Genomic DNA, 57,671 nt, shown 5'->3' on the forward strand with positions numbered 1-57,671 from the left:
TTGGAGTTGGCAAAATAGTGTAATTCGAGTCGGTGTATATTCGACCCGCTGCACCTGCAAATCAGGCAAGGCTAAAAGCTGTTGGTAGAAGTCGGTTTCCTGCATAGACCAAGTTAACCACAAGAATTGTCAGAGTACCAAAGAAATTGATTGGCAGGTAAGCCTATGTGCCAACGGTTATGTACCTGACGGCACATGAACCACCACCGAAATTCCCTACCGACGCTACGCTGTTTGGCCCCTACGGGGCCTGTAGTAACCCTAAATTCACGTTTTAGAACTCTCAAACTCTACCCCATGCACATTGAACACCTCGCCATCTGGGTTCGTGATCTGGAACGGACGCGACTCTTTTACGAAACGTATTTCGGTGCTGCGGCTAATGATAAATACGTCAACTCCCATAAAGGTTTTTCTTCCAATTTCCTGTCTTTCCCCGATGGTGGACCGCGCCTGGAACTGATGCAGATGACGGGGGTAGCGGATAGCCGGAGCAACGGGGTCGATCAATTCATCGGGCTAACCCATCTGGCCTTTTCAGTGGGTAGTGAAAGCGCAGTGGATTCCCTGACGGAACGATTTCGGGCAGATGGCTTCACAATCGTGGGCGAACCCCGCCGAACGGGTGATGGCTACTACGAAAGTGTCGTGCTGGACCCCGAAGGAAACCAACTGGAAGTAACGGCCTGAACACAGTTTTTTTACAGTTGAACCGGCTCTTCTGTTGATTTAACGGCCATCGTCTTCACTTTTGTTTCTTCCTTCTGCTCGCGCCGGTTGAGAATATCGAGGATGATCTGCGTCATGTATTCACGCTTATTAAACACGATATCGTGGCGGTTTTCGGGGAGTAAAAACTGCTTCACCTGAGCGTTGACCAGATGGTGCTCGGCAAATGACACGTTGGTGGGGTAAACCAGCTCATCGCGCTGGCCATGCAACATCGTGATATTTGCCCGAATTTTGGGCCAGTCGGGCAGTATAGCTTCCAGCGCTTTCCGGTGCGCCAGTTTCTCATCGTTTGCCAAACGGAGAAGCGGAGAAACGCACCAGTAAATCAACGGACTATCGGCCAGATAACTGATTGGATACGTCCGCTCCAGGCCCGGACCCAGCGCCGAGGAAACGAAAACAACGTGATCGACCAGGTCGGGGTTGTTCATGGCTAACCGGGCAGAGACAGATCCTCCGTACGAAGAGCCGACAATCATCAAAAAAGGAGCTTTCCGATACCGGTCAATGAGAGGTTGCAGGAACTTAGCCTGGTTAATGATAGAGGTTTCGACCCGGCCGAAATCGGAGTAACCATAACCCGGCCGGTCCACTGCCACCAACTGCGCCTTGTTCAGCAACAGCGTATCCTTAAAAAACTTATCGAAAAAGGACAGGGAACTGGGAGCACCGTGTACAAACAAAATAACGGGTTTCGCCGAATCGCCTTTCAGGGCAGGGGTTTCCAGAAACCGAATGGTACGTGGCTTTTCTCCCGGTTCACCAGCAACGTGGTAGTAGTGTACGGCTGGGCGAATGCGTTGATCCTTGAATTCTTCCGCTAACTCTCTGTCCGTTTCTCGGGAATCTACAAACCAGGCTGCTCCTACCACACAAATGATCAGACCAAATGCAATCAGTAAACTCCAGCAGACGATTCGGAAAAAGCGTTTCATACCAAACATTATCTATAAACTCCCTTAGGCAAATTGTCGTCAAAGATTCGTTTCCCGTTATCGTATAAATGGGGCAACTCTTTGATCACCAATTCGCTGCGCTACCTATGGCCTCTTAGTTGTATCGGGGGGCACAGGTGGAGCAAAGGGCAACGTCTCTATAAAAGTTGAGTCTATTGGATCTCCTTCGGAACTGGTAGAGTCAGACTCTTCAATAATTTCCTCGTCACCGGAAGGACCACAATTTAAATAATTTTTCGTGATACCATCGGGTTTAGGAAAAGGCCCCTGTAAACCCTTGAACTTCGGGTCTGCATACACTTTCTCCAAAAAACGCCCGACCAGTGGCATCGCGGTTTTAGCCCCCTCGCCCAAGTCGGTTGACCGGAAGTGAATACTCCGGTCATCGCCCCCTACCCAGGCTCCTACCACCAGTTTGTTGGAGACACCCACAAACCAGCCATCAGAGTTGTTGGACGTAGTACCGGTTTTGGCCCCCATCTCGTTATGATTCTTAAACAAATTATAAGACCATAAGTTTTGCGATGTTCCGCCGGATTCCTGCAAACCACCCTGTAGCATATAGCGCATCAGAAAGGCCGTTTCGGAACTGATAGCCCGTTTGTGTTGACTCGTAAACGTTTCAATAACGTTACCCTCCCGGTCTTCGATACGCTGCACGATGATAGGCTGGGTCGATTCACCATCGTTAACAAATGTGCAATAAGCACTTACCAGTTCATATAACGACACGTCAGACGAACCCAGCCCAATGGATGGAACGGGATCCAGGCGACTTTGAATACCCATCCGGTGCGCATATTCGGCCACTCGTTCGGGGCCAACGTCATCCGTCAGCCGCGCCGTTATGGAGTTGACCGAACGCGCCATAGCCCGGCGCAGGGTCATGTTCGAGTAGGTATAGTAACCGGTCGAGTTGCGGGGCTCCCAAATTTTATCTTCTCCATTCTCGCGGTATTCTTTGCGGAAGGGCCGGTCCTGAATGCGGTCGCAGGGGCTGAGGTTAATCAGGGTATCGTCGATGGCGGTGGTATACACAAACGGTTTGAAGGTTGACCCCGGCTGTCGTTTACCCTGCTTCACGTGGTCATATTTGAAATAGTCGTAGTCCAGTCCCCCTACCCACGCCCGAATGTAACCCGTGCGCGGGTCCATGGCGACCATTCCCGATTGCAGAAAATGTTTATAATAAGCGATTGAGTCGTAAGGGGTCATGGTGGTGGAGTCATAACCGCGCTTACTGTCCCAGCTAAACACCCGCATCTTATACTTCTTATTCTTCATATAGTACATGACAGAGTCCGGATAAAGCGGCAGAAAGCGTTTACTCAGCGTCTTATAGCGTTCGGTACGCCGGGCCACCGAGTCGATAAAACCGGGCAGTTCATTCCCTTTCTCATCCGTCCAGGGGTTACGACCTTCCCAGTGGTTATCGAACGTATGCTGCAACTGCTTCATCTTCTCCCTGGTTGCATCTTCCGCGTAGCGCTGCATCCGGGAATCTACCGTTGTAATAATACGCAGGCCGTCCCGGTACAGGTCATACCCGTTTTCTTCGCCCCACTTCTTTACGTAGTCCTGAACAGCATTTTTGAGGTAACTGGCCGGGCCTGAGTATGGGTTTTCGGGTGTATATTCAGTCTCAAGCGGCAAAGCACTGACAGAGTCGGCCTGTTTTTGGGTCAGAAAGTCGTATTTCGCCATTTGCCCCAGTACTACATCCCGGCGTCGGCGTGCATTTTTAGGATTTTTTAACGGATTGTAATACGTAGTTGCTTTTTGCAAACCGACCAGAACGGCCCCTTCCTGCACACTCAGGCTATCGGTATCCTTGTTAAAGAACGTCCGGGCGGCTGTTTTTAACCCAAACGCGTTGCTACCAAAATCAACCGTGTTGAAGTAATAGGTAATAATCTCATCCTTCGTGAAGTTACGCTCCAGCTTCAGGGCCATCAGCCACTCCTTGGATTTGTAAATAACCTTCCGAATGAGCGGAATTCGGGTCAGTATCCCGGTTTGTGATTTCCGACGCGTTTTAAAGAGATTCTTGGCTAGCTGCTGTGTAATCGTTGACCCTCCTCCGTCGCGTCCTAAACTGACAACTGCCCGGCCAATGGCCCGGGGATCAACGCCTATGTGGGAGTAAAAGCGGGCATCTTCCGTCGCAATCAGGGCATTGATAATTGACTTCGGGATGTTTTCAAATTTGATCGGGGTCCGGTTTTCTTCGTAGAACTTCCCGATCATTACCCCATCCTGCGAATAAATCTCGGAAGACTGGTTAAGTTTTGGATTCTTAAGTTCCTCAACACTAGGCATTTCCCCTGTCAGATACAGGAAATTATTGTTGAGAATAAAAACATAGATGCCTGTTAACAAAAACCCCCACAGGAACACTTTCGTCGCGTTTTTGAAGTAAGGATAATACCACGAATCAGGATCGATGTACTGAAAAATAAACGAGCGAAGACGGTCGCGGTACGCATGATACGTGCTAAGCCAGGCATTAACCCGTTCTTCACCAGCAACCCGTACGATTTGTCGGCTCACTCCGCGTCTAACATTGCCAAATTGTACACGGCGTTGTCGAATTCGTTGTCGGAATGTCCCAAAGGCGTGCCGAACAGCGCGGAATCGCTCCCTATGTTGACTCATGCGTTTTTTTCTAAAAGACTCTCATTTATTTCTTAATCGACTGCCGAAGGATGCGACACCACCCAGCGAAAGAAGGGTACTGTCATGCATTCAAAGCGGGGGCCAAAGATACTAATTTTCAGCCGATGTGATGTACAAAAGCCGGACTGCTACAGACGGTCCGGCTTCTATATAACGGTGTCAGTGCGGTTATATGTCTGTTTACTTCTTTTCAAATGTCATAGCCACACCATTCATACAGTACCGGAGTCCCGTAGGTTTGGGACCATCGTCAAAAACGTGACCCAGGTGACCGCTGCATACGCTGCACAGTATTTCGGTGCGAACCATCCCGTACGATTTGTCCTTCTTCTCGATCACTGAATTTTTAGCAATGGGAGCGTAAAAGCTTGGCCAGCCGGTTCCGGAATCGAATTTGGTATCGGACGAAAACAGGGGGTTATGGCAACCTGCACAGTAGAACGTACCATGTTGATGGATGTCATTCAGTGGGCTGGAGAAAGCCCGCTCGGTACCGTGCTCACGCAAAATAGCGTACTGGTCGGGGGTCAACAGCTTCTTCCATTCCGCATCAGTTTTAACAACTTTCCGGGGCTGGTCGTCGTCAGCTATACTTTTGGGCTTATCGGCATGCCGCACATACGTAAACGCAAGGCTGACAAGTAACAGAGCGGGCAGAGCAATAAAAAGAATGTATTTCATGCGTTTGTTATTGAAGGTTACTAATTATTCGTTGAGCTTTCGGTCTGAAACAGTTCATCCTTGACCGTACAAAAAAAATGTCAGCACAGGCCATTCATGGAGGCTGTGCTGACTAAATAACAAAAAAGAAGCATAGCTCGTTCAGGCCTTCACCGGCGATACAGCCAGCAGGGTAGACATAGTTGGCGCAGGGCTACCGCCCCGTTTCTCAACGGTTACCGCAAAAGCGTCAGCCCGTGCAATCGAGCGATTCAGGGACTGAGTTGCCGAACCATTCACATCAAATACGCCTGCATCAACTGGTTTACCATCAACCAGCGCCCAAAGCTGATACTGTTTGTCGGCAGGCAGGGCCGGCAATGACTTAACATTAACCGCAACCTGCTGCGTATCAGCACTCCAGAAAACAGACAGATTACCCTCAGGAGCCTGCTCATTGCCCTTCAATTCTATCCTTTTCAGTGCTGGTTGACTCAGGAGGGCGACAACCTGGTCTGACTGTGCCTGATCCGCTTTTAATTTACCGGCTACTGTTTTCAGGCTATCATTTCTAGTGCGAACGGAAGCCAGCGCATTCTGATTGGTACGCAGTTGCGAAAGCAGAAAGAACGAGAAAAGTAACATGGCAAGTCCCATACAGGCTGCTACAATCCACGTAGTCCGGTGGGAATTGGACGCAGACATATCTACCGGCATCGGCCGAACGATTGTATCACTCTCCTGTTCTTCGTCGGCTTCCTCATGACTGGTAAAGTCAAGTTGTTGAAGCAGTTTATCCTTGATGGAGGCCGGCGGCTCAACACTATGCAACATAGCATATTGTTCGATAGCCTCTGACAGTAGGTCAAGTTCACGCCCCACCTCTGGATAAATAGACGAAAGGCACTCGACCTCGCGCCGTTCCTGGTCGCTTACCGCACCCATGACGTAAGACTCCAGTATTCCCGACGCTATATATTCAGTAACGTTCATATTCAGATTGATCAAGTACAGTCGTTATCGAAACAACTGTTTCAGTTCCTGCAACGCGGCCCGTACCCGGGTCTTTACTGTTCCAAGTGGCAGGTTAAGTTTTTCAGCAGCCTCTTCGTGGGTATATCCCCCGAAGTAAACCAGGTCAATTAATTCTTTTCGTTCAGGCCTTAATTGGTTTACTACATCCTTAAGACCGATATGCTCGGGTTTGGGCTGCTCCGTGTTGTGTTCCTGATCAACAATATGTACGGTCTCGGCGTCAGTTCGGATTTCGGCGAAGGGTTGTGTTTTACGGGCTCGTAACGAATCGATAGCTGTATTGCGGGCAACATTCAGCATCCAGGTAAACAAACGGCCTTTAGTGGCATCGTATGCATCCAGGTTTTTCCATATTTTGATGAAGATATCCTGTAAGAGGTCAGCAGCCTGTTCGTCGTCACGTACGATGCGTAACACAACACCATACAGAGCTGGTGAGTATTGATCATAAAGCCACTGGAAAGCCTGCTGATCGCGCTGGATAAGCTTTTCGATCAGAACGCTTTCTGATACTAAAGAGGACTGGCGTTTCACGCAGAGAATGTTAAGGTGGTCAAATATAGAGAGAATTTTAAATACGAAGGAATTTATAGAAGCCAATAGGCCGTATAAATCAACATTATAATCGGCCTGTTAACGTAACCGGACTAACCACCAATGAGGTCAGTCCGGTTTATGTAAGGAAAAAGAGACTGATGAGTCGTTATTAACTAAATAACTCTCTGCCCTATACGACCGCACTGTACTTCCGGTTGCTTTACCTGAAGGCAGCCGCTCCTTCTTTCGTCAGCAGAACGGCATCGATTCCGTAAACAACCCCATTCTGCTGGCGGCTTCCTGTGTCTTCCACATGAGCTACACCGCCCTGTTCATCCGTTAACTGAATACGACCATTTGCCCCGAGTTGAGCAGTGAGGGTACTACCCAACAGCGTTTTAAGCTGCGCCTTGCCCCCACCTGCTTTTATTTTTTGAGATAAATCATCCGAATTCATGGAACCACTTACCACATGGCCGGATAGCAGCTGCTTCAGGGCATCCCGGTTGCTGCCATCCAGCAAACCACCCTGCACGGCTGTGGGTAATTTTTTGAAGGCGTCATTGGCAGGGGCGAAAATGGTGTAAGGGCCGGTACCTTTCAACACATCGAACAAATCTGACGACTGAAGGGCGTTCTGAAGCGTGATATAATTGGGCGATGAAGCCAAAAAGTCACCAATACTAGTGTTCCGTACGGTACTACCCGATTTTACGGCGGGCGTTCTGGTTGTTTTTGCTCCCTTGATGGCCTCAACTGCCCCCGCATCAGAATTAGCAGTACTCGTGCCTGTGCTTGTTTTTACACCGGTTGATTCCGTCTCTACTTGCAGCGCCTTATCCGTATTCGGATTACTACCCACGCCCGTTGGCGCGTTCATGACGTTATTACTATTGTAGTTCGTTACGTTACTGTTATTGACCGATGTGCCATCACTGGCCGAACTCTCCCGATAGCGGGCGTTCTGTACCGATGTATTGGTGGGTGTATCCTGGGCATTCGACCGCTGCGCCTTCCGGTTTCGCTTCATGGATCGTTTTTGCATACGTGCCGATTCCCTGGCAGCCATTGAATCGGGTGCCACAGCGCCCTGTGGTCTGGTAGAGGAAGAAACCGTTCCGGCAGGCGTTGTCTGTGCCTTCCCCGGCGTAGTGATCAGCGCAATTCCCAGCGCGAGCAGGCCATAAAGTGGGGTGATTTTCATAACGTTGTAGCTTGTTTTAACCTTATCTGAGTATACTTTTCTAACCGTTGTTAACCCAAAAAGTTTGTTGACAGATGCATATGTTTACGCAAAGGCCGGTAGATTTGCCGCTGTCTCAACAAACCAGAAACCACGTTTATGCAATCCATTCTGCCCTTACCTACGCAACCGCTCAAGCCTGGTACCAGCACCGGGCAACAATTCTGGCATACCGATGCAGCTAAAACCATCGACTCCTATTCACCCGCCGATGGCCAGTTGATTGCCCGCGTAACCGAAACGACCCGCGCTGATTACGACCGGGTTGTGGAAACGGCACAGGCTGCTTTTGCCGAATGGCGGCAGGTTCCGGCACCCCGCCGGGGCGAAATAGTGCGGCAGATGGGCGAACAGTTCCGGCATTACAAACGCGAACTGGGCACGCTGGTGAGCTACGAAATGGGTAAATCGTTGCAGGAGGGACTGGGCGAAGTGCAGGAAATCATCGACATCTGCGATTTTGCCGTGGGGCAGTCGCGTCAGCTTTATGGCCTGTCCATGCATTCCGAACGGCCCGCCCACCGGATGATGGAGCAATGGCATCCGCTGGGTGTAGTCGGCATTATTTCGGCGTTCAATTTTCCGGTAGCTGTCTGGTCCTGGAATGCCATGCTGGCCTGGGTTTGTGGCGATGTATGCATCTGGAAACCCTCCGAGAAAACACCCCTCACGGCGCTGGCCTGTCAGCAGATTATCGGCGACGTACTACGGAATAACAACGTACCGGAAGGCGTATCGTGCGTGATCACCGGCGGACGAACCACGGGCGAGTGGCTGGCCCGCGACCCGCGCATCGCGCTGGTGTCGGCTACCGGCAGCACGCGCATGGGGAAGGCGATAGCCGAATCCGTAGCCGGACGATTGGGCAAAAGCCTGCTCGAACTGGGTGGTAATAACGCCATTATCGTTTCGGAACACGCCGACCTCGATTTGGCTATTCCCGCCATTGTGTTCGGAGCGGTAGGCACGGCCGGACAGCGGTGTACCACTACCCGCCGGATTATTGTGCAGGAACGTATATATGGGGACGTAAAAGACCGGCTCAAACGTGCCTACGCCCAACTGCGCATCGGCAATCCCCTGGACGAATCGTTCCACGTAGGTCCCGTTATTGATCAGTCGGCGGTACACAGTTATCAGGTTGCTGTTCAGGAAATCGGCGAAGCGGGCGGTCAGTTTATAGTAGAGCCGGGTGTACTGGATGGACCGGGATTTGAATCTGGTTGCTACGTGAAACCCTGCATTGCCGAAGCGGAAAACAGTTGGCCGGTCGTGCAGCGCGAAACCTTTGCGCCTATTTTGTATCTGCTCAAATACACAACGCTGGACGATGCCATTGCCCAGCAAAATGCCGTTCCACAGGGTTTGTCTTCCGCTATTTTCACGCTCAACCTGCGCGAAGCCGAACGGTTCCTGTCCGTAGCCGGGTCAGACTGTGGCATTGCCAACATTAACATCGGCACATCGGGCGCCGAAATAGGCGGAGCGTTTGGGGGAGAGAAAGAAACGGGCGGTGGCCGTGAATCCGGCTCCGATGCCTGGAAAGCCTACATGCGCCGACAAACCAACACCATCAACTACGGCACCACCATGCCCCTGGCGCAGGGCATCACGTTTGAGTTGTAGGACCAACAAGAACAGGCTGTCTGGAACGATGTCCGTTCTTGTTCCAGATAGCCTGTTCGTATATGATTACCATTCACATCGACGAGAAAGACTCCAGCCTGCTGGCTGTATATTTCCCCACTGATACCCTGGGCAACGACCTGGTACGCAACGTACCGGGTCATCGTTTTAGCTACTGCAACGGCAGCCACGAAAGTATCCTTACCACCATGCGCTACACCCCCGTTACGGCCGACAAGATCAGCACCTTTAAAAGTCCGCTGGATGATCTGTAACGTCGTGCAGTCGGAGTAGTGGCCGTAGCTGGGAGAGACTGAAAAATTTGCTTTTCAGTGTATAGCGTTTCATACATCTGCGATTGCACCGAATCTCTCCCCGCGATGTAATCCGGTACAGTTCTTTGTCGTCGGCAAAGAAATAGGTTGGGTATCCCTCAATGTCCCAAACCCGTTTGGGAAAACGTAATTCATACCTTTTAATCACTTCGTTTGGAAGTATAAAACCTAGCGCATTTATTTGTTACAAACATACTGAATGTATATCGTCTTAAAGAAGCACGGAACTAAAAGTGGCTGATAATCAAGGAGAAGTAGTTCCGCGATGTTTCGCACATATACTTGTTGTGCGCATTGCTTCACGATGCTACGCGCTGCAATGCCTATGCCGTGCTGTTGTCAACAGGCTACCTGGTGAGTATGCCGCCTTGTTAGCTTTTCAGAACGCACCAGCGGGGCTACTACGCTCTATCAGGATTAGCGCGGGCGAGTGGAGGGGTGAGAGTGTGCGGGGTGAATCCGGCAGGGGAGTTGGTTCAGGGGTAAGGAGGGTGCTATATTTTAGTTGTATTATAATAATTGATATTAATTATGAAAATAAGAGATACTTTTGCCTGCATATTGAATGATAGCACAAAGCCGTTAATTTAGGTAAGACGGTAGATGATAGCTATACGGCTAATTTCTCTTTATTAAATCATGGAATATGAAATTCGGTTGTCTGGTGCAGAAGAAGATAATGGGGCTATTGAATTTAGCCGCCTGACAAGTCTTGCCAATGGGGTAAAGAATATTGCTAGGGGCGCACTTCAGATTAGGTTAAACGGATTTAGTAGATACAACAGGAAATCTGCATCTATAAAGATGCAGGATGCCCTTAAAATAAACCTGATTGGTCTCAAGGAGAATGATTCAACCGTTCTATTAGTTGAATGCAATCCATTTAGCGAGTCACTACAAGGCATTCAAGGGGAAGTTTTCAACCCGGCACTGTTAACAACTTTACCGGCATTGACACCGATGTCTCTATTTATGGAAGCATTCAGAGAAGCCCTATCCGCTAACAGTAGTGATGGGACATACGAATGGCTTGACCGACCGCTTTTGACTGACTTAAAGAACTTTAGAAAAATTTTCTTAAATAAAGAAGAAGTAATAGGCTTTTCAAATAGAGGCTCAGTACCTGAATTGAAATTACATCAGTCAGATTTTGAGAGAATAAATGTATTAGAAGAATTAACGCCCGAATCTAAAGAGATAATGATTGCTGGCCGATTAGACGAATTAAAGTTTATTGGATACAGGGTTCGACTTGAAACACCGAATGGACCCGTAAATGGTGTTGTAAAAGACAGCATGAAGCATGAAGAGGTTAGTTCGTTCTGGGGTAAACATGTTACAGTTATAGGCCGGGGGCATTACAAGCCCAATGGTAAACTTTCATTTATTGAAATTAGTCGGATAGCAGAATCATCATCACGGGATGCACTTGTATTCCGTACAATGAAAGCCCAATCTATCGAACAGCAGATTGAAAGCCAGCTAAAGGCAGGGCAAAACTACAATAGGTTAAATGAATTGGTAGGGCAATGGCCGGGTGACGAGCCGTTAGACAAACTTCTTTCTCAATTGTCAGAATAATGCGATTCTTGTTGGACACAAATATCCTCCTTCACTTGCTCCGAAAAAGTGACCTGTACAAAGAGACTGACCGAAGACTTGCGTTATCTAATCCGGAAAATATAATTATTATCTCAACTGTCTCTAAGGGTGAGTTAATGGCGCTTGGTAAAAGAAACAATTGGGGAGAAGCAAAGCTTGTTGGACTGAGCAGCCTAATGAATAGACTTATTATAGTTGACATTGTGGCAGAAAATGAAGTAATGTTTGAAGCATATTCTGCAATGGATTGCTACAGCCAAAATACTGTCACTGGTGACCCTTTACCGAAAGGTTATACTGCACGGAAAATGGGCAAAAATGACCTTTGGATAGCGGCAACGGCTTACTTGACAGATGCCACCTTGGTAACTACAGATGGAGATTTTGAAAATTTGGCAATCAAACACATAAGAGTAGAACACATACTTTCTTAGTATTGCTAACTTTTTCATGCCCACCCCAAATCTTCCACTTCATCCCAGAACTCCCTTATCTTATCCGAGTCCGGCAATCCTGCCATGAACCAGGTATAAAGCCCTGAGAAGCTACCGAACTGTTCACCCTGACAAAAGATATGCGACAGGGTAGATAGGCTCTCAGAATCCATCTGACAGGCTTCTAAATCAACAATAGGTACGTGTTGGTTAATCATAGCTTTATGTCCAGTTAGCGAGTTGAATCTAACGGGTACTTGGTAAGGGGCACCGTCCTGTATATGCGCATAGAGTCTGGCAGGGCACCGGGTAAGTGTGCAGGCTTTGCGCCCAACATGATGAGGGTGTAAAGGCTCCGGGCTAGCTTGATGCTGGTTTAGTGGGTTTTGCCCCGTCGCCTTTCAGCCCTTGTTGGCGTTGGGTGAACCGGCCAAAATGGGATTTCGGGGGGATGCCCGGTCGTCGGCTTTGCTACGTCGTAAAAACGGACAGATGTTGTTGGTAACAGCGGTCAACTCGCAGGGGCTGCGACTAAACGAGTGCCTATTACCGGACCACGCCAATTAACCAGAATATACATAGCTGATTGACAACCATTCCCGGGCCGGATTCAGGTAATACCTACGGTACATCCTTTCCTCACTGCCGGGCGCAAGAAACACTGTATGAAGCCAGGAGAACGGGAGGATTAGCGTCGGCTACGGACAGATTGCTTTCGGTGAAAACGGCTATTTATCCTAAGTTCTTGCGTGAATAAGCATAGGCCGCAGCCGTAAAAGTCAATTTCGTTACCCATCGTAATAAACGCTAAAAGGAAAAGTTAGCCTTAATTAGTGCTAAATTGTGCGCCATTGCATCACGCTAAACGTCCTGCATCTATTGTCCCTTTTTCTAAACGTCAATCGCTTTCCTGACTGACGGGGTCAGTTGGGTAAAGGGCGTTGCGACTTATGGCGTTTATATAACTTCCTCTTACAATCCATCAGCTATCAATGATTTTTTCACTTTGTTTGCGTAACCGATTGCCTTGATGGAAACTAAAAAGGAAGTTACCATATATGACATTGCCCAAAAACTGGCCCTTTCCTCCTCAACCGTTAGCCGTGGCTTACAGGGCAACCCAACAATAAATTTAAAAACCCGGGAGCGTATTCAGGAAGCCGCGCGTGAACTGGGCTACCGGCACAATACGTTTGCGAGCAGCCTGCGCAAACAAAAAACGAATACAATTGGGGTCATTATTCATGAACTAAGCAGTAGTTTTATAACGTCTGTACTGGCTGGTATTGAGAAAGTGACGTCCGAAACCGGCTACGATATTCTTATTGCGCACTCATCGGAAAGCTTCGAGAAAGAAGCGGCCAATGCGCTCAACCTTTTTCACAAACGGGTAGACGGTCTGATTGCGTCTTTATCCCTTCAGACGAAAGGGCTGGATCATTTTAAGCAATTCGAAGAAAAGGGTATTCCCGTTGTATACTTTGACCGGGTAGAAGAAAAATCAGACAGCGTGAAAGTAGTAATTGACAACTACCGGAGTGGCTACCAGGCGACCCAGCATCTGATTGATCAGGGGTGTGAACGAATCGTATTAGTGACAGCCAATTTACAGCGAAATGTGTATGACCAACGCCACAAAGGCTACAAAGATGCCCTTTTCGACAATGGAATACCTTTTAACAGTAAGTACGTACTGATCAAAGATTTGAGCGAACAATGCGGGATAGAAGCAGCCTTACAAATAATAAAGATGAGACCCATGCCCGACGGCGCCTTCTTCACCAATGACTTTTCGGCCGCCGTTTGCATGAAAACCCTGAAAGAACACGGTCTGCGTATTCCGGAGGATATTGCCATTGTGGGGTTTAATAACGACACTATCGGAAAAATTATTGAGCCTCAACTTACCACTATAAACTATCCTGGTAGCGAAATGGGCGAAGTGGCAGCGCGTCATTTAACCAATCACCTGCGGGGTCTTTCAACGCTTGATAACACAAGTACCATTGTTATCCAGTCCGATCTCATTATCCGGAAGTCATCGCTCAAAAAAGCGACCTGACCGGGCCATGAACAACGGGCATGAGAACCACTGGCCCGACAGGATGGCGATACGCTGTATACGCTGAGCGTAGCTAGTCCGCAATCAATTCTGACCACGCTCAGTCAGAGAAGCAAACAATCCCATATCAGCAAAAAATCTATTGATTCCCTTCGTGGGTAACCTCCGGAGTGATAATGACCAGCGAATGTTAGATCAATACACACAGCAACAACCTTACCTACTGGCCCTAGATTCTATCATATTCGGTTTCGATGGCGAGATGTTAAAAGTCCTGCTCGTTAAACGGGGGGTGGAAGAACGAACCTGGTCGCTGATGGGGGGATGGCTTCGGCCCGATGAAGGGCTGGAACAGGCGGCCGCCCGAATCCTGTTTGACCTGACGGGCCTGACCAATGTGTATCTGGAGCAGTTATACACGTTTGGCGACCCCTACCGCGACCCCATCATTCGAACCATATCGGTAGCCTATTTCTCCCTGGTCCGAATCGCCGATTACGAAACGAAAATTTCGGGCGAGTTTCAGGCCTGCTGGTTTTCAATCTACGATTTACCTACGCTGTTGTTCGATCACGGTGATATGGTCGAGCTGGCCATTAAACGGCTGCGCTATAAAGCCGCCCAGCATCCCATCGGGCTGGAACTGCTACCCGACAAATTTACCATTCCCCAGCTCAAGAAGCTGTACGACGCCGTTTACAATACCGAATTCGACAAGCGAAATTTTAGCCGCAAGATTCTTTCCACTAATCTGCTCATCAAACTGGATGAGAAGCAGAAAGGCTTTTCCCGGCGGGGCGCTTTTTTCTATCAGGTCGACCGAGTCAAATATCAGGCGATAACCAATTCCTTCCTGAACTTCATTCCCAATTCAGAACTTGGTCTTTAGTCGGGTAATCGACACTTCCCGTCCTGTATCGATCTAATCGATACAGGGAGATACTAAAAATTTCGACAAAAAGATAAGTGTCATATTGACATTAAGAAAAATAAGTACCACTTTTACATTAATTATTTAAGTGTCAATAATACACTATTAAATAAATTTAGTATTCGCCGATGCTTTCTGTGCTGTATTCTTCCATAGAAAACTCATCTGGTTATCTCAGAAACCGGTTTTACTGCGTCTGGATAGCACAGAAGGTGACCACCATTAACTAGTCAAAACCAGAGTGGCTACTTACTTACTAGGATACGATATTGGCAGTTCGTCTGTGAAAGCTGCCTTAGTTGATGCGCAGACGGGGCGGTTAGTGGCGTCAGCGTCAAGTCCGGACCAGGAAATGAAAATCCTGTCGTCGCAGCCTGATTGGGGTGAGCAAAACCCCGACGACTGGTGGCAGGAGTTAATCCAGGCAACCGGGCGATTAAAGAAGCTACATCCCTTTGAGGGAGCAGAAGTTCTTGCCATCGGAATTGCCTACCAGATGCACGGCCTGGTAGCCGTTGATAAGGAGTTTAACGTGCTTCGTCCCGCCATCATCTGGTGCGACAGCCGGGCAGTATCGATTGGCCAGCAGGCTCTTCGTGAGTTAGGGGAAACGTATTGCTTAGGTCATTTGCTCAATTCGCCGGGTAATTTCACGGCTTCCAAATTAAAATGGGTAAAGGAGCACGAACCCGCCGTGTACGAGAAGATTCATAAGATAATGCTCCCCGGCGACTACATTGCCCTGCGCCTGACGGGCGAAGCACAAACCACCGTTTCGGGGTTGTCGGAGGGAATACTATGGGATTTCAGGGAGAATAAAGTTGCGCAGGAACTGCTCGACTATTATGGTATTGATGCTTCCCTGCTTCCGACTATTGTGCCCACGTTCGGCTTTCAGGCGGGCGTGAGTGCCCAGGCAGCCGGGTTGCTGGGTCTTAAGCCGGGTACACCGGTTAGCTACCGGGCGGGGGATCAACCCAATAATGCGTTTTCGCTGAACGTGCTGCGGGCGGGCGAAGTAGCGGCAACCGCCGGGACGTCCGGCGTCATCTACGGAATCACCCAGGAAGCCTCGTCGGATCGGGAGGGGCGTATAAATACCTTCGTTCACGTAAACAGTCAGCCTCAAGATGTGCATCTGGGTGTTCTGGCCTGTGTGAACGGAACCGGCATTCTAAACAGCTGGCTGCGTCGTCTGGTTGGTAATCTCCCGTACGAGACACTAAACCAGTTGGCTTCCCAGGCGCCTATCGGTGCTGATAACCTGCTGTTCTATCCGTTTGGAAATGGGGCCGAACGGATTCTGGGGAACGCCAATCCCGGCGCCAATCTAAAAAATCTGAGCCTGACAACCCACAACATTGAGCACGTAATCCGGGCAGCACAGGAAGGGATCGTTTTCGCGCTGATGATGGGCTTGCAGATTATGCAATCAGTGGGCGTGTCGGCCCGGGTTGTCCGCGCGGGACAGGCCAATATGTTCCTGAGCCCCGTATTCCGGGAAGCGTTCGTAAACACCACCGGGGCTACCCTGGAACTGTACAATACCGACGGCGCACAGGGGGCAGCTCGTGGTGCGGGTATTGGCGCGGGGATTTATACTTCTTTTGATGAGGCCTTTACGTCGCTGGAGCGGGTTGGCCTGACCGAGCCGGAACCGGGTCTGCAAGCCGCTTATGCCGAAGCCTTCGACCGGTGGCAGTCACACATACAATTAACCGAATTAACCAACGCATAAAACAAGTCAGTTCATGTCAGCAATCACGTTAGGCGATCAGGAATACTTCAAAGGTATTGGCGCTATTGGGTACGAAGGTCCAAAATCTAAAAATCCATTAGCCTTCAAATGGTACAACCCCGATCTGGAAGTGGGCGGTAAAACCCTGCGGGAACAGCTCCGCTTTGCCATCAGCTACTGGCACACCTTCTGCGGAACAGGCGGTGACCCGTTCGGCCCCGGGACCCGCGTTTTTGCCTGGGACCAGGATAAGGACGCCAACGTTCGGGCCCGCATGAAGATGGATGCCGCCTTTGAATTTATCACCAAGATGGGCGCACCGTACTACTGTTTTCACGACATAGATCTAGTAGATGAAGGCCCGTCGGCTGGTGACTACGAAAAGCGGTTACAGACCATTGTCGAATACGGCCAGCAGAAGCAGAAAGAAAGCGGAGTAAAACTACTGTGGGGCACGGCCAACGTATTTTCGAACCCACGCTACATGAACGGAGCCTCGACCAATCCCGATTTCTCTGTGCTGGCCTACGCTGGTACACAAGTGAAAAACGCCATCGATGCCACCATTGCGCTGGGTGGTGAGAACTACGTTTTCTGGGGTGGTCGGGAAGGCTACATGTCGCTGCTCAATACCAGCATGCAGCGCGAAGTAGAGCACCTGGCCCGGTTTCTGACGATGGCCCGCGACTACGCCCGTAAGCAGGGATTCACCGGAACGTTCTTCATCGAACCAAAACCGATGGAGCCTACCAAACACCAGTACGATTACGACGCAGCAACGGTCATTGGCTTTCTGCGGCAATACGGGCTGGATAAGGATTTTCAACTAAACATTGAAGTCAATCACGCCACGCTGGCCGGGCATACCTTCGACCACGAACTACAGGTGGCGGCTGACGCTGGTATGCTGGGTAGCATTGATGCCAACCGGGGTGATAACCAGAACGGCTGGGATACGGACCAGTTCCCCATCAACCTGTACGAACTTATCGAAGCCGCCCTGGTCATTCATCAGGCCGGGGGTATTAAACCCGGCGGCATCAATTTCGATGCGAAAGTACGCCGGAACTCAACGGACCTGGAAGACCTGTTCGTGGCGCACATCAGCGGCATGGACGCCTTTGCCCGCTCGTTCATAGTGGCCGATACGATCCTGAAGGAATCTGATTACCTCAAGTTCCGCGCTGAGCGGTACGCATCCTTTGATAGTGGCCAGGGAAAAGCGTTTGAGGCCGGTAAACTGTCGCTGGAAGACCTGCGTGCCTATACCTTCCAAAATGGTGAACCGCAACTGCGCAGTGGTAAACAGGAGTGGCTCGAAAGTATCATCAATCAGTACATCTAACCTTTTTTGCCAGACCCGTAGTGGTCTGGCAAAATTCTTACGTCACTACAAAAAGTTAAACGCATGAAAACGGACGAGTTAAAAAAAGTAGCGTCTCAGGTACGCCGGGACATTGTCCGGATGGTACATGGTGTGGCATCCGGGCATCCGGGTGGCTCACTGGGCTGTACGGATTTGTTGGTGAGTCTTTATTTTCAGACGATGAACCTGAAAACCGACGACTCTGATTCGGTGGTGTTTGATATGAGTGGCACTGGAGAAGATATGTTCTTCCTGTCTAACGGCCATATCTCGCCGGTACTGTATTCCGTGCTGGCCCGCCGGGGCTATTTCCCCGTGAGCGAACTGGCAACCTTCCGCAAACTGGATTCCCGCCTGCAGGGACACCCGGCTACGGCCGAACATTTACCCGGTATCCGAATTGCCTCCGGGTCGCTGGGACAAGGACTTTCGGCTGCGGCCGGGGCTGCCTACGGTAAAAAAATCCGGAAAGACAATCACCGGGTGTATTGCCTGATGGGCGATGGTGAACAGCAGGAGGGTCAGATATGGGAAGCTGCGGCCTTTATTCCCCACCGGAAACTGGATAATCTGATTGCCATCATCGACTTCAACGGTCAGCAGATCGATGGCCCGACGGATGTGGTTCTGAATAACCGCGACCTGGGGGCTAAATACGAAGCCTTTGGCTGGAAGGTATTGCACATGGACGGCAACGACATGGACGACGTAGTAACCACACTGGCCAAGGCCCACGCAGCCGGTGGCAAGGGCGTTCCCGTTTGCATTATCATGAAAACGGAGATGGGGCAGGGCGTTGACTTTATGATGCACACCCACAAATGGCACGGCACGGCTCCCAACAACGAGCAGCTAACCGCTGCGTTGGCTCAACTGGACGAAACCCTCGGCGATTATTAAGGCTCCCCATGAAAACATACACGTTTACCGAAAAGAAAGACACCCGCTCCGGCTTTGGCGCGGGCATGGCCGAACTCGGCAGAACCAATCCAGACGTGGTAGCGCTGTGCGCCGACCTGGTCGCTTCGCTCAAGCTGGATGCATTTATTAAGGAAAACCCCGAGCGGTTCATCCAGTGCGGTATTGCCGAAGCCAACATGATTGGCGTAGCGGCTGGCCTTACCCTGAGCGGTCTGATTCCCTTTGCCACCACATTTGCCAACTTCGGGTCGAGCCGGGTATATGACCAGATTCGGCAGGCAGTGGCCTACTCCGGCAAGAATGTTAAAATCTGCGTATCGCACGCGGGTCTGACGCTGGGCGAAGATGGGGCTACCCACCAGATACTGGAAGATATAGGCATGATGAAGTCCCTGCCGGGAATGACCGTCATCAACCCCTGCGACTTTAACCAGACGAAGGCCGCTACCATCGCCATTGCCGATTATGAAGGTCCGGTTTATCTGCGGTTCGGTCGCCCGGTAGTGCCCAACTTCACCCCTGCAGACCAAGTCTTCGAGATTGGTAAAGCGGTTGTGCTGAACGAAGGGCCGGACGTTTCTATATTTGCTACGGGCCACCTGGTTTGGCAGGCACTGGAAGCGGGTAAACTATTGGCCGAGCAGGGTATCGAAGCCGAAATTATCAACATCCACACCATTAAGCCGCTGGATAAGGAAGCGATTCTGCAATCCGTTCGCAAGACGGGCTGTGCCGTAACCGCCGAAGAGCATCAGATGAATGGTGGCCTGGGCGACAGTGTGGCGCAGGTATTATCCTTGAATTACCCGGCCCCACTGGACATGGTAGCCGTCAACGATTCGTTTGGTGAAAGTGGTACGCCCGAACAACTCATGGAAAAATACGGCCTGACAGCGGCTTCAATTGTAGCCAAGGTGTTGTCCGTCATTCAGCGAAAAAATAAGTAGTACACCCATACAGTCAACGCTTCGGTGCTGGTTAATCAACGCCGGAGCGTTGACGAAAACCCTAAACAGGATGAACAGAAAATTGCGAATGGGCATGATTGGCGGGGGGAAAGATGCGTTCATTGGCGCCATCCACCGCCATGCCGCTAACCTGGACAGTACCATCGAACTGGTGTGCGGTGCCCTCAGCATCAACCCGGACGTTGCGCTGGCCAGTGCCCAGTCTTTGTTTTTACCCGCCGAGCGGAGCTACCTGACCTATCAGGACATGCTGGAGAAAGAGAGTCAATTGCCCGCTGAGCAGCGAATGGACTTCGTAACCATCGTTACGCCGAACTTCGCTCACTTCGCCCCGGCCATGCTCGCGCTGGAAAAAGGCTTTCACGTAGTGATTGAAAAACCAATCACCTTCACCATCGACGAAGCCAGACAACTGAAACAGAAGGTGGAAGAAACCGGACTGCTGTTACTACTCACGCATACCTACTCGGGTTACCCAATGGTTAAGCAGGCGCGTCAGATGATTCAGGCCGGTGAACTGGGCAAGATTCGGAAGGTATGGGTCGAATACCCGCAGGGATGGCTCAGCCAACTCTCCGAACGGGAAGGCAACGCACAGGCCGCCTGGCGTACCGACCCGACGAAATCCGGCAAAAGCGGCTGCATGGGCGATATTGGCACCCACGCGGCTCACCTGGCAGAGTACGTTTCCGGTCTAAAAATTACGGACCTGTGCGCGCACCTGTCCATCATGGTGGAAGGCCGCGCGCTGGATGATGATGGTAACGTACTGCTCAAGTTTGAAGAGGGAGCAACCGGTGTACTGATGGCTTCTCAGGTGGCTGCCGGCGAAGAAAATGCCCTGAAAATCCGGGTATACGGCGAAAAAGGGGGCATCGAATGGGCGCAGCAGGAACCGAATACGTTACTCGTAAAATGGCAGGGTAAACCAACCCAGATTTACCGGGCCGGTACGGGATACGGCAACTACCTGTCCTCCTACGCAATACAAAGCAGTCGCACACCGGGCGGGCATCCGGAAGGGTATCTGGAAGCGTTCGGGAATCTGTACCGAAATTTTTCTCAGGTACTGGCCGCACGCATCGACGGCACGACGCCTTCGGAAGAAGCACTGGACTATCCTTCAGTAAACGAAGGAATTCGGGGAATGGCATTTATTGACAACGTCATAAAAAGTCACCAGAGCAGTGAGAAATGGACTCCCTTTGATGTATAAAGCAGGATAGAATCCCCAACGGGGCATTCACTAAAGGAACAAAGGGGTTAAATGATTTTGTGGCGTCGTTCACGGTCATTTAACCCTTTTTCGGGCCTACACGCAGGCGCGTAAACGTACAAATATCCCTCCCCTGTTTAGTAACGTTACGGTATCCGGCAGCTGGCTACACATAGGGAGGAAATCCATTTTGCCACGTCTTTAGACAAATGAGCTAATAGTAAACAGGCAGTCAGTAGTAGTTAAATTAAATTTATTTATTATAACTATATCATTGTAAAATTGTATTCTTTATCCGAAATTCACGCACGATAATTAATAGATTTAGTCCGTCTAACAAATATCTAATCAACAACCCATTACGCGCTTATCCTACATAACCAACTGACGTAGAGCACAATAAAATGACCGTGCTCTTTTTTTAGACCTCAAATGGTGTCAGAAAGACACTATTGATAACAGGTAGACTCAATTCGGAAGCCATGCAAATCCAGAATTAATGTTCCATAGTGTGGAGATTAGTAACAAAAATGAGTGAAATATTGGGCTTTATTGGCCACTAATGGATAGCAAAGAGTCTACATCGTAGGAGACAGTGAAAAAGATTAAGGAGAGTAGTGTGCTTATAAGACGTAGAGATTGATACAATGAAAACAGTAAAAAGAACCGTTTCTCTGGCAGCCACTTTATGTAGCCTGATTCTGATCAGTGCCCAAATCAAACCGGTTGTTCCGGCAGCCGATCCAACCCTGCGGGATGCCTACAAAAATTACTTTCCTGTTGGCGTAGCGGTAGCCCCCCGTAACCTCACAGGACCGGAAGCGGAGTTAATTATCCGGCAGTTTAGCAGCGTTACGCCCGAAAACGCCATGAAAATGGGGCCTATCCATCCGCAGGAAAATAAATACTTCTGGCAGGATGCCGATGCCATCGTTGACTTCGCCGGTAAAAATGGACTTAAAGTGAGAGGCCATACACTTTGCTGGCATAATCAAACGCCGGGATGGTTTTTTACCGATTCGCTGGGTAGTCAGGTGAGTCGGGAGGTACTGCTTGGGCGACTTAAACGGCACATTACCGACGTAGTAAGCCGCTACAAAGGCAAGGTGTACGCCTGGGATGTAGTTAATGAAGCGGTACCCGATACCGGAACCGACACCTATCGTCAATCCAAATTCTACTCGATCCTGGGAGAGGAATACATCGAGAAAGCGTTCGAGTACGCTCACGCGGCCGACCCGAATGCCGTACTTTTTTACAACGACTATAATACCGAAAACCCGGCCAAACAGGATAAAATCTATCAGTTACTCAAAAAGCTGAAAGAAAAAAAGGTGCCCATCAATGGGGTGGGTTTGCAGGGGCACTGGTCTATCTATGAGCCAACCGCTAAAGAAGTAGACAACTCCATCAATCGATTCGCCAGCCTTGGACTTGTCGTGCAGATTACGGAACTGGACCTATCCGTCTATCCGAAGGAACACGTACGACGCCAGAGAAGAGACACAGATAAGTCTGAATTTACCTTAGATATGACTGATAAACAGGCTGCCCAGTACAAAATGCTGTTTGAGCAATTCCGGAAGCACAAAGGGAAAGTGACGGGCGTAACCTTCTGGAATGTTTCAGACAAATCGACCTGGCTTGATAATTTCCCCGTTCCCGGTCGTAAAGACCATCCCCTACTGTTCGACCAGAATTACCAGCCCAAGAAAGCCTTTTGGGGGGTGGTTAACTACTAATCATCAGGCGGTGTGAATACACAGGGTATGCATGAGTCGTTATCCCCTGCCTTTTTCTTAATCGCCCCATAAATCCACAGACCTCATGACTACCCAGGACCAGATTTTATGGCAGTTATATCGTGAGGGCGATAAGCAGGCACTTGGCCACCTGGTCGAACGCTACTATCGTGCGCTGAAACATTACGGCCTAAAATTTATGGTCGATGAGTCAGTAGTGGAAGACTGCCTACAGGAGTTATTTTTACAGTTATGGCAAAATCGCGCCCAGATAAATGCTACCGTTTCCGTAAAGCATTATCTGTTCAAGGCACTGAGACACCATATCCTCCAGCACCTCCGTTCCCAAAAAAGGATGCCGATTCAGGAACTGGACTGGGACATTTCCATAGCTGACGAAACCGATTCCGAAACCCTGTTTATCCAACAGGAATCGCTCATCCAGCTTACCCATGCCCTGCAGGCCCAACTGGATTCATTGCCAGCCCGTGAGCGGGAGGCTTTGTACCTGCGCTATTACGGGGATTTATCCATTCCAGAGATAGCGGAGGTCATGAACGTAAACCGCCAGTCGGTGTCTAACTTTCTTCAAAAAGCGATTACCAAACTCAGGAAGAGCAGGCTTTCTCCCATCCTTTTCACGATTTGCATTATTTGCAAAAATATTTTCCTTTAAAGAGGGTATTGCCAGGCCGGTTCTTCATACTATCATTGAATATAGTAGAAAAGTACCAATGAACCTGCTGCCCGAAAACGTTACAAGTGTTGAAGACTTCATAGGCAATGCCGCTTTCCGGTCCTGGATAACGGAAAGGCGTACCGAAGACAGGCTGGTATGGAATCAATGGTTGGCACAAAATCCCGAAAAGAGGGAGCTATACGAGCAGGCAGTAGCCACGTTTCTCCTGATTCAGGGCGAAAAGGTCAACCTGTCCGATCAACAGGTTACTGACAGAATAGCGAACATACTGGATCGATTACCCGATGCATACATCGTCCGCAAACCATTTATTAACTGGCAGTGGGGCCGTTGGGCTGCTGCCGCTGCGGTCATTGCCTTGGTGCTCTGGTGGCAGTCCGGCAACCTTACCCTTGCTCCCTTTACCAAAACAGACGGGCAGACAGCACAAATCCTGCCTGAAGCAGAATGGACCCTTGTCCGGAATGTGACGGGGCAGGCGCTGGTCGTTCTCCTACCCGATAACTCGTCGGTATTACTATCCACCAATAGCCAGCTCCGGTTTCGTAAACGGGCCAATCACGCACTGCGTGAGGTATTTCTACAGGGCGACGGCTTTTTTGAAGTGACAAAAGACCCCGCCAAACCCTTTATCGTTTATACGGCCAGTTTAACGACAAAGGTACTGGGAACCAGCTTCCAGGTACATTCTTTCGAACAGGAGAAAATGGCCTACGTAAAAGTAAAAACGGGTAAAGTAACCGTTACACCCGTCAACGCCCCGGACAAACCGGTCATGCTCAAAGTAAACGAAGAATTGAAACTTGGGTCTGCAGCGGGGCAGGCGGTAAAGAGCGCGAATTTTTTGTCGGATGAAAACCCGTCCGCTATCATTGCCCGGAAATTTATATTCAATTACACGGCCGTTCCGGAAATTTTCAGCCAGCTCGAAGCGAGCTACCACATGCCCATTCGCTACGACCGCTCGCTACTTAGCCACTGCACATTCACCGGAAAGCTGGATGATATACCTTTTCTCGAAAAGATTCAACTTATCTGCCTGGCCATTGAATCAACGTATGAAATTATCGACAATCAGGTGGTCATCCACAGTCGAGGCTGTAGTTAAAACATACCTACTCTAAACCCCGTAACTATGCTATAACATTCACTTCCAGCAAACAGAAAGCAGGCGATAGTGCTACCAACACTACCGCCTGTAATGACCCAACTGATGTGCTGCTTCTAACACATTCCCCTTCAGGAGAAGGGCAGGGTTTTTATTGACATTTTCACTGTAAGAAAACGACAAACAACGCAAACATATGCACTACCTTTCAATTAACCGCAATGTATGGATCAGGATCATGAAAATCTCGAGCCTGCAAATCATGCTTGCCATTTTCCTGACGAACGTCAACTTTGCCTTCCACAGCAAAGCCCAGGAAATCCTGAACCGGCGCATCAGCATCTCGGCACAAAACCAGGATGTAGAAGTGATTATCAAGCGAATTGAAAAACTCGCCAGCGTTCAGTTCCTGTTTAGCCGGGAAATTATCCAATCCAAACGCAAGGTTACCTATCAGGCCAAAAATGAACAACTATCGCAGGTACTGGCGCAGGTTCTGACGCCCTTAAATCTGAGTTACGAAGTAGTGGGTCAGCAAATCGTGCTGAAAAGGGAGGCAACTACGGCCATTCCGAATCAGCAAACCACCAGTAATGCACAAATGGAAGCGGCCCAGGATCGACAGATTACGGGCCGGGTTATTGGCGAAGATGGACAGGGCATACCTGGGGTAAACATTCAGATAAAATCCACGACGCGTGGCACAACCAGCGATGTGACTGGCAATTACCGGCTCAATGTTCCCGAACAGGCTGGTAACATACTGGTCTTCTCTTACATCGGCTACGTCACCCAGGAGGTACCCATCAGTACGCAGTCAACGATTAATACCACGCTGATCGTCGACAATAAAACCCTCAACGAAGTAGTCGTGGTGGGATATGGTACGCAGAAGAAACGGGATATCACCGGGTCGGTCGTTTCCGTTAGCGAAGAAACACTAAAGGAAGTGCCTGCCCCTAACCTGGTTAACCAGTTGAAAGGCCGTGCTGCCGGGGTTACAGTTGTCAGCAACGGCTCGACACCAGGATCGCAGGGCTCAATTCGTATCCGGGGTAACCGTACGCTAACCAGTGGTCAGGGATCGGCGAGCGATGGCCTCGATGGCCCACTGGTTGTAGTGGATGGTATTCCCTTCGGTGGCCTCAATGATATTAATCCGGATGACATTGCCAGCCTCGAAATTCTGAAAGATGCCTCGGCCACAGCTATTTACGGTTCTCGAGGTGCGGGCGGGGTAATCCTGGTTACCACCAAGCGAGGAAAAATAGGAAAGCCCGTACTGAGCTACGATGGGTACCACGGCATAACCAGTGTTATGGGGAAGTACAACGTGATGAATGGTCCGGAATATGCGCAGTTCAAACAGGATGCCGCCAAGTACAACCGTACGGCTCCCGGAACCACCGCCTACCCGCTTACCGCAAAGGAACAGGAAGCACTGGCCGCCGGTGTTTCTACCGACTGGCAGGGTTTGATTTACAAACCCGGCTTTAACACCAATCACCAGTTGGGTTTGCAGGGTGGGGTCGAAAATACGCAGTACTCCTTCGGGCTTGGTTATTTCAATGAAACGGGTATTATCCCCAGCCAGAAATTCGAACGGTATACTATACGGGCCACTATCGATCAGCGGTTTGGCAAAAACATCAAGGTTGGTTTGAACACCATTAACACCCTGACCTACCAGAACACGCCCGGTGGCGGTGGTATACCGGGTGGTTTGGTTCGGTTAACGCCACTGGCTTCTCCGTATAGTGCCGACGGCTCCGTAAACCTGTTTCCATCGGAAGGCTCAATCGATGCGGCCGGGATAAGCCCCCTGACAATCATCACCAAAAAAGATTCGTATCTGGGACGCACGCGGTCTATACGGACGTTCAACAGTCTGTATGCGGAGGTGAATATCCTGCCCGGCCTGCGATACCGGTTCAATGCCGGTTTGAACTTCAGCCAGTCGAACTACAATGGGTATGGTGGTCCGCTCACCTACTTTAATCAGGCTACGGTTCAGTCGTCGTCCAATGCCGAGATCAGTAATACGGAGTATTGGGACATCAACCTTCAGCACCTGCTGTATTATGACAAAGTCGTCGGCAAGCACAAAATAGGGTTCACCGGATTGTATGAAGTCACACAAAACCACTCGCTGGGAAGCCGGTTTACGGTAACCGGAGTGCCCGCCGACTACATCAAAACGTCCAACTTCTCGCTGGCATCTGGTACGCCCCTGGCCAACTCGGATTTTGGCAACTCGTTTGCCGAAACCGGCTTGCTGTCTTACATGGGTCGGGTCAATTACAGCTTCAATGACCGTTACCTGCTAACGTTAACGCTGCGCCGGGATGGTTCGTCCACGTTGTCACCACAAAACCGATACTTTAACTACCCTGCCGTAGGTGCTGGCTGGAATATTATCGATGAGCCATTCATGAAAAGTATTCCTGCCATATCGAACCTGAAACTGAGAGGTGGCTGGGGTATCTCCGGAAACAGAAACGTAGGAGCCTACTCTACCCTGGGTGCTTTATCGGCAGGTTATTACAATTTCGGACTTGGCACCGCCGGTCAGCAACTGGCCTACACCGTTACCAGCCTGCCTGCTTCCGACCTTGGCTGGCAGTCAACGTCACAAGTTGATATCGGGGTTGATTTTGGTTTCCTGAATAACCGCATCACGGGTACGGTCGACTGGTATTTACAGAAAACCAAAGATATTCTGTTGTCTGTTCCGCTGCCCCCCAGCAATGGTGCCGGTTCGACGCTGAAGAACCTGGGAAAAACAGAAGGCCGGGGCCTTGAAACATCGCTGACGTTTGATATTTTCAGAAAGCCCGGTGGATTCAACTGGAGTGCCGACCTGATTTATTTCTTTAACCGGGAAAAAATCACCCAGCTCACAACCCCAACCGAACAGTCGAACGTGGGAGCTGGCTGGTTTGTTGGACAACCCCTTTCGGTCATCTACGACTACAACAAGATTGGTATCTGGCAAACATCCGATCAGCCGGACATAACCCGGCAAACCTCGCCACTGCAATTTCCCGAACAAATCAGAGTTCAGGATGTCAACGGCGATAATAAAATTGACCCGGCCGACCGGCAGATACTGGGCAATTTCCAGCCCAATTGGGAAGGAGGCCTTACCAACCGGTTTACGTTCAAAAACTTCGATGCCTCTATCGTAACCTTCGCCCGGATGGGGATGAAAGTCGTTGTTCCTTACCTGACGGGTAACTCGACTGGTTCGGGCGGGTTCGCGTTCTTCAACCAGGGCCGGGTAAACCAGGTGAAAACAGACTACTGGACCGATTCCAACCCAACCAACGCTTTCCCGGCACCGGATGCCGGTGGCGCTGTTCAATGGTTCGGATCGACCCTGGGCTATTATGACGGTTCGTTCGTCAAAATAAGAAGCATCAACCTGGGCTACACCTTTACCAGCCAGTTGCTCAAGAAAGTGGGTGCCAGCTCGGCCCGGCTCTATTTCAATGCAACTAACCCGCTCATCCTGTATTCGCCGTTGGTAAGCCAGAATCTGGCTGTTGACCCAGAAGGAAACAGCTATGCCAGTGGTCAGTCGACGCTTAATGACCAGTCGGGAAACCGGGCAACCCCTGAGCGCCAAATCGCCGTAAACCTCAACAACCCGCCTATCCGGCAATTCACATTCGGCGTAAATCTCAAATTCTAATTTCCGACATGAAAACGAAAACGATAAAAATTAGTCTGGTTCTCTGTCTGACCGCTTTTCTTAACTCCGGTTGCGAGAAGATTCTGGAAGAGAACCCACAGTCTCAGATTGTCCCTTCCTATTTCAACAGCCCCTCGGGTGTACTGGGTGGTATTGCCGGGGTGTATAACGACATCCGGGGGCAGTGGGGTACCGAAGGATTTACCGTTGAAATGCAGGCGGGCACCGATGATTTTTTGCAGGGTGCCAGCTCGGGCGGAGGACCTGCCTACACCTACAACGGCCTCAATGGCAGTAACTTCGGCTCGGCATGGGGCGTAGCCTTCCAGGACATCAACACCCTGAACGGCGTATTGCAATATGGTGCTACGATAGATTTGCCGGAAGCGACCCGCAAGCAGTACCTGGCTCAGGCCAAGTTCCTGCGCGGATTCTGGTACTTCTATCTAGTGCAGACCTGGGGCGATGTACCGCTAAGTACGACGTTCATTACGGTACCGTCTCAGGCAGCATCGCGGCAGCCGGTAGCGCAGGTGTATGAGCAGATTATCAAGGACCTGACCGAAGCAGCGGCCGACCTGCCCAGTACCCCAACGGCTCCATTCCTGGGTAAAGCCGCCACCAAACCCGTAGCGCAACTGCTGCTGGCCAAAGCCTACCTGACTCGTGGCTGGCTCAACAACACGGCTGCTGATTTCACGCAGGCGGCTACTATCTGTAGTGATATCATTGCTAACAAAGGGACGTACGGACTGGATTTGTGGACCGATTACGGCGATGCGTTTGTGCCCGCCAACGACTACGGTAAAGAGAGCATGTTTGTGAGCGATCACGTACTCGATCCCAAGTTTGGTTACTACACCGTGGGCGGAGCCGCTGGTGGCGGAGCCGCTCAAAACTTATCACCCTGGTTTACCAACTGGAACTATCCGAACAACAGTGGTATCAACTCATTCGTCAATACAGCCGGTACCTTTGCCAACAGTGGCACGTCGGGTATGATTCGGGACTCGCAGTACGGACGCCCTTACATTCGGATGCGTCCCAACAGCGACAAACAGAAAACGGGCCCTAATGTCGGCAAGAGTTATTTTCTCGATCAGGCATTCACGAATCGAAATGTTGATACACGGTTTGGCAACTCGTTCTACACGGTGTACATTTCCAATACGTCTGTTACCAACACCCCCACAGCCGCCAACAACAAACGGGGTATCGGGTACAGCACGGTGGTGGGAGCCGATACCGCCGTCTGGTTACCTGATTTCGAGGTGCCTGGTGCGCCCCAGTTCGTCGGAACCCGTCCTTTTAAGGGGATTGTGGTACCACCCAGCCTGTGGAATAACGGAATTTTTCCGGCCCTGAAGAAATTCATGGACCCCAGCCGGGGCTCGAACTTCAATGACCCGTCAACGCGGCCTGCTGTGCTGTATCGTTTCTCGGATGTGTACCTGACAGGTGCTGAAGCGTATCTGAAAGCCGGTAATACCACCCAGGCAGCCGCTTTGATCAACGTGGTGCGCCAACGGGCTGCTTTCAAAAAAACGAACACAGCCGCTCAGAATACCGCAGCCGCCACATCCATGAACATCACGCCTGCTGATGTAACAGTCGACTTTATTCTGGATGAGCGTAGCCGCGAGTTATTCGGCGAATGGCAGCGCTGGCACGATTTGGTTCGGACTCGTTCGCTGGTACGTCGTGTACAAGCCTGGAACCCCGAAGCAGCAGCTAACATCAAGGATTACCATATGCTGCGTCCAATTCCGCAGAACCAGATCGACCGGGTTACAGACGGGCCTGCCTTTCCACAGAATCCAGGTTATTAAGCCTGTTCGCAGACGCTGAAAATCAAGAAATGGGCAATGACTTCTGTTGGCATTAGTTGACGATGTCGTTGCTCATTTCTCGTTAAAACAGGCTGAGGTGATATTAGTAACAACTGTATCTGCGTGCGACTTTTGTCGATTGACCGCAAGGTTTTCCTTCAGCGTTCGTATGAATAGCTGTCCTTTCACAGAAAAAGAATTGAATGCCGATGCTGTTGCATCTTTGGCAACATTCACTTTACAGATTGCAAGGATAAATCCCGCATATTCATTATTTTCTTATATTGCAACCGATTGCATCGCCAGGTTGATTAGAAAGTAAATGATTCTGAGGTCTTGGGATTTGAAGGACCATTGCTCAGTATTTGTAAGCCGAAAAGAGAGTTGTGGGGTAAAATAGAGAAAGGCAACTCTTCCTCTCTTACAAGTTTGTCACTACTCCTTTCATGGGTGGTTCATCCATAAATTCAGGGCAGATTTGTACCTGGCCAATGACCTATACTAGTGATATTCCCGATAAATTTTTTATGAGATATTTTCTCTCCTTTTTTTTACTGACGGTATCGACGGCAGGCTTTTCGCAAGACAAGCAAAACCTGAAACTCTGGTATAATCAGCCCTCCGGCAATGTTTGGGAAAATGCGCTGCCCATCGGTAATGGTCGGTTGGGAGCGATGGTGTACGGAAACGTTGAAAAAGAAACGATTCAACTCAACGAACACACGCTGTGGTCGGGTGGCCCGAACCGGAATGACAACCCGGATGCGCTGGCAGCATTACCCGAAATACGACGACTGATTTTTGCCGGCAAGCAAAAAGAAGCCGAGCAACTGGCCAATAAAAGCATTATCACCAAAAAGTCGAACGGGCAGATGTTTCAGCCTATGGGTAATCTTCACCTGACGTTTGCCGGACACGAAAACTACACCAATTATTACCGCGAACTGGATATTGAGCGGGCCGTTGCCAAAACGACTTACACCGTTGGCGGGGTGACCTACACCCGCGAAATACTGGCCTCTTTTCCCGACCGCGTTATCGTTATACAACTGACCGCAAATAAGTCCGGGGCTATCTCGTTTTCCGCTTCTTATTCTACCCAACACACCAACCCAGTCATTACTACATCAGACAATAACCTCTCCATTGCCAGCACCACATCTGACCACGAAGGGGTGAAAAGCGTGGTCAGATTCAAAGGCATCACCCGCATCAAAACGCAGGGCGGCAGCCTGTCCGCCAACGATACCACGCTCACGGTGAAAGGAGCCAACAGTGCTACTATCTACGTTTCGATTGCCACCAATTTCACGAATTATCACGATGTCAGTGGCGACGAAAACCAGCGGGCAACCGCATACTTGACAAAAGCGTATCCAAAGTCATACGCGACCATACTGACACCACACGTTGCCGCTTACCAGCGCTATTTTAAGCGGGTAAAGCTGGACCTCGGCAGTTCCGGGCCGCGTTCGGCTGAGGCCGCTAAACTCCCCACCGACGAACGGCTGAAAAACTTTCGGTCGGTCAACGATCCGCAACTGGTTACGCTGTATTACCAGTACGGCCGCTACCTGCTGATCTCGTCGTCGCAACCCGGCCGCGATGGCCTGGCGGGGCAACCGGCCAACCTGCAGGGCATCTGGAACAACAAAATGAAACCACCCTGGGATAGTAAGTACACCATCAACATCAATGCCCAGATGAATTACTGGCCGGCCGAGAAAACCAACCTGCCCGAACTGCACGAGCCGTTTTTGCAGATGGTCCGGGACATGTCGGAGACGGGGCAGGAAACGGCGCGGGTCATGTATGGCGCACGCGGTTGGATGGCCCACCACAACACCGACATCTGGCGGGCTACCGGGGCCATCGACGGCGCTTTTTGGGGCATGTGGATTGCCGGGGGCGGCTGGACCAGCCAACACCTCTGGGAGCATTACCTGTACAGTGGCGACAAAGCCTATCTGGCCTCCGTCTACCCAATCCTGAAAGGGGCCGCCCTGTTTTATGCCGACTTTCTGGTCGAGCACCCGAAATACCACTGGCTGGTCGTTAATCCCGGCAGCTCGCCCGAGAATGCGCCCAAAGCGCACGGTGGTTCTTCCCTGGATGCGGGTACCACGATGGATAATCAGATTGCGTTCGATGTGTTCAGCACCACAATACGGGCTGCTGAACTGCTGAAAAAAGACGTAGCTTTTGTGGATACGCTCAAGCAAATGCGCGGTAAGCTACCGCCCATGCACATTGGCCATTTTGGGCAGTTGCAGGAGTGGCTCGATGATGTGGATGACCCGGATGATCACCACCGGCACGTATCGCACCTCTACGGATTATTCCCAGCCAACCAGATCTCCGCCTACCGCACGCCGGACCTGTTCAACGCAGCCCGCACAACGCTGACGCACCGGGGCGACGTATCGACCGGGTGGAGTATGGGCTGGAAAGTGAACTGGTGGGCCCGCCTGCAGGACGGTAACCACGCCTACACGCTAATACAAAACCAGCTTACCCCGCTGGGCGTGACCAAAGATGGGGGTGGCACCTACAACAACCTGTTCGATGCGCACCCGCCGTTCCAGATCGATGGTAACTTCGGCTGTACGTCGGGCATTACCGAAATGCTGATGCAGAGTGCCGATGGGGCCATTCATCTGTTACCCGCCCTGCCCGATGTCTGGCCAACGGGCAGCATCAGCGGTCTGCGGGCCATTGGTGGTTTTGAGGTGGTCAATATGGAATGGAAAGGAAGCAAACTAACGAAGGTCACCGTCCGCTCGAACCTGGGCGGGAACCTCCGGTTACGGGTGCCTAATGCGTTGAAATCGGACAGTAGTATTGCGCTCAAAAAAGCATCGGGCCAAAACGATAATCCATTTTACTGGCAGGAAGATATACCGGCTCCCATTACTGCCCCCAACGTCAATCCGACTGCCATTAGCCTGAAGGAAACGATACTTTATGATTTGGCTACGCAACCCGGCAAGGTGTATACGCTGGTGGCCCAATAATCGAATGACAGCTTTTACGTTCTGATGCACTAATGATAAAAAGAACCCTCGCCCCTTTTTTTGTAATCCTCGGTCTGCTGCTCACCCATACTCTTACGGCCCAGACAACGCTGGTCAACCCAATCATGACCGGTTTCTACCCCGATCCAAGCATCGTTCGGGTGGGGCCTGATTATTATCTGGTTAACTCGACATTCTCGTATTTTCCCGGCATTCCGGTTCACCACAGCAAGGATCTGAAGAACTGGAAACAGGTTGGCAACGTAATCGACCGTCCGTCACAGATGGATTTCATGGGCGAGCGCCTGACCCGCGGGCTTTTTGCCCCCGCAATCAACTACTATAAGGGCACGTACTACGTCACCTGCACCGACATTGACCACGACGGCAACTTTATCGTGACAGCCAAGAATCCTGCAGGTCCGTGGAGCAAACCGGTCAAACTTCCGCAAGTACAAGGCATTGACCCGTCGCTGTACTTCGACGATGCCACCGACAAGGCGTACATCATCTACAACAGCGATGCGCCCGACCGCAAGCCATTGTACCCGGGCCACCGGACCATCCGCATCTATGAACTTGATTATAAAAATCTAAAGATTGTCGGCGACGGAAAGCAACTGGTCAATGGCGGGGTCGATCTGTCTAAAAAACCGGTCTGGATTGAGGGGCCGCACATCATGAAGCACAACGACTGGTATTACCTCTACGCGGCCGAGGGCGGTACGTCGATGAACCATACCGAAGTGGTGTTCCGATCCAAATCAGTGTGGGGGCCTTTTGTACCCTACGAAAATAACCCAATCCTGACCCAGCGCGGACTGCCCGAAGATCGAAAGGACCCAATCACCTCGGCGGGTCACGCGCAGTTTGTGGAAGGACCGGACGGAAAGTGGTACTCAATTTTCCTGGCCGTTCGTCCCTACGAGGGTGACTATTACAATACCGGACGCGAAACGTTCATTGCACCTGTCACCTGGAAAGATGAATGGCCCATTGTGGACCCCGCCAACAAGGTCATTTCGTACACCTATCCGGTTTCGTTCAAGGAAGTGAAGCAGGCCGGTGCCCTGCCCCAGTCAGGAAATTTTGCGTACACCCTGCGTTTTGATAAGCAGTTAGACCCGGCGCTCCTGTTCATGCGCACCGTTGACAGCAGTTCGTTCTCCCTGTCGAGACAAAAAGGCTTGACCCTAAAACTGAAGCCGGAAACCGTTATGGAACTGGGCAACCCATCATTCATTGGGAAGCGGCAACAGCACCTGTACAGCACCGCCGAAACCGAACTAACATTCTCGCCAAAGGCCGACAATGAGAAAGCCGGACTGGTCATTCTGCAGAACGAAGACCATTTTTACTACCTGTGTAAATCAATAACGCAGGGAAAAGACGTGCTCCAACTGTATAAGAGCAAACCCAAAGAAAAGTCGATGGAACTGCTGACCGAAGTACCGCTGACGGCAAAATCCGGCAAAGTTGGTCTGCGCATTACCTCGATGGGTGGCACCTACAGCTTTGCCTATGCGCAGGATGCCAAAAACTGGAAGATGCTGAAAGATAACGTCGATGGTAAATTCCTGAGTACCAAAGAAGCGGGCGGTTTTATCGGCTGCCTGTACGGTATGTATGCCACCTCGTCGGGGGAAGCAACCACCAACTCGGCCTCTTTCCAGTACCTCACGTACAAAGGTGAAGACCCGATGTACAAAAAATAAATATCGTTTGATTTTGTCATCCCGAGGAGCGAGGGATCTTAAACTATCCTAACCCCGTAGCCAGGACAACTCAAGCTCCCTCGTTCCTCGGGATGACAAGAAAAGAATAATTATCCGTGAAAAAGACCCTACATCACATCGCGTTCTTCCTGCTGCTCAGCCTTTCGGCCATGGCTCAGATGCAGCCCTTCACCCTGCAGGAGGTGAAACTGACGGGCGGGGCGTTCAAAAATGCGCAGGACGTCGACCTGAAATACATACTGGCGCTTGACCCGGATAAACTGCTGGCTCCCTATCTCATCGATGCCGGGCTACCGCTGAAAGCGACGCGCTACGGCAACTGGGAAAGCTCCGGCCTGGATGGCCACATTGGTGGTCATTACCTGTCGGCGCTGGCGATGATGTATGCCTCGACCGGCGAACCGGAATTGCAAAAACGACTGGACTACATGGTGGCCGAACTGGCCCGCTGTCAGGCTAAAAACGGTAACGGCTACGTGGGGGGCATTCCGGAGGGCAAAGTATTCTGGGAACGGATTCACAAAGGCGATATCGACGGCAGCAGTTTTGGCCTGAACAATACGTGGGTGCCGCTCTACAACATCCACAAGCTGTTTGCGGGCCTGCGCGATGCGTATGCCTACGCGGGAAATAAGCAGGCGAAGCAGGTGTTGGTTGGTCTGGGCGACTGGTTTGTCGATTTGATAAAACCCCTTTCCGACGATCAGATCCAGCAGGTGTTACGCACCGAGCACGGCGGCATCAACGAAACCTTCGCCGACCTGTATGTCCTGACCAACGACAAAAAATACCTTGAAACCGCTCAACGGATTTCACATCGGGCGTTGTTGATCCCATTGCTCGAAAAACAGGATAAGCTCACCGGCCTGCACGCCAATACGCAGATTCCGAAGGTGATTGGCTTTGAGAAAATTGCCTCGCTGACGGGCAAGTCCGACTGGTCGGAAGCGGCCGTGTATTTCTGGCAGAATGTGTCGCAGACGCGTAGTGTGGCCTTTGGCGGCAACAGTGTGCGCGAGCATTTCAACCCAACTACCGATTTCAGCCAGGTGCTTCGCTCCAATCAGGGGCCCGAAACCTGCAATTCGTTTAACATGCTCCGGTTGAGCAAAGCGCTGTTTCTGGATAAAAACGACGTGAGTTATCTGGACTTCTACGAACGGACGCTGTATAACCACATCCTGTCGAGTCAGCATCCTGAAAAGGGCGGGTTTGTGTATTTCACGCCCATTCGTCCCAATCACTACCGGGTGTATTCGCAACCCGAAACCAGCATGTGGTGCTGTGTGGGTTCAGGGCTGGAGAACCACACTAAATACGGCGAACTGATCTACAGCCATTCGGACAATGACCTATTTGTCAACCTGTTTATCCCTTCCACGCTGGACTGGAAAGCAAAGCATATTCAACTCACACAGACCACCCGGTTTCCGTACGAAAACCAGTCGGACCTGACCTTAAAACTGACAAAGCCACAGCAATTTTCCTTACAGATACGCTATCCCAACTGGGCCGAAAACCTGACCGTTCTGGTCAATGGCAAACCGCAGCCGATTGACGGCAAACCGTCAAGCTACGTAGCCATTTCGCGAAAATGGAAATCGGGCGATACCGTAACCGTCCGCTTCACAACCGCTACTCATCTGGAATACCTGCCCGATGGCTCCAACTGGGCCGCTTTTGTGCATGGTCCCATTGTGCTGGCGGCTAAAACGTCGACGGCAGACATGAAAGGGCTTTTTGCCGACGACAGCCGGATGGGCCACGAAGCAAAGGGTAAGCTCTACCCGCTCACCAGTGCTTACGCGCTCGTGGGTGACCCAGCCACGTACCTGACCCGGCTAAAGCCCGTTGACCGGCTAGAATTTGGCCTGGATTCGCTGACGCTGCAACCGTTCTATGAGGTACATGATGCACGATACCAGATGTATTTCCAGACCTTTACGAAAGCTGCTTTTAATGAGCAGCAAGCCCGGCTGAAGCAACAGGAAACCGAGTCTATGGCGCTCGAAGCCAATACCGTTGACAAAGTAAATTGCGGGGAACAGCAACCCGAAGTCGATCATCAGTACAAAGGCGAAAAAAGTGAGTCGGGCTACGACGATGAACGGTTCTGGCGACGTACCCGTTCGTACATCGACTACCAGTTACAAAACAAAGGATTGGCAGGTAAATACCTTACCATCATCGCTTTAGATAATATCGACCCAAAAAAAGTAAGCTTTTTAATTAACGAAAAGCCCGCAGAAATCCTGTCAGCCGAGGGGAAAACTATCCGGCTAAAAGTAGGCGACAACGAGGTAATAACACTGAGAATCGCGGCTCAAAATGGGCAAAGCACCCCTCGATTCAATCAAATCAGACTTTTAACGCGTTAACGGGCAATTCATTTTAGCATGCATCCTATCCACAAATGTGTCAATTTGACAACATTAATAAACAAAGGAATTTCCAATCCAATCTGTATGAAAATGTCATTCGTAAAATTACTCCCGTTTTCGTTCGCCCTGATGCTCAGTAGCCAGGTCTGTGCACAATCCAATTTCACCAGTAAAACAATTGGCGTAGGAGTTGTAGTCGCCGACGTAGAACGTTCGCTGGATTTTTATGTGAACGGCATCGGCATGGTCAAAACGGGCAGTTTCACTATCAACGAGGATTTTGGTAAACGCTCCGGCCTGACCAATGGCGTACCGACGAACGTAACCATCCTGAAGCTCGAAAACAGCCCCGATGCAACCGATTGGAAACTGATGAGTTTTGGCAAAAAAGCGTCGCATCCGAAGCCCCGCTACATTCAGGACGATACGGGAATGCAGTATATCACCATTAACGTAAAAGCCCTGCAACCCATCATTGACCGACTAACCCAACTTAAAGTGCCGTTTTTGGGCAGTACGCCCACGCCCCTAAATGAGAAAGCGCACTTTGTTTTTGTACAGGACCCCGATGGCAATTTCGTGGAACTGATTGGTCCGCTCCAGTAGCCTTTACAAACCGATACTCATCTTTACCCAATGAAAAACAAGTTATTACGATCTGGGCTACTGGCAAGCGTTCTCCTGTTCCGGTGCCTGATAGCGGTAGCCCAAACGGCCCACAACCCCATCATTTTCGCCGACGTGCCCGACATGGCGATGATTCGGGTGGGCAACATGTATTACATGAGCAGCACCACGATGCACATGAGTCCGGGATTACCGATTATGAAGTCGAAAGACCTGGTGAACTGGCAGATGGTTGGTTACGCTTACGATACCCTGGCCAGTGTTGATGCGCTGAACCTGACCAACGGAAAAAGTACGTACGGCCGTGGCTCGTGGGCCAGCAGCCTGCGCTTTCATAACGGCACGTACTACGTGACTACCTTCGCTCAGACGACTGGCAAAACCTACATATACACCACTAAAAACATTGAAAAAGGTCCCTGGAAAGTAGCCTCATTTTCGCCGTCGTACCACGACCATAGCCTGTTTTTCGATGACGATGGTCGGGTTTACCTCATCTACGGAGCGGGTAAGCTCAAACTGATTGAACTCAGTGCTGATGTTTCCGGCGTGAAGCCCGGCACTACAGAGCAGGTCCTGATTGAAAACGCCAGTACACCTTCCGGAACGGGGGGTGGGCTGCCCGCCGAGGGGTCGCAATTGTTTAAAGTCAAAGGCAAGTATTACCTGTTCAACATTACCTGGCCCAAAGGGGGAATGCGGACGGTGGTCATTCATCGGGCCGACAAGATTACCGGTCCCTGGGAAGGCCGCATCGGACTGCAGGATAGGGGCGTTGCACAGGGTGGGCTTATCGACACCCCCGACGGGAAGTGGTATGCTTACCTTTTTCGTGATTTTGGCGGGGTAGGCCGCATTCCGTATCTGGTGCCGGTGGCCTGGGAAGATGGCTGGCCGGTGCTGGGTGTGAATGGCAAAGTACCCGAAACGCTCGACTTGCCCGCCAGCAAAGGACTAATTCCCGGCCTGGTTGCCTCCGACGAATTCACCCGCAAAAAAGGCGACCCCGCCCTGCCCTTAGTGTGGCAGTGGAACCACAACCCCGATAATAATCTGTGGTCAGTTTCGGACCGGAAAGGGTTTCTTCGCCTGAAAACCGGGCGAACAGATACGTCATTTGTGATGGCCCGCAATACCCTTACTCAGCGTACTATTGGCCCGGAAAGTTCGGGGGCTACCGCGCTGGACGTATCAAACCTGAAGTCCGGTGACTTTGCCGGACTTTGTCTATTACAGAAAAACTACGGCCTGGTGGGTGTCAAAGCCGAATCGGGCAGTAAGTCAATCGTGATGGTGAGTGCCGGTTCAGGGAAGCCTGTTGAGGTGCAGCGGGTGCCGCTGAGCCAGAAAACGGTCTATCTGAAAGCCGAGTGCGATTTCAAAGACCGCAAAGACACCGCCCATTTCTTCTACAGTCTGGATGGCAAAACCTGGACGGCCATTGGGGAGCCACTGAAGATGCCCTATACCCTCCCCCATTTTATGGGCTACCGCTTTGGCCTGTTCAACTACGCCACCCAAAAAACGGGCGGTTTTGCCGACTTCGACTATTTCCGGATAACCGATAATCTAGCCCCAAAGAAATAATGTATGACTGTTTATTCATAAACCGCAACCTGTTATACGTGATCGGCCTGTACCTGTTTCTAATGAGCCCACTATCTGCTCCTGCGCAACAGGCTTCCAATTACTCCCGCGTCAATACTTACGTCAACCCTGTATTGCCTGGCGACCACCCCGACCCGACGATGCTGAAGGTGGGCGATGATTTTTACCACTGCGGGTCCAGCTTCCACTTCACGCCCTACCTGCCCATTTACCACTCGAAAGATATGGTGCATTGGGAGGTGATTAGTCGGGTGGTGCCGCCGACGGCAAGCTTCGTCACCGACCGGCCGTCGGCGGGTATCTGGCAGGGGGCCATCACCTATTTCTACGGTTCGTACTGGATTTATTTCTCGGCCAACGGGCAGTGGTTTTCCAAAGCCAGCAACCCCAAAGGGCCGTGGTCGGAGCCGGTGCGCGTGAAAGGCAACCCAAAAACGGGACCGCTGGGCTACGACAATTCCATTTTCGTGGACGACGACGGCAAGCCATACATGGTGATTAAGAACGGGCAGAAAACCAACCGCATTCAGGAACTGGGCCAGGATGGTCAGCTTACTTCGTCGGTCATTGACCTCGACTGGGTGAACGCCAAACTCCAGTACAGCTGGGCGGAAGGGCCGGTGATGTGCAAACGGAATGGCTTCTACTACTACTTCCCGGCGGGCGACGTATCGGGCGGGCAGTACGCCATGCGTGGCAAAGCCCTCACCGCCGACTCAACCCAATGGGAGCGACTCGGTAATTTCTTCAAACCTATCACCGATTCAACAGTTGGCTTCCGTCGCCCGAACCATATTTCGGCACCGATCCAATTGACCGATGGTACCTGGTGGACGATTGGACAGAGTTATGAGAAGCCGCTACAAGGCGCAGACTGGTCGGGTGTGGGTCGGCAAACAGGTTTGTATCAGGTCATTTGGGAAGGGGACCGTCCGTACGGCGTGCCCCCCACCACACAGCCCGTCGTTAAACCCAATCTGCCACAGGGAGGAATTTTGTGGCGCAGTGTTCAATCTGATCAGTTTGATAAAGAGACTCTTTCGCTGAACTGGCATTTTCTGAGTAAGCACGCTGCCAGCCGGTATTCGCTGTCGGACCGGAAAGGCTGGGTGCGGCTCTCGCCCGACACAGCCCGCGTACACCTGATGCAGAAAGAAACCGACCACTATTATTCGGCCGTGACGCGGGTTGATCTCAACGCCGATGAGGCTACTGCTAAAGCTGGCCTTTACCTGACCAATGGCAATCAGAAGGTATTCGTGCAGCTTTACAGCGGGTTCGACGGGGGCAGGAAAATCGTTTTCAAACTCGATACGGCCACCCGCTCTGTGCCAAATACAATAGGCAACGTGGTCTGGCTAAAAGTAACACGCTACGAGCATCAGCTAACCGGCTATTATAGTAGAGACGGTAAGAAATGGATGAGCGTTGGCGCTCCCATTAGCGCGGTCAACCTGGACAAGGCCCAGCCCAATTTCAACTCGTGGGTAGGTACTAGTGTGGGCTTGTTCGCCGAAGGCAAACCCGCCGACTTCGATTTCTTCGTGTGCAAGGATGGCTTTTCGAGTCTCCCCGCCGTGGGCTACAGCAATTATTACGGCGTCGAGAAAGTAGGCAGCTCGGCCATGAAGGCTGTTACGAATGATTCCGATAAGGGTGGCTGGTTCATGCTGTCGGGCGTGGATTTGGGCAGCGGGAAAGATGTTGCCAAACAGATTCAGGTACAGCTATCGGCAGCTGGCGCAGGAAATCTGGAAATCTGGCTCGACGACCTGACCACCGGGAAAAAGATTGCCAATATACCGTTCAAGTCAACCGGTAGTACTACTGATTTGAGGACATTGAGCCAATCAGTAAAAGGTGTTTCGGGCCATCACGACGTCTTTGTGAAGTTCCCGGCCGGACAGGCTAAAATCGCCACCATCAAAGCGGTACAGTTTCAAAAATAGTCATTCATTTTTTCGTCGTAAAAACGATAAGCCGAATAGTCTAAATCGAACAGAACCATGAAAACAAAGCATCTAAGCGTACTGATAATAAGCCTGTTGTGCACGACCCTGAACGTATTCGCCCAGGACAAAAACTTTTATATTTTTCTCTGCTTCGGGCAGTCCAATATGGAGGGTAATGCCAAAATCGAACCTCAGGATACGGTCAATGTGAACCCCCGATTTCAGGTAATGGAAGCGGTTGACTGCCAAGCTATTAATCGAACAAAAGGAAACTGGTACACCGCCGTTCCACCCTTATGCCGCTGCAAAACCGGACTCACCCCCGCCGATTACTTTGGTCGGGAGCTGGTAGCTAATCTTCCCGAAAAGGTTCGGGTTGGTGTGATCAACGTAGCGGTGGGTGGCTGCAAAATCGAACTGTTCGATAAGGACCATTACGAATCGTACGTCACGACAGTGCCGGGCTGGATGAAAAATTTCATTGGAGAATACGGCGGCAATCCGTACGGCCGACTGGTCGAAATGGCGAAACTGGCGCAGAAAGACGGGGTTATTAAGGGCATTTTACTCCATCAGGGCGAGTCGAATACGGGCGATACGCTCTGGACAAAAAAAGTGCAGGTCGTATACGAAAACCTGATGCACGACCTGAACCTGAAACCCAAAAAAGTACCTCTATTGGCGGGTGAAACGGTCAACGCCGACCAGAACGGTAAGTGCGCGAGTATGAATAAAATCATCGCCACGCTCCCAAAAACCGTGAAAAATGCGCACGTAATATCCTCGGCTGGCTGTACGGACTCGGCCGACGACCTGCACTTCAACGCGGCCGGATACCGGGAATTGGGAAAACGCTATGCCGCCGAGATGCTGTCGCTGCTGGGCATTAAACCAACGGCGATGAACTAAAGGTGAGGCCTTTTCCAGAATGAGGTTTGGTAGTGAGTGAGAACAGGATTCCGATTGAGACCCAAAAAGATGAAGCGCTTCGATTTATCAATGTCGTCCGAAAATGCCTGGTGTAGCCGTAGAAAAGCGTCGTTCGTAGCCGCATTTACTAGTTGGTTTGTCGCCATTTCTTTTATGGCAAACGCGCAGGAAATCATCCCGTTGTACCCCGGCGAAGTTCCGAATTCGAAAGTTTCGGATGTGCAGGAGTCTGGAGCGGCATCGGGGGTATTGAAAGGCATTACCAAACCCACTCTTGAGTACTTTAAGCCCGCAGCCGACAAGGCGTCCGGGGCCGCTGTCATCATCATTCCGGGTGGCGGATACGGAGTAGTTGTCTATCAGGGCGAAGGCGTTGGCACCGCCAAAGCGATGGCCGAAAAAGGCGTTGCTGCCTTTGTGTTGAAGTACCGGCTGCCGAGTGATGTCATCATGCCCGACAAGAAAATCGGCCCGTTGCAGGATGCCCAGCAGGCCATTAAACTGGTGCGGGATAATGCCGATAAGTGGGGAATTGACAAAACCAAAATCGGGATTATGGGCTTCTCGGCGGGTGGCCACCTGGCGTCAACAGAAGCTACGCACTTTGAAAAGGCCTATATCGAGAATAGCAACAACACCAGCCTGCGGCCCGACTTTCAAATTTTGGTGTACCCGGTTATCAGCATGCAGGACAGCCTCGCACACGGCGGTTCGCACGATAACCTGTTGGGCAAAAATCCATCGCAGCAGGATGTCGACCTCTTTTCCAATGAGTTGCAGGTTCGTGCCAACACGCCCCCGACGTACCTGACCCACGCGGCCGACGACAAAGTGGTCGACGTGGATAACAGCATTATCTATTTCGAGACGCTCCGGCACCTGAAAGTGCCGGTCGAAATGCACATCTACCCCAAAGGTGACCACGGCTTTATTTTCCGACATCCGGGTTGGATGGAACCGCTGTTCGCCTGGATGCAACTCAACAACTGGGTCAAAAATAACTGATGCCGTTTTGTCCTCAGTTACGCTCTTTCACTCATTCACCCTTTCGCTCTTTATTTCCATATGAAACGAATCGCCTTACTCTTCCCGCTTCTCCTGAGCATCCAGATTGCCTCCTGGTCGCAGCCTGCACCGGTTTCGGTGCCTCTGGCATCGGCAAACCAAAACGGGATATCAGGAAAAGCGAAGTTGGCTACAGGGCATAGCTCCACTAACCCAGAAAGGGAGAATCAACGGGAAAGTTATGTTGACCAGCACACTCAATTTCCGGAGCCAACCCCTCCGCAACCCGTTGGCCCACTTCCGAGCCAAAACCAGTTGCGCTGGCAAAAAATGGAATACTATGCCTTCATCCATTTTTCCATCAATACCTACACCGATATGGCCTGGGGTTTGGATAGCGAAGACCCCAGGCTGTTCAATCCGACAAAACTGGATTGCCGGCAATGGGCACGCATTTGTAAAGAGGCCGGTATGAAAGGCATCATTTTTACGGCAAAACACCACAGCGGATTTTGTCTCTGGCCCTCAAAATACACCGACTACTCCGTAAAAAATGTACCTTGGCGAAATGGGAAGGCCGATATCGTACGGGAACTGGCTGATGCCTGCAAGGAATACGGTCTGAAGTTCGGCGTGTACCTGTCGCCCTGGGACCGCAACCATGCCGACTACGGAAAGCCGGAATACATCACGTATTTCCGAAACCAGCTGACGGAACTGCTGACCAACTACGGTGACATTTTTGAGATATGGTTCGATGGCGCCAACGGTGGGTCAGGTTACTACGGCGGGGCGAACGAAACCCGTAAAATCGATTCAAAAACCTACTACGACTGGCCGAACACATACAAACTCGTGCGTAAACTCCAGCCCAACATCGTCATCTGGAATGACGGAGGTGAGCGGGCCGACCTGCGCTGGGTGGGTACCGAGGCCGGATACGTAGGCGAAACCAACTGGAGTTTATTGAATGCAACGGGCGATGTGCCAGAGGAAATGCTGCGCCACGGCGTAGAAAATGGTAATGCCTGGGTACCGGGCGAGGTAAACACGTCTATTCGGCCGGAGTGGTTCTATCACGAACGCGAGGACAAAAAAGTAAAAACGTTGCCCCAACTGATGGATACGTACTACAATTCCATTGGTCGGAATGCAACGTTGCTGCTCAATTTCCCAATCATGCCCAATGGGCTGATTAACAAATTGGACGAAAAAGCCGTCCAGGCATTTGCCAAAGCGACCAAAGAAGCCTTCGCTCTGAACCTGGCCAAAAACGCCCGTGCCACGGCTTCCCAGACAAGGGGGAAAGACTCAGCGTATGAAGCCCGTAAAGCCATTGATACCGACACAGAAAGCTACTGGGCAACGGACGATAACGTTCGTAACGCATCGTTAACGATAGAGTTCAACAAACCCACGACGTTCAATCGGTTTCTGGTGCAGGAACCCATCCGGTTAGGGCAACGGGTCAAAGCGTTTACGGTAGAGGGCTTCGTCGATGGTAGCTGGAAAGAGCTTGCCAAGGAAACGACCATTGGGTACAAGCGTATTCTCCGGTTTCCGACCGTTGAGGCTACGCAACTACGGCTGACGATTCTGGATGCCAAAGGCTGCCCGCTGATTTCAAACCTCGAAGTCTATAATGCCCCGCTGATTTTAACGCCCCCCATCATTACCCGCGATAAGGCTGGCGATATTCACCTCAAGCCCGGCGATACCGAATCAGAATTATACTATACCCTCAACGGAAGCACACCAACGGCAACCGCTACCAAATACACTGGCCCTGTGAAAACCAGTTCTGGAAAAGCTGAACTCAAGGCCATCGCCTACAATCCGTACACGAAACAAAGCAGTATCGTTAGCGACGAGAAATTTGACATCGCCCGCAGTGCCTGGAAAATCGTGAGTACGGATGCGAAGTCGGCGTACCAACTTTTGGATGGGAACCCCGGTACGTCCTGGCATCAACCCAAAGACCAGAAAATGCCCGCAGACCTGGTCATTGACTTGGGTAAAGAAGAAAATCTGGCCGGATTCCGGTACCTGCCTGCCCAAAACTGGTGGGAAGAAGCCAGCATTATCACCCAGTACCAATTTGAGGTGTCAACCGATAATTCAAGCTGGAAGCGGGTGAGTGAAGGCGAGTTTTCGAACATCAAAAACAGCCCGGTCTGGCAGACAAAATCATTCGAACCGATCCGCGCCCGATACATCAAACTACGGGCTTTGAAAAATACACAGGAGAAATCGGCATCGGGCTATGCAGAGATTGACATTGTTACCCAGTGATAGTGGGATTGTAAGCACAGTGCTGTTTTGCCATACTGTAGCTTTCTACTACACTATGGATTGATTAATAGCTAGTTGTTACGGATGAAAAAAAAATCAATGCATTTACCCTTTTCTCACATAGACCAATAACCAAATGACACGCACAATCTTAGCGGCCTTCGTGGTAGCCACGTTACTAAGTATAAACTGTTTTTCGCAGGCCAGCCAGCCTACAGAAGATTTTAAACCTTCTTCGCTAAACCAGCCGGGGCAGGAGTACCCGCAGGTGAATTCGCAGGGCTACGCCCGCTTCCGCATCAATGCCCCCAAAGCCGACAGTGTAAAAGTGAGCCTGGGACTGGGCGGCCGGGGAGGAACACAACTCACCAAAGGCGCTGACGGCTACTGGACCGGCACCACGGAAGGCCCGATGGATGAAGGTTTCCACTACTACAACGTAACGATCGATGGCGGCAAATTCAACGACCCCGGAGCCAAGAATTATTACGGGTCTGTCCGGTGGGAGAGCGGCATTGAGATACCCGCTCATGATCAGGATTTCTATGCCCTCAAAGACGTTCCGCACGGTAACGTGCAGCAGATTCTGTTCCCTTCAAAAAGCACCGGTACACCCCGCCGGGCGTTCGTGTACACACCACCGGGCTACGAAACTGACAAGTCGAAAAAGTATCCGGTGCTGTACCTACAACACGGCTGGGGCGAAGACGAAACGGCCTGGAGTAATCAGGGACACGCGAATCTGATTATGGACAACCTGATTGCAGCCGGTAAGACCAAGCCGTTCCTGATTGTGATGACCTACGGCATGACCAATGAGGTGAAGTGGGGAAAGATACGGGAGTTCAAAATCGACCCCTTCCAGACGGTGCTGACCACTGAGCTGATTCCGTACGTGGACGCCAACTTTCGCACCCTGGATAACCGGGATAACCGGGCGATGGCAGGCCTTTCGATGGGCGGTATGGAAACGCATACCATTACCCTCAACAAACCGGAAACGTTCGGCTACTACGCCCTGCTCAGCGGTGGCCTGTACAATCCCGATGAACTGAAAGACAAGGCAAAGCCAAAACTCGTTTTTATTAGCTGCGGCAGCAAGGAACGGCCCGATGGTGTAAAGAAATCAGTCGATGAATTGAAAGGGGCCGGATACAATGCGGTGTCATACGTTTCTCAGGATACGGGTCACGAATTCCAGACCTGGCGCCGTAGTCTGCACGAGCTGGCTCCGATGCTGTTTAAGTAGTGGGCGGCTGTCTCTTTTGCCATGCTGACGAAGGAAGCATCTTAACACATCCTCCTCCTGAGCCTGGATAACTCAAGATGCTTCCTTCGTCAGCATGACAAAAATAGAAATGCAGGAAGCAGGCATCCTGGAAACTGATTTTCTGCCCATATCCTGTTTACTGAAAGATGCCATGAAAAAGAAATTGATACGTAACGCATTACCGGGTCGGCATTGGTTACTGCTACTACTCACCGGTATCTATTTATTGACACCGCAGGAGGTTTTTGCCCAGTCAACCAAAACGGCAACCAAACCCGGCTACCGAAATCTGTTTCGCGAACTGGGCTACAAACAGGCCGACATCGACGCGAAAGTAGCCAAGGCATACCACGACGTGTTTGAAGGACCGAACAAGGTTTATTTTGAAGTGGGCGATACAATGGCGTACGTATCGGACGTAAAGAACCACGATGCCCGCACCGAAGGGCTTTCCTATGGCATGATGGTGGCCGTACAACTTGGCAAGAAAGACGTGTTTGATCGGATCTGGCGGTGGTCGAAAATGTATCTGCAACACCAGAGCGGGCCGCGTGAAGCGTATTTCGCCTGGAGCATTAACCCGCAGACGATGAAGAAAAACTCGGAGGGATCAGCGTCCGACGGTGAACTGTATTACATCACCAGTCTGCTGTTTGCGGCCAACAAATGGGGTAACGACACAGGCATCAATTATTACGGCGAAGCCCGAAGAATCCTGGATGCCATGTGGAAGAAAGACGGTACGGGTAACATCTATAACCTCATCAACACCGATACCAAGCAGATTTCCTTCGTACCCGAAGGTAACAACTATACCTGGACCGACCCGTCGTACCACCTGCCCGCCTTTTACGAAACATGGGTCATGTACGCCAAAGACGGCCACGAAGCATTTTACAAAGCCTGCGCTGATACCTCGCGGGCATTTCTGCACCGGGCCTGCAATCCGGTTACGGGCCTCAACGCCGACTACACGGAGTTTAGCGGCAAACCGCACGACACGCGTTGGTCGCCCTCGGCCTTTCGGTATGATTCGTGGCGGGTGCCGATGAACATCACCATGGATTATACCTGGTTTGGCAAAGACAAAGCGTGGCAGGAAGACTACGCCAAACGGTTCCAGAATTTCCTGCGCTCCAAAGGCATCGACACGTTTGAGGACCAGTTTAACCTGGATGGGTCGCGCCCCGAGTTTATTCTGCAGGCTGGGCCGGTGAAGAAACTCCGTCACTCTCTTGGGCTGGTATCCACGTCGGCAACGCTGTCGCTCATTAACAAAGAAAAAAACAGCCGCGATTTTGTAACTGCCCTCTGGAACGCCAAACTGGAACCCTACGACGACGGCTATTTCGACCCGTATTACGACGGCCTGCTCTATCTGTTCAGCCTCATGCATTTGAGCGGCAAATACCAGATCATCACGCCACAAACGAAGTAAATCTCCTTGACCATGAAACGACTCATTATATTATTGGCTGCTATATGCTTATTCTGCCTCGGCAGCCATGCCCAGCCTACTGAAAAAGAAGGCCCAAAGGGCTTCGACCAGGTACGGGCGGGAATAGCCACGGGCAAACTGGATTCAGTCAGCTACGAATCCAAAACCGTCGGCACCACCCGGAAAGCGCTGGTGTACACCCCGCCGGGGTATTCGAAAAGGAAGAAATATCCCGTGCTGTATCTGCTGCACGGCATTGGGGGCGACGAGAAGGAATGGCTCAAGGGCGGCAGTCCGCAAGTGATTCTGGATAACCTCTACGCCGAAAACAAACTGGAGCCGATGATTGTGGTGATGCCCAACGGTCGGGCCATGAAAGACGACCGCGCCGTTGGCAACATCATGGCCCCCGACAAAGTGCAGGCCTTCGCCACCTTCGAACAGGATTTACTCACCGACCTCATCCCATTCGTGGAGAAGAAGTACTCGACGCTGACCGACCGCGAACACCGCGCCATTGCCGGTCTGTCGATGGGGGGCGGTCAGTCGCTGAATTTCGGGTTGGGCAATCTGGACAAATTCGCGTGGGTAGGCGGCTTCTCATCGGCTCCCAATACCAAAAAGCCCGAAGAGCTGGTGCCGAATCCCGAGGAGGCCAAACAGAAACTAAAGCTGCTCTGGATCTCGTGCGGGGATGCCGACGGGCTGATTTCGTTCAGCAAACGGACGCATGACTATCTTTACCAGAACGGGGTGCCGCACATTTACTACGTCGAACCCGGTGGACACGATTTCAAGGTCTGGAAAAACGGGCTGTATATGTTCTCGCAGTTCCTGTTCAAGCCAGTCGATGTATCGTCGTTATCGAAATACACCCTGCTGGGTTCACCGGCTTCGACCAACATCCGTAACGCCAAATACCCGCAGATTTTGCCGGACAACCGCGTCGTGTTCCGCGTCAAAGCACCCGATGCGCAGAAGGTGCAGATCGATTTGGGCAAGAAGTACGACATGGTGAAAGATACCAGCGGTTTCTGGACCGTCACCACCGATTCCATCAGCCGGGGTTTTCATTATTACTCGCTACTGGTAGACGGGGTGGCCATCGCTGACCCCGCCAGTGAAAGTTTTTATGGCATGGGCCGCATGGCCAGCGGCATCGAAATCCCCTATAAAGACGGTGGCTTCTACGCCCTGAAAGATGTCCCTCACGGCGACATTCGTATCAAACGCTACCTCTCCAAAGCCACGAATAGCTGGCGCGAAATGTACGTGTACACGCCACCCGGCTACGACAAATCGACCGAAAAATACCCGGTGCTGTACCTGCTGCACGGTGGTGGTGAAGACCAGCGCGGTTGGGCTACGCAGGGCAAAACGGACCTAATTCTCGACAACCTGATTGCCCAAAACAAAGCCAAACCCATGATCATCGCCATGCTCGACGGCAACGTAGGCGGTCCCGGTGGCCTGGCCGGTTTCAACGAAAACGTGTTGCGGGCCTTTGAAAACGAACTCAAAATGGGTGCAATTCCCTTCGTGGAAAACAATTTTCGGGTCGAAGCCGACGCCAAACATCGGGCGCTGGCGGGCCTCTCGATGGGTGGGTTGCAGACGCTGTACGCGGGTATCAAAAACAACGCTATGTTCTCGTCGCTGGGCGTGTTCAGCTCGGGCTGGTTTGCCAATAGCCCCACCCTATCAGACCCGCAGTACGCGTTCATGAAGACCAACGCCAGTGCCATCAACGCCAGCCTGAACCCCCTATGGATTTCGCAGGGCGGCAAAGAAGATATAGCCTGGCAGAACTGCCAGATTATGATGAAGAAGTTCGATGATATGGGCATCAAGTACCAGTACAGCGAATACGCCGGTGGGCACTCATGGCCGGTCTGGCGGCATGACCTGTTCGCCTATTCGCAGTTGCTGTTCAAGTGAAGACAAAAACACAATAAACTCAAAAACGACACCTCTCATGCTTCTGAAAAAACTGGCCATTACCACCAGAACGGCTGTACTTTTACTGGCAAACCTGTCACTGCTGCATAGTGCCGCACTGGCCCAAACGATTCCTTCGCTGAGGGATACCTTCAAAAAGGACTTTGGCATTGGAACGGCCCTGAACAACGCACAAATCAACGAAACGAACCCGCAAACGACGGCGTTCATTGCCCGCCAGTTCAACATGGCTACACCCGAAAACATCATGAAATCGGCGCTGATCCATCCGGGATGGGATACGTACGATTTCGAAATGGCCGATAAGCTGATAGCATTCGGCAAGAAGCACGATATCAAGATCAACGGACATACCCTGATCTGGCATAGTCAGTTGCCAGCGTTTATCCGGGGCATCCACAGCAAGGATTCCATCCAGACGTTTTTCACCAATCACATTAAAACCGTTGCCAGCCGATACGATGGCAAGGTTTTCTCGTGGGATGTCGTCAACGAAGCGCTGAATGAGGACGGCACGATGCGAAAATCGGTTTTCCTGCAATACCTCGGCGATGATTTCGTGACGGAAGCGTTCCGGCTGGCCCAGCAGGCCGCACCGAAAACCGAGCTGTACTACAACGACTATAACAACGAACAACCCAAAAAGCGGGCGGGCTGTATAGACTTGATCAGGAAGATAAAAGCCGCCGGGGTTCGCATTGATGGCGTGGGTATTCAGGGACACTGGCACGTGGGTAGAATTCCGCTGAAAGACATTGAAGAGAGTATCCTGCAATATGCCGCCCTGGGGGTAAAGGTCATGTTTACCGAACTGGACATTGAGGTGTTGCCCCGCAATTTTCAGGGAGCCGACGTGGGTCAGCGGATGACCGCCAACGCCCAGTCAAACCCCTACCCCACCGCCCTGCCCGACAGTGTGCAAACCCAACTGGCTGCTGATTACGAAGCCCTGTTCAAGCTATTTCTGAAGCACAAAGACAAAATCACCCGTGTAACATTCTGGGGTGTTAACGACGGCGATAGCTGGCTCAACAACTGGCCTATTCGAGGCCGGACCAGCTACCCACTACTATTTGACCGGAAAGACCAGCCTAAGCCCGCTTTTTACAAAGTAATTGCCACCGTGAAATAAGGTCATCAGCTAGCCGTCTTTACCAATGTTGAGACACGATCAAATTGGTATCTATCCGGGGCAGGCAAACTAAATAGACATGAAATCAACGCTGATACTGGCCTTGTGGCTCTTCCTGTTAACCAGTGGTATCGCTCAAACGATCACCACGGGTAAATCATCCTTCGCAATTACGTCAGCGGTAATTTATGTTGATAGTAATGAGCCCGAACTCGTAAAAACGGCCGCGACACTATTGCAACAGGATATTGAGCTGGTAACCGGGAAAAAGATACCTATCATCACCGGGAATGCACAAGCCCACAAGAATGTCATTGCCATTGGCACGATTCAGCAGTCTGCCTTTTTAAAACAACTGGCTTCTCAAAGGAAAATAAACCTCGACTCCATCAGTGGAAAATGGGAAGCTTCATTAATACAGACCATTAGTAACCCCGCCAAAGGAATAGCCCATACCCTTGTGGTGGCGGGCAATGACCGCCGTGGTACGGCATATGGCGTATTCGAACTGTCGAAGCAGATTGGTGTTTCGCCCTGGTACTGGTGGGCTGATGTTCCCGTTGTGAAGCAAAAAGAGATTTACATCAGGGAGAACATCACCCTGACCGATGCGCCGAACGTAAAATACCGGGGCTTGTTCATCAACGATGAAGCCCCCGCCCTTTCCGGTTGGACTAAGGAAAAATTCGGGGGATTCAACCATAAATTTTACAAGAAATTCTTTGAACTGGTGCTTCGGCTGAAAGGTAACTACATCTGGCCTGCCATGTGGGGCAATGCCTTTTATGCGGATGATTCGCTGAACATTAAAGCTGCCGATACATTCGGTATTGTCATTGGCACGTCGCACCACGAGCCGCTGATGCGGGCACACGACGAGTGGCGCCGGGTTGGGGGTGGCCAGTGGAATTACGAAACCAACGCCGGGAAGCTGCAACAGTTCTGGCGGGATGGCATGAAACGGGCCACCAACGAGAAAATCGTCAGCGTTGGGATGCGGGGAGATGGCGATGCGCCCATGTCGAGAGAAACAGCTACGGCGCTATTGGAACGCATCGTGGCCGACCAGCGAACCATTATCAGTGAGGTAACGGGCAAGCCAGCCGCCGAAACGCCCCAACTCTGGGCATTGTATAAAGAGGTGCAGGATTACTACGACAAGGGGATGCGGGTACCGGACGACGTTACCCTGCTGCTTTCCGACGACAACTGGGGTAACCTCCGCAAACTGCCCCGGCTGGGCGAAAAACCGCGTAAGGGAGGCTACGGAATTTACTACCATTTTGATTACGTCGGCGGTCCCAGGAACTACAAATGGCTGAACACCAACCCCCTTCCCCGAATCTGGGAGCAGATGCACCTGGCCTGGGAGTATAAGGTACGGGATATCTGGATTGTCAACGTAGGGGATATCAAACCCATGGAGTTCCCCATTTCCTTTTTCCTTGACTACGCCTGGAACCCCGAAAAGATTGGTGCCGATGATCTTAGTGCGTACACGGAGAAATGGGCCACCGCCCAGTTTGGGAAACAACATGCCAGAGACATAGCCAACTTACTCGCAAAATACGCGAAATACAACGCTCGCCGGAAGCCGGAACTCCTCGATGCCAACACGTATAGCCTGGCCACGGGCGAGTGGAAAACAGTAGTTGACGAGTATACGGAGCTTCTGAAAAAAGCGGAGCAGGTAGACAACGCCCTACCCGCTGACTACAAGGATGCTTACTTTCAGTTGGTGCTGCACCCGATAAAAGCCTGCGCTAACCTGTATGCGATGTATTACAACGTGGCTCTCAACAAGGACGCCTACCAGCACAGAGAAAAAGAGACCAACCTGTATGCCGATAAGGTCAAAGAACTATATGCCAGTGACTCGTTAATCACGCAACAATACCACCAGTTGAACAACGGTAAGTGGAATCATCTGATGAGTCAGACGCACATAGGGTACACGTACTGGCAGCAGCCCGACCAGCAAAAAATGCCCGAAGTCCACTACCTGCCCGCCGATTCAACGATAGCGGGTGAGCGCGTCACTACTTCTGAAAACAAACAGGGACAAAAGTCGGCGATGGTAAGCACACCCGTTTTTTACCAGGACGCGAAGAGGGGCATTTCCATCGAAGCCGACCATTATACCAAAGCCATCAATACGAATGGTATCAACTGGAAAACCCTGCCCGATCATGGCCGGACAGGGTCAGCAATAACGCCTTTTCCCGTTACGGCGAGTGAGCAAAAACCGGGCGGCAACGCTCCGCATCTACAGTACGACATTGATACCCAGAGCCAGGGGGAGTTTACTATCCATGCCTACTTCTCGCCCACGCTGAATCTATTCAGGGATGAAAATGGGCTGCAATACGCCATCTCGGTGGATGACGAAGTACCGCAAATCGTCAGCATTAACAAAGAAGACAAAACCAGCGACAAGGGTATCTGGAATAAATGGGTATCGGAGAGCATCATCATCAAATCCACTTCCCACAAAATCACCAGACCTGGCAAACACACCGTGAACTACTGGATGGTGAACCCCGGCGTCGTTTTACAGAAACTGGTGGTAGATTTTGGTGGCCTGGAGAAGAACTACCTCGGCCCGGAAGAAACAATGGCAGAAATCATCAAAAAATAAGCAAATGCACGTCAAATCCTCCTTTGCTGTGGGCCTGTACCTCATTGGTCTGCTGCTGGCGACAGCCGTAAACGCCCAGCTTCGATTACCCAAACTCGTCAGCGATGGCATGGTGCTGCAACGCGATGCCCCCCTGAAAATTTGGGGCTGGGCCGGTGCAGATGAGAAAATCACCGTACGGTTCAAAAACAAGACCTACAAAACGGTAACCGGAGCGAATGGTCAGTGGCAGGTAAAGCTCCCCCCCACGCCAGCGGGTGGCCCGTTTACAATGGACATCGCCGGTAAATCCCGGCTTACTGTAAAGGATATTCTGATTGGTGATGTGTGGTTTTGCAGCGGACAGAGCAACATGGTTCACCAGATGAACATTCATGATGTGCGGTACGCCAGGGAGATTGCCGAGGCCAACGATCCGCAGATACGGCAGTTCTGGGTTCCTACCCTGACCAGCCTGCAAGGCCCCCAGAACGAACTTCCGAACGGGCAATGGAAAGCAGCCGTTGGGGAGGACGTTCGGCCATTTTCGGCGGTGGCTTACTTCTTCGCCAAAAAACTGTACGCGAACTATAAAATCCCCATCGGTATCATCAACGCCAGCGTGGGCGGTACCCCCATCGAAGCCTGGACGAGCGAACAGGGACTAACCAACTTTTCAGCCCTGCAAGCAACGATTGAGAAAAACAAAGACACCACCTATACCAATAGCTTGACCCGGCGACCAACCACCCCTGCCAACCGGCCCGCCCCACCCGTTGATTTAGGGATGGCGGGGGATACAAAATGGTACGAAACGTCGTATACACCCAAAGGCTGGCGTCCCATCAACGTCCCGGGCTATTGGGAAGATCAGGGCATCAAAGATTTGAATGGCGTGGTGTGGTACCGCAAAGAAATTGACCTGCCGGCGTCAATGGCGGGTAAGCCGGCCAAAGTTTTCCTGGGCCGAATTGTTGACGCCGATGAACTGTACATCAACGGTAAATCGGTTGGGAAAACGACGTACATGTACCCCCAGCGTCGGTATCCGGTACCGGCCGATGTCCTGAAAGCAGGCAAGAACGTCTTCGTCGTGCGCGTCACCAATAATGCTGGTAAAGGAGGCTTCGTCCCCGACAAACCCTACTGTGTTTTCGCCGGGGCCGATACGGTTGACCTGAAAGGCACCTGGCAGTATAAAGTGGGCACCGCTAACCGGCCCCTTGCGGGTGGCGGCTTTGGTGGGGGCAATCCAGCCGGGGGCATCAACGCCCAGAACCAGCCAACGGCGTTGTATAACGCCATGGTAGCCCCCGAAATAAACTACGCCATCAAAGGGTTTTGCTGGTACCAGGGCGAAAGCAATGCCGGGAAACCACAGGAATACGAACAATTACAGATTGCGTTAATCAACGACTGGCGGCAGAAATGGCAGCAGGGAGACCTCCCTTTTCTGTATGTGCAGCTTCCGGGCTTCATGGACTACAGTTATCAACCCACCGAGAGTGGTTGGGCGGTATCAAGGGAAGGCCAACTCAAAGCCCTCTCTGTCCCCAATACGGCCATGGCCGTGGCTATTGACCTGGGCGAATGGAACGACATCCACCCCGACAATAAAAAAGATGTGGGCGAACGGCTGGCGCTGGCAGCTATGAAACTAGCCTACAAGGAAAACCTGGTTTCTTCCGGCCCACTCTACCAATCGGCCTCGGTTGAAGGCAACAAAATCGTGGTTAGCTTCACTAACGTCGGCGGTGGGCTGAGAACCAGCGACGGGGAGGCATTGAGTGAATTCGCCGTTGCCGGGAGCGATAAAAAGTTTGTCTGGGCGAAAGCCAAAATCGAAGGTGACAAAGTAGTCGTGCAGAGTGATGAAGTCGCTAATCCGCACTATGTGCGTTACGCCTGGGCCGATAATCCGGTCAACCCAAACTTATACAACAAAGAGGGGTTGCCAGCTTCTCCCTTCCGAACCGATCAGTAAGCAGTTTCTCAACCCCGATTATCATGAAAAAATACGTAGCGTTCGTGCTGTCGTTGTGCCTTTCGTACGCAGGGGTAGCCCAGCAAACAGTCATCGACAGCAGCAAATATCCTCCACTTAAAACCTGGACGGCCGATCAGGATCAGGCCAATATGATGCAGCAGTTGGGCATCAAAAAGCTAAGGCCCGGCCCCAGCGGCAATGAGTCGGCCCCCAACCATGCCAATTACGACGAATCGCAGGCCGACCCCTGTCCGCAGTTGCCCGATGTACTCACCACGAAGAACGGGAAAAAAGTAACTACGCCCGATCAATGGTGGACCGTCCGTCGTCCCGAACTGATCGACGCTTTTGAGCGCGAAATGTACGGCCACGTGCCCAGGAACGTACCCAAAGTGACCTGGATCACAAAAGTCACCGACAATGAAATGGTGGGCCGGATTCCGGTGGTGGCTAAACACCTGACTGGCCATGTCGACAACAGCGACTACCCGTTGATTGACGTGAACATCAACATGGTGCTGGTGCTGCCACAGAACGTGAAAGGCCCCGTTCCGGTCCTGATGATGTTTGGCTTCTTCCCGCCTGCTCTACCCGCTCCGGCCCAGCCATCGCTGGCCGACATGGAAAAAATCAATACGGCGTTCAAAGAGATGATGATCAGGCAGAATCCGGAGATGAAAGCCATTTTTGACAAGTATCCGGCTTATGCGCCCATAACCAGACTACCCGGACCCAATTTCTTTGCCCCGGCCCCAAACGGCGATTCACCGCCAACCGAACAACTGCTGGCGGCTGGCTGGGGCTATTGCGCCGTAGAGCCGAACAGCATACAGGCCGACAATGGTGCCGGTCTGACGCGGGGTATCATTGGTCTGGTGAACAAAGGTCAGCCCCGCAAACCCGATGATTGGGGTGCTTTGAGAGCCTGGGGATGGGGTGCCTCCCGGGCGTTGGACTATCTGGAAACCGAACCACAGGTGAATGCCAGACAGGTTGGTATTGAAGGGGTTTCGCGGTATGGCAAAGCGGCCCTGGTCACGATGGCTTTCGACCAGCGTTTTGCGCTGGGGCTTATCGGTTCATCGGGTAAGGGCGGTACAACCCTACAACGCCGGGTGTTTGGCGAGGCCGTTGAGAGCCTTGCCGGTAGCGGAGAATACCACTGGATGGCCGGTAACTACCTGAAGTACGCGACCGACGAATCATCCTTTGGCCGCAAGACCGGTTGCGACCTTTCCGTCGACGCGCATGAACTACTGGCCCTTTGTGCGCCACGACCTACCTTCGTCAGTTATGGCATACCCGAAAAAGGGGACGCCAAATGGCTCGACCAGACCGGAAGCTACAAGGCCACCGTGGCTGCCGGACCTGTGTTCAAACTGCTGGGAGTACGGGATTTGGGCGTAGGTAATGAGTATATGACCGAAAAAATGCCCCCCGTACTAAGCGGCCTTATGGATGGCGAACTGGCCTGGCGGCAACATAATGGCGGCCATACGGATGCGCCCAATTTTCAGTATTTCATTCCCTGGGCCAGTAAATTGCTGAAGTACGACCGAACAGCTAAGCAATGAGCCGCGACCGGAAACACAGCACTGATCTTTTCCGTGTA

General features: G+C 51.4%; 40 protein-coding genes. 33 read left to right on the forward strand and 7 right to left on the reverse strand.

Going from position 1 to position 57,671, the window contains the following annotated elements; genetic code table 11:
- Positions 1-297 precede the first annotated feature (297 nt).
- Positions 298-690 carry a VOC family protein gene (locus B157_RS0121440; RefSeq protein ID WP_020605362.1) on the forward strand — a complete coding sequence of 131 codons (393 nt, stop codon included), beginning with the start codon at positions 298-300 and terminating at the stop codon, positions 688-690.
- Between the two features lie 11 nt (positions 691-701).
- On the opposite strand, the gene B157_RS0121445 is transcribed toward B157_RS0121440, so the two are convergent.
- The 6 genes from B157_RS0121445 to B157_RS0121470 form a co-directional block, all read right to left on the reverse strand.
- On the reverse strand, positions 702-1,667 hold the full coding sequence (locus B157_RS0121445; RefSeq protein WP_041952232.1) for an alpha/beta fold hydrolase: 966 nt from the start codon (positions 1,665-1,667) through the stop codon (positions 702-704).
- A gap of 105 nt (positions 1,668-1,772) precedes the next feature.
- A complete protein-coding gene (locus B157_RS0121450; RefSeq protein ID WP_026308867.1) occupies positions 1,773-4,343 on the reverse strand; it encodes a penicillin-binding protein 1A in 2,571 nt (856 codons plus the stop codon).
- A gap of 201 nt (positions 4,344-4,544) precedes the next feature.
- A complete protein-coding gene (gene msrB / locus B157_RS0121455) occupies positions 4,545-5,045 on the reverse strand; it encodes a peptide-methionine (R)-S-oxide reductase MsrB (protein ID WP_020605365.1) in 501 nt (166 codons plus the stop codon).
- Between the two features lie 141 nt (positions 5,046-5,186).
- Positions 5,187-6,017: an anti-sigma factor gene (locus tag B157_RS0121460; protein WP_020605366.1), complete on the reverse strand. Its 831-nt coding sequence runs from the start codon at positions 6,015-6,017 to the stop codon at positions 5,187-5,189.
- Between the two features lie 24 nt (positions 6,018-6,041).
- Positions 6,042-6,593 (reverse strand): RNA polymerase sigma factor, encoded by a 552-nt coding sequence (locus tag B157_RS0121465; protein ID WP_020605367.1) that lies wholly within the window; start codon positions 6,591-6,593, stop codon positions 6,042-6,044.
- 223 nt (positions 6,594-6,816) lie between these two features.
- A complete protein-coding gene (locus B157_RS0121470; RefSeq protein ID WP_020605368.1) occupies positions 6,817-7,800 on the reverse strand; it encodes a fasciclin domain-containing protein in 984 nt (327 codons plus the stop codon).
- A 138-nt stretch (positions 7,801-7,938) separates the two neighbouring features.
- Here B157_RS0121470 and amaB point away from each other — a divergent pair, with 138 nt between their 5' ends.
- The 4 genes from amaB to B157_RS0121490 all read left to right on the forward strand — a co-directional run bounded on the left by amaB (position 7,939) and on the right by B157_RS0121490 (position 11,836).
- Complete coding sequence (gene amaB / locus B157_RS0121475) at positions 7,939-9,465, forward strand: L-piperidine-6-carboxylate dehydrogenase (RefSeq protein ID WP_020605369.1); 1,527 nt, start codon at positions 7,939-7,941, stop codon at positions 9,463-9,465.
- Positions 9,466-9,527: 62 nt separating this feature from the next.
- The gene (locus B157_RS39835) at positions 9,528-9,740 is read left to right on the forward strand and encodes a hypothetical protein (RefSeq protein WP_020605370.1); all 213 of its coding nucleotides are present in this window, start codon (positions 9,528-9,530) and stop codon (positions 9,738-9,740) included.
- Between the two features lie 699 nt (positions 9,741-10,439).
- On the forward strand, positions 10,440-11,381 hold the full coding sequence (locus tag B157_RS0121485; RefSeq protein WP_020605371.1) for a hypothetical protein: 942 nt from the start codon (positions 10,440-10,442) through the stop codon (positions 11,379-11,381).
- Entirely contained in the window at positions 11,381-11,836 is a 456-nt protein-coding gene (locus B157_RS0121490; RefSeq protein ID WP_020605372.1) for a type II toxin-antitoxin system VapC family toxin, read from the forward strand. The genes B157_RS0121485 and B157_RS0121490 overlap by 1 nt, the downstream gene beginning before the upstream one ends.
- Positions 11,837-11,850: 14 nt before the next feature.
- Here B157_RS0121490 and B157_RS38445 read toward each other — a convergent pair whose 3' ends face one another.
- A complete protein-coding gene (locus tag B157_RS38445; protein WP_020605373.1) occupies positions 11,851-12,054 on the reverse strand; it encodes a hypothetical protein in 204 nt (67 codons plus the stop codon).
- 812 nt (positions 12,055-12,866) lie between these two features.
- Between B157_RS38445 and B157_RS0121500 the strand changes: the two genes are divergently transcribed.
- From B157_RS0121500 to B157_RS0121635, 28 genes are all read left to right on the forward strand, one after another.
- Positions 12,867-13,898, forward strand: a complete 1,032-nt coding sequence (locus tag B157_RS0121500) for a LacI family DNA-binding transcriptional regulator (protein WP_020605374.1) — start codon at positions 12,867-12,869, stop codon at positions 13,896-13,898.
- A gap of 187 nt (positions 13,899-14,085) precedes the next feature.
- The gene (locus tag B157_RS0121505; protein ID WP_026308868.1) at positions 14,086-14,787 is read left to right on the forward strand and encodes an NUDIX hydrolase; all 702 of its coding nucleotides are present in this window, start codon (positions 14,086-14,088) and stop codon (positions 14,785-14,787) included.
- 283 nt (positions 14,788-15,070) lie between these two features.
- Positions 15,071-16,567, forward strand: coding sequence for a xylulokinase (locus tag B157_RS0121510; protein ID WP_020605376.1), 1,497 nt, complete (start codon positions 15,071-15,073; stop codon positions 16,565-16,567).
- Between the two features lie 13 nt (positions 16,568-16,580).
- Complete coding sequence (gene xylA / locus B157_RS0121515; RefSeq protein WP_020605377.1) at positions 16,581-17,912, forward strand: xylose isomerase; 1,332 nt, start codon at positions 16,581-16,583, stop codon at positions 17,910-17,912.
- Positions 17,913-17,945: 33 nt separating this feature from the next.
- On the forward strand, positions 17,946-18,833 hold the full coding sequence (locus B157_RS0121520) for a transketolase (RefSeq protein WP_281168498.1): 888 nt from the start codon (positions 17,946-17,948) through the stop codon (positions 18,831-18,833).
- 8 nt (positions 18,834-18,841) lie between these two features.
- Entirely contained in the window at positions 18,842-19,801 is a 960-nt protein-coding gene (locus tag B157_RS0121525) for a transketolase family protein (RefSeq protein WP_020605379.1), read from the forward strand.
- Between the two features lie 88 nt (positions 19,802-19,889).
- Entirely contained in the window at positions 19,890-21,038 is a 1,149-nt protein-coding gene (locus tag B157_RS0121530) for a Gfo/Idh/MocA family protein (protein WP_020605380.1), read from the forward strand.
- 647 nt (positions 21,039-21,685) lie between these two features.
- Positions 21,686-22,780, forward strand: coding sequence for an endo-1,4-beta-xylanase (locus B157_RS0121535; protein WP_020605381.1), 1,095 nt, complete (start codon positions 21,686-21,688; stop codon positions 22,778-22,780).
- A gap of 85 nt (positions 22,781-22,865) precedes the next feature.
- Positions 22,866-23,456, forward strand: coding sequence for an RNA polymerase sigma factor (locus tag B157_RS0121540; RefSeq protein WP_020605382.1), 591 nt, complete (start codon positions 22,866-22,868; stop codon positions 23,454-23,456).
- A gap of 58 nt (positions 23,457-23,514) precedes the next feature.
- Positions 23,515-24,588 (forward strand): FecR family protein, encoded by a 1,074-nt coding sequence (locus B157_RS0121545; RefSeq protein WP_020605383.1) that lies wholly within the window; start codon positions 23,515-23,517, stop codon positions 24,586-24,588.
- Positions 24,589-24,826: 238 nt separating this feature from the next.
- Entirely contained in the window at positions 24,827-28,282 is a 3,456-nt protein-coding gene (locus B157_RS0121550) for a TonB-dependent receptor (RefSeq protein ID WP_020605384.1), read from the forward strand.
- Between the two features lie 8 nt (positions 28,283-28,290).
- Positions 28,291-30,111 carry a RagB/SusD family nutrient uptake outer membrane protein gene (locus B157_RS0121555; RefSeq protein WP_020605385.1) on the forward strand — a complete coding sequence of 607 codons (1,821 nt, stop codon included), beginning with the start codon at positions 28,291-28,293 and terminating at the stop codon, positions 30,109-30,111.
- Positions 30,112-30,638: 527 nt separating this feature from the next.
- Positions 30,639-33,125 carry a glycoside hydrolase family 95 protein gene (locus tag B157_RS0121560; RefSeq protein ID WP_026308871.1) on the forward strand — a complete coding sequence of 829 codons (2,487 nt, stop codon included), beginning with the start codon at positions 30,639-30,641 and terminating at the stop codon, positions 33,123-33,125.
- 32 nt (positions 33,126-33,157) lie between these two features.
- Positions 33,158-34,840 (forward strand): glycoside hydrolase family 43 protein, encoded by a 1,683-nt coding sequence (locus B157_RS0121565; RefSeq protein ID WP_020605387.1) that lies wholly within the window; start codon positions 33,158-33,160, stop codon positions 34,838-34,840.
- A gap of 116 nt (positions 34,841-34,956) precedes the next feature.
- Positions 34,957-37,239, forward strand: a complete 2,283-nt coding sequence (locus B157_RS0121570) for a glycoside hydrolase family 127 protein (protein WP_020605388.1) — start codon at positions 34,957-34,959, stop codon at positions 37,237-37,239.
- A gap of 93 nt (positions 37,240-37,332) precedes the next feature.
- Positions 37,333-37,848, forward strand: a complete 516-nt coding sequence (locus B157_RS0121575; RefSeq protein WP_157618533.1) for a VOC family protein — start codon at positions 37,333-37,335, stop codon at positions 37,846-37,848.
- 30 nt (positions 37,849-37,878) lie between these two features.
- Positions 37,879-39,456: a glycoside hydrolase family 43 protein gene (locus B157_RS0121580; protein ID WP_020605390.1), complete on the forward strand. Its 1,578-nt coding sequence runs from the start codon at positions 37,879-37,881 to the stop codon at positions 39,454-39,456.
- Between the two features lie 62 nt (positions 39,457-39,518).
- Positions 39,519-41,426 (forward strand): family 43 glycosylhydrolase, encoded by a 1,908-nt coding sequence (locus tag B157_RS0121585; RefSeq protein ID WP_211225012.1) that lies wholly within the window; start codon positions 39,519-39,521, stop codon positions 41,424-41,426.
- Positions 41,427-41,483: 57 nt separating this feature from the next.
- Complete coding sequence (locus B157_RS0121590) at positions 41,484-42,338, forward strand: sialate O-acetylesterase (RefSeq protein WP_020605392.1); 855 nt, start codon at positions 41,484-41,486, stop codon at positions 42,336-42,338.
- Between the two features lie 174 nt (positions 42,339-42,512).
- Positions 42,513-43,364: an alpha/beta hydrolase gene (locus B157_RS0121595; RefSeq protein ID WP_245565183.1), complete on the forward strand. Its 852-nt coding sequence runs from the start codon at positions 42,513-42,515 to the stop codon at positions 43,362-43,364.
- A 330-nt stretch (positions 43,365-43,694) separates the two neighbouring features.
- Positions 43,695-45,656: a discoidin domain-containing protein gene (locus tag B157_RS0121600; RefSeq protein WP_020605394.1), complete on the forward strand. Its 1,962-nt coding sequence runs from the start codon at positions 43,695-43,697 to the stop codon at positions 45,654-45,656.
- Between the two features lie 136 nt (positions 45,657-45,792).
- Entirely contained in the window at positions 45,793-46,905 is a 1,113-nt protein-coding gene (locus B157_RS0121605; RefSeq protein WP_020605395.1) for an alpha/beta hydrolase-fold protein, read from the forward strand.
- Positions 46,906-46,999: 94 nt separating this feature from the next.
- Positions 47,000-48,364, forward strand: a complete 1,365-nt coding sequence (locus B157_RS0121610; RefSeq protein ID WP_245565185.1) for a family 8 glycosyl hydrolase — start codon at positions 47,000-47,002, stop codon at positions 48,362-48,364.
- A 12-nt stretch (positions 48,365-48,376) separates the two neighbouring features.
- Positions 48,377-50,302, forward strand: a complete 1,926-nt coding sequence (locus tag B157_RS0121615; RefSeq protein WP_020605397.1) for an alpha/beta hydrolase-fold protein — start codon at positions 48,377-48,379, stop codon at positions 50,300-50,302.
- A 37-nt stretch (positions 50,303-50,339) separates the two neighbouring features.
- The gene (locus tag B157_RS0121620) at positions 50,340-51,455 is read left to right on the forward strand and encodes an endo-1,4-beta-xylanase (protein WP_020605398.1); all 1,116 of its coding nucleotides are present in this window, start codon (positions 50,340-50,342) and stop codon (positions 51,453-51,455) included.
- A gap of 79 nt (positions 51,456-51,534) precedes the next feature.
- A complete protein-coding gene (locus B157_RS0121625; protein WP_020605399.1) occupies positions 51,535-54,093 on the forward strand; it encodes a glycosyl hydrolase 115 family protein in 2,559 nt (852 codons plus the stop codon).
- Positions 54,094-54,097: 4 nt separating this feature from the next.
- Positions 54,098-56,056 carry a sialate O-acetylesterase gene (locus B157_RS0121630; protein WP_020605400.1) on the forward strand — a complete coding sequence of 653 codons (1,959 nt, stop codon included), beginning with the start codon at positions 54,098-54,100 and terminating at the stop codon, positions 56,054-56,056.
- A 23-nt stretch (positions 56,057-56,079) separates the two neighbouring features.
- Positions 56,080-57,633, forward strand: a complete 1,554-nt coding sequence (locus B157_RS0121635) for a glucuronyl esterase domain-containing protein (RefSeq protein WP_020605401.1) — start codon at positions 56,080-56,082, stop codon at positions 57,631-57,633.
- Positions 57,634-57,671: the final 38 nt, after the last annotated feature.

Origin of the sequence: Spirosoma spitsbergense DSM 19989, from assembly GCF_000374085.1 — a bacterium.
GTDB classification, from domain to species: Bacteria; Bacteroidota; Bacteroidia; order Cytophagales; family Spirosomataceae; genus Spirosoma; species Spirosoma spitsbergense.

Coding starts and splice junctions, on each gene's coding strand:
- B157_RS0121535 (WP_020605381.1), top strand. CDS start 21,686: ATGAAAACAGTAAAAAGAACCGTTTCTCTGGCAGCCACTTTATGTAGC.
- msrB (WP_020605365.1), bottom strand. CDS start 5,045: ATGAAATACATTCTTTTTATTGCTCTGCCCGCTCTGTTACTTGTCAGC.
- B157_RS0121615 (WP_020605397.1), top strand. CDS start 48,377: ATGAAACGACTCATTATATTATTGGCTGCTATATGCTTATTCTGCCTC.
- B157_RS0121440 (WP_020605362.1), top strand. CDS start 298: ATGCACATTGAACACCTCGCCATCTGGGTTCGTGATCTGGAACGGACG.
- B157_RS0121565 (WP_020605387.1), top strand. CDS start 33,158: ATGATAAAAAGAACCCTCGCCCCTTTTTTTGTAATCCTCGGTCTGCTG.
- xylA (WP_020605377.1), top strand. CDS start 16,581: ATGTCAGCAATCACGTTAGGCGATCAGGAATACTTCAAAGGTATTGGC.
- B157_RS0121600 (WP_020605394.1), top strand. CDS start 43,695: ATGGAATACTATGCCTTCATCCATTTTTCCATCAATACCTACACCGAT.
- B157_RS0121635 (WP_020605401.1), top strand. CDS start 56,080: ATGAAAAAATACGTAGCGTTCGTGCTGTCGTTGTGCCTTTCGTACGCA.
- B157_RS0121445 (WP_041952232.1), bottom strand. CDS start 1,667: ATGAAACGCTTTTTCCGAATCGTCTGCTGGAGTTTACTGATTGCATTT.
- B157_RS0121555 (WP_020605385.1), top strand. CDS start 28,291: ATGAAAACGAAAACGATAAAAATTAGTCTGGTTCTCTGTCTGACCGCT.
- B157_RS0121550 (WP_020605384.1), top strand. CDS start 24,827: ATGAAAATCTCGAGCCTGCAAATCATGCTTGCCATTTTCCTGACGAAC.
- B157_RS0121450 (WP_026308867.1), bottom strand. CDS start 4,343: ATGAGTCAACATAGGGAGCGATTCCGCGCTGTTCGGCACGCCTTTGGG.
- B157_RS0121560 (WP_026308871.1), top strand. CDS start 30,639: ATGAGATATTTTCTCTCCTTTTTTTTACTGACGGTATCGACGGCAGGC.
- B157_RS0121505 (WP_026308868.1), top strand. CDS start 14,086: ATGTTAGATCAATACACACAGCAACAACCTTACCTACTGGCCCTAGAT.
- B157_RS0121625 (WP_020605399.1), top strand. CDS start 51,535: ATGAAATCAACGCTGATACTGGCCTTGTGGCTCTTCCTGTTAACCAGT.
- B157_RS0121575 (WP_157618533.1), top strand. CDS start 37,333: ATGTCATTCGTAAAATTACTCCCGTTTTCGTTCGCCCTGATGCTCAGT.
- B157_RS0121530 (WP_020605380.1), top strand. CDS start 19,890: ATGGGCATGATTGGCGGGGGGAAAGATGCGTTCATTGGCGCCATCCAC.
- B157_RS0121630 (WP_020605400.1), top strand. CDS start 54,098: ATGCACGTCAAATCCTCCTTTGCTGTGGGCCTGTACCTCATTGGTCTG.
- B157_RS0121585 (WP_211225012.1), top strand. CDS start 39,519: ATGAGCCCACTATCTGCTCCTGCGCAACAGGCTTCCAATTACTCCCGC.
- B157_RS0121590 (WP_020605392.1), top strand. CDS start 41,484: ATGAAAACAAAGCATCTAAGCGTACTGATAATAAGCCTGTTGTGCACG.
- B157_RS0121490 (WP_020605372.1), top strand. CDS start 11,381: ATGCGATTCTTGTTGGACACAAATATCCTCCTTCACTTGCTCCGAAAA.
- B157_RS0121485 (WP_020605371.1), top strand. CDS start 10,440: ATGGAATATGAAATTCGGTTGTCTGGTGCAGAAGAAGATAATGGGGCT.
- amaB (WP_020605369.1), top strand. CDS start 7,939: ATGCAATCCATTCTGCCCTTACCTACGCAACCGCTCAAGCCTGGTACC.
- B157_RS0121460 (WP_020605366.1), bottom strand. CDS start 6,017: ATGAACGTTACTGAATATATAGCGTCGGGAATACTGGAGTCTTACGTC.
- B157_RS0121610 (WP_245565185.1), top strand. CDS start 47,000: ATGACAAAAATAGAAATGCAGGAAGCAGGCATCCTGGAAACTGATTTT.
- B157_RS0121500 (WP_020605374.1), top strand. CDS start 12,867: ATGGAAACTAAAAAGGAAGTTACCATATATGACATTGCCCAAAAACTG.
- B157_RS0121580 (WP_020605390.1), top strand. CDS start 37,879: ATGAAAAACAAGTTATTACGATCTGGGCTACTGGCAAGCGTTCTCCTG.
- B157_RS0121605 (WP_020605395.1), top strand. CDS start 45,793: ATGACACGCACAATCTTAGCGGCCTTCGTGGTAGCCACGTTACTAAGT.
- B157_RS0121620 (WP_020605398.1), top strand. CDS start 50,340: ATGCTTCTGAAAAAACTGGCCATTACCACCAGAACGGCTGTACTTTTA.
- B157_RS0121540 (WP_020605382.1), top strand. CDS start 22,866: ATGACTACCCAGGACCAGATTTTATGGCAGTTATATCGTGAGGGCGAT.
- B157_RS38445 (WP_020605373.1), bottom strand. CDS start 12,054: ATGATTAACCAACACGTACCTATTGTTGATTTAGAAGCCTGTCAGATG.
- B157_RS0121545 (WP_020605383.1), top strand. CDS start 23,515: ATGAACCTGCTGCCCGAAAACGTTACAAGTGTTGAAGACTTCATAGGC.
- B157_RS39835 (WP_020605370.1), top strand. CDS start 9,528: ATGATTACCATTCACATCGACGAGAAAGACTCCAGCCTGCTGGCTGTA.
- B157_RS0121525 (WP_020605379.1), top strand. CDS start 18,842: ATGAAAACATACACGTTTACCGAAAAGAAAGACACCCGCTCCGGCTTT.
- B157_RS0121470 (WP_020605368.1), bottom strand. CDS start 7,800: ATGAAAATCACCCCACTTTATGGCCTGCTCGCGCTGGGAATTGCGCTG.
- B157_RS0121595 (WP_245565183.1), top strand. CDS start 42,513: ATGGCAAACGCGCAGGAAATCATCCCGTTGTACCCCGGCGAAGTTCCG.